The organism is Pseudofrankia coriaricola (assembly GCF_032027725.1).
GTDB lineage: Bacteria > Actinomycetota > Actinomycetes > Frankiales > Frankiaceae > Pseudofrankia.
Genome location: NZ_JASNFO010000083.1, coordinates 1 through 56,687, shown reverse-complemented (window position 1 = coordinate 56,687; position 56,687 = coordinate 1). Strand labels below are relative to the sequence as shown.

Annotated in this window: 51 protein-coding genes and 3 pseudogenes; 24 read left to right on the top strand and 30 right to left on the bottom strand. The window is 69.3% G+C overall.

Features of this window, described 5'->3' with window-relative positions; genetic code table 11:
- Window positions 1-399: 399 nt before the first annotated feature.
- The 5 genes from car to QOZ89_RS35590 form a co-directional block, all read right to left on the bottom strand.
- On the bottom strand, window positions 400-3,942 hold the full coding sequence (gene car, locus QOZ89_RS35610; RefSeq protein ID WP_312628241.1) for a carboxylic acid reductase: 3,543 nt from the start codon (window positions 3,940-3,942) through the stop codon (window positions 400-402).
- 533 nt (window positions 3,943-4,475) lie between these two features.
- A complete protein-coding gene (locus QOZ89_RS35605) occupies window positions 4,476-5,120 on the bottom strand; it encodes a TetR/AcrR family transcriptional regulator (protein WP_312628239.1) in 645 nt (214 codons plus the stop codon).
- A gap of 220 nt (window positions 5,121-5,340) precedes the next feature.
- Window positions 5,341-6,258: an NADP-dependent oxidoreductase gene (locus QOZ89_RS35600; RefSeq protein WP_312628237.1), complete on the bottom strand. Its 918-nt coding sequence runs from the start codon at window positions 6,256-6,258 to the stop codon at window positions 5,341-5,343.
- A 147-nt stretch (window positions 6,259-6,405) separates the two neighbouring features.
- A complete protein-coding gene (locus tag QOZ89_RS35595; RefSeq protein ID WP_312628235.1) occupies window positions 6,406-7,323 on the bottom strand; it encodes an NADP-dependent oxidoreductase in 918 nt (305 codons plus the stop codon).
- Window positions 7,324-7,502: 179 nt separating this feature from the next.
- Window positions 7,503-8,927: a dihydrolipoyl dehydrogenase family protein gene (locus QOZ89_RS35590; RefSeq protein ID WP_312628233.1), complete on the bottom strand. Its 1,425-nt coding sequence runs from the start codon at window positions 8,925-8,927 to the stop codon at window positions 7,503-7,505.
- 269 nt (window positions 8,928-9,196) lie between these two features.
- Between QOZ89_RS35590 and tkt the strand changes: the two genes are divergently transcribed.
- The 7 genes from tkt to QOZ89_RS35555 all read left to right on the top strand — a co-directional run bounded on the left by tkt (window position 9,197) and on the right by QOZ89_RS35555 (window position 16,150).
- The gene (gene tkt, locus QOZ89_RS35585; protein ID WP_071046456.1) at window positions 9,197-11,281 is read left to right on the top strand and encodes a transketolase; all 2,085 of its coding nucleotides are present in this window, start codon (window positions 9,197-9,199) and stop codon (window positions 11,279-11,281) included.
- A gap of 4 nt (window positions 11,282-11,285) precedes the next feature.
- Window positions 11,286-11,702 (top strand): transaldolase family protein, encoded by a 417-nt coding sequence (locus tag QOZ89_RS35580; protein WP_083418038.1) that lies wholly within the window; start codon window positions 11,286-11,288, stop codon window positions 11,700-11,702.
- Complete coding sequence (locus QOZ89_RS35575) at window positions 11,687-11,968, top strand: phosphoglucose isomerase-related protein (RefSeq protein ID WP_071046419.1); 282 nt, start codon at window positions 11,687-11,689, stop codon at window positions 11,966-11,968. Before QOZ89_RS35580 ends, QOZ89_RS35575 begins: the two co-directional genes overlap by 16 nt.
- Before the next feature lie 97 nt (window positions 11,969-12,065).
- Window positions 12,066-13,085, top strand: a complete 1,020-nt coding sequence (gene gnd / locus QOZ89_RS35570; RefSeq protein WP_198543033.1) for a phosphogluconate dehydrogenase (NAD(+)-dependent, decarboxylating) — start codon at window positions 12,066-12,068, stop codon at window positions 13,083-13,085.
- Between the two features lie 90 nt (window positions 13,086-13,175).
- Window positions 13,176-14,654 carry a glucose-6-phosphate dehydrogenase gene (gene zwf / locus QOZ89_RS35565; protein ID WP_071046421.1) on the top strand — a complete coding sequence of 493 codons (1,479 nt, stop codon included), beginning with the start codon at window positions 13,176-13,178 and terminating at the stop codon, window positions 14,652-14,654.
- The gene (locus QOZ89_RS35560) at window positions 14,651-15,460 is read left to right on the top strand and encodes a Cof-type HAD-IIB family hydrolase (RefSeq protein ID WP_071046422.1); all 810 of its coding nucleotides are present in this window, start codon (window positions 14,651-14,653) and stop codon (window positions 15,458-15,460) included. The genes zwf and QOZ89_RS35560 overlap by 4 nt, the downstream gene beginning before the upstream one ends.
- A 405-nt stretch (window positions 15,461-15,865) precedes the next feature.
- Window positions 15,866-16,150 carry a hypothetical protein gene (locus QOZ89_RS35555; protein WP_071046423.1) on the top strand — a complete coding sequence of 95 codons (285 nt, stop codon included), beginning with the start codon at window positions 15,866-15,868 and terminating at the stop codon, window positions 16,148-16,150.
- A gap of 178 nt (window positions 16,151-16,328) precedes the next feature.
- Here QOZ89_RS35555 and QOZ89_RS35550 read toward each other — a convergent pair whose 3' ends face one another.
- On the bottom strand, window positions 16,329-16,505 hold the full coding sequence (locus QOZ89_RS35550; protein WP_071046424.1) for an integrase core domain-containing protein: 177 nt from the start codon (window positions 16,503-16,505) through the stop codon (window positions 16,329-16,331).
- Between the two features lie 158 nt (window positions 16,506-16,663).
- Between QOZ89_RS35550 and QOZ89_RS35545 the strand changes: the two genes are divergently transcribed.
- On the top strand, window positions 16,664-17,242 hold the full coding sequence (locus tag QOZ89_RS35545) for a dihydrofolate reductase family protein (RefSeq protein ID WP_312628225.1): 579 nt from the start codon (window positions 16,664-16,666) through the stop codon (window positions 17,240-17,242).
- 165 nt (window positions 17,243-17,407) lie between these two features.
- Here the strand turns inward: QOZ89_RS35545 and QOZ89_RS35540 are convergent, their stop codons facing one another.
- Window positions 17,408-18,223, bottom strand: a complete 816-nt coding sequence (locus tag QOZ89_RS35540) for an AraC family transcriptional regulator (protein WP_157910405.1) — start codon at window positions 18,221-18,223, stop codon at window positions 17,408-17,410.
- A 19-nt stretch (window positions 18,224-18,242) separates the two neighbouring features.
- Window positions 18,243-18,428, bottom strand: a complete 186-nt coding sequence (locus QOZ89_RS35535; protein ID WP_071046427.1) for a hypothetical protein — start codon at window positions 18,426-18,428, stop codon at window positions 18,243-18,245.
- A gap of 305 nt (window positions 18,429-18,733) precedes the next feature.
- Here QOZ89_RS35535 and QOZ89_RS35530 point away from each other — a divergent pair, with 305 nt between their 5' ends.
- Both QOZ89_RS35530 and QOZ89_RS35525 read left to right on the top strand, forming a co-directional pair.
- A complete protein-coding gene (locus tag QOZ89_RS35530; RefSeq protein ID WP_083418031.1) occupies window positions 18,734-20,143 on the top strand; it encodes an FAD-binding protein in 1,410 nt (469 codons plus the stop codon).
- A 91-nt stretch (window positions 20,144-20,234) separates the two neighbouring features.
- A complete protein-coding gene (locus QOZ89_RS35525) occupies window positions 20,235-21,524 on the top strand; it encodes an erythromycin esterase family protein (RefSeq protein WP_312628223.1) in 1,290 nt (429 codons plus the stop codon).
- Between the two features lie 167 nt (window positions 21,525-21,691).
- Here QOZ89_RS35525 and QOZ89_RS35520 read toward each other — a convergent pair whose 3' ends face one another.
- From QOZ89_RS35520 to QOZ89_RS35500, 5 genes and pseudogenes are all read right to left on the bottom strand, one after another.
- Window positions 21,692-22,177, bottom strand: a complete 486-nt coding sequence (locus tag QOZ89_RS35520) for a hypothetical protein (RefSeq protein ID WP_071046428.1) — start codon at window positions 22,175-22,177, stop codon at window positions 21,692-21,694.
- Between the two features lie 93 nt (window positions 22,178-22,270).
- Window positions 22,271-23,077, bottom strand: coding sequence for an FHA domain-containing protein (locus QOZ89_RS35515; RefSeq protein ID WP_198543031.1), 807 nt, complete (start codon window positions 23,075-23,077; stop codon window positions 22,271-22,273).
- A 130-nt stretch (window positions 23,078-23,207) separates the two neighbouring features.
- Complete coding sequence (locus tag QOZ89_RS35510; protein WP_312628221.1) at window positions 23,208-25,799, bottom strand: serine/threonine-protein kinase; 2,592 nt, start codon at window positions 25,797-25,799, stop codon at window positions 23,208-23,210.
- A gap of 259 nt (window positions 25,800-26,058) precedes the next feature.
- On the bottom strand, window positions 26,059-27,300 hold the full coding sequence (locus tag QOZ89_RS35505) for an NHL domain-containing protein (RefSeq protein WP_312628220.1): 1,242 nt from the start codon (window positions 27,298-27,300) through the stop codon (window positions 26,059-26,061).
- Between the two features lie 542 nt (window positions 27,301-27,842).
- Window positions 27,843-27,986: pseudogene (locus QOZ89_RS35500) on the bottom strand (cytochrome P450); the annotation flags it as partial.
- 347 nt (window positions 27,987-28,333) lie between these two features.
- On the opposite strand from QOZ89_RS35500, the gene QOZ89_RS35495 reads away from it, so the two are divergent.
- Together QOZ89_RS35495 and QOZ89_RS35490 are read left to right on the top strand one after the other, a co-directional pair.
- The gene (locus tag QOZ89_RS35495) at window positions 28,334-28,771 is read left to right on the top strand and encodes a hypothetical protein (RefSeq protein ID WP_071046432.1); all 438 of its coding nucleotides are present in this window, start codon (window positions 28,334-28,336) and stop codon (window positions 28,769-28,771) included.
- On the top strand, window positions 28,768-29,325 hold the full coding sequence (locus tag QOZ89_RS35490; protein ID WP_071046433.1) for a dihydrofolate reductase family protein: 558 nt from the start codon (window positions 28,768-28,770) through the stop codon (window positions 29,323-29,325). The genes QOZ89_RS35495 and QOZ89_RS35490 overlap by 4 nt, the downstream gene beginning before the upstream one ends.
- Window positions 29,326-29,594: 269 nt before the next feature.
- Here the strand turns inward: QOZ89_RS35490 and QOZ89_RS35485 are convergent, their stop codons facing one another.
- Window positions 29,595-30,002 (bottom strand): winged helix-turn-helix transcriptional regulator, encoded by a 408-nt coding sequence (locus QOZ89_RS35485; RefSeq protein ID WP_071046434.1) that lies wholly within the window; start codon window positions 30,000-30,002, stop codon window positions 29,595-29,597.
- Window positions 30,003-30,110: 108 nt separating this feature from the next.
- Between QOZ89_RS35485 and QOZ89_RS35480 the strand changes: the two genes are divergently transcribed.
- Window positions 30,111-30,998 (top strand): alcohol dehydrogenase catalytic domain-containing protein, encoded by an 888-nt coding sequence (locus tag QOZ89_RS35480; protein ID WP_071046435.1) that lies wholly within the window; start codon window positions 30,111-30,113, stop codon window positions 30,996-30,998.
- 83 nt (window positions 30,999-31,081) lie between these two features.
- On the opposite strand, the gene QOZ89_RS47785 is transcribed toward QOZ89_RS35480, so the two are convergent.
- Window positions 31,082-31,420, bottom strand: coding sequence for an abortive infection family protein (locus QOZ89_RS47785; protein ID WP_397428904.1), 339 nt, complete (start codon window positions 31,418-31,420; stop codon window positions 31,082-31,084).
- Window positions 31,421-31,467: 47 nt separating this feature from the next.
- A pseudogene (locus tag QOZ89_RS35470) lies at window positions 31,468-31,676 on the bottom strand (integrase catalytic region); the annotation flags it as partial.
- Between the two features lie 96 nt (window positions 31,677-31,772).
- On the opposite strand from QOZ89_RS35470, the gene QOZ89_RS35465 reads away from it, so the two are divergent.
- Together QOZ89_RS35465 and QOZ89_RS35460 are read left to right on the top strand one after the other, a co-directional pair.
- Window positions 31,773-32,375: a dTMP kinase gene (locus tag QOZ89_RS35465; protein WP_083418041.1), complete on the top strand. Its 603-nt coding sequence runs from the start codon at window positions 31,773-31,775 to the stop codon at window positions 32,373-32,375.
- Window positions 32,376-32,402: 27 nt separating this feature from the next.
- On the top strand, window positions 32,403-33,311 hold the full coding sequence (locus QOZ89_RS35460; RefSeq protein WP_241841437.1) for a helix-turn-helix domain-containing protein: 909 nt from the start codon (window positions 32,403-32,405) through the stop codon (window positions 33,309-33,311).
- Window positions 33,312-33,339: 28 nt separating this feature from the next.
- On the opposite strand, the pseudogene QOZ89_RS35455 reads toward QOZ89_RS35460, so the two are convergent.
- A pseudogene (locus QOZ89_RS35455) lies at window positions 33,340-33,576 on the bottom strand (helix-turn-helix domain-containing protein); the annotation flags it as partial.
- Between the two features lie 113 nt (window positions 33,577-33,689).
- Here QOZ89_RS35455 and QOZ89_RS35450 point away from each other — a divergent pair.
- Window positions 33,690-34,283 carry an NADPH-dependent FMN reductase gene (locus QOZ89_RS35450; RefSeq protein WP_071046438.1) on the top strand — a complete coding sequence of 198 codons (594 nt, stop codon included), beginning with the start codon at window positions 33,690-33,692 and terminating at the stop codon, window positions 34,281-34,283.
- Between the two features lie 664 nt (window positions 34,284-34,947).
- Here QOZ89_RS35450 and QOZ89_RS35445 read toward each other — a convergent pair.
- The gene (locus QOZ89_RS35445) at window positions 34,948-35,658 is read right to left on the bottom strand and encodes an SDR family oxidoreductase (RefSeq protein ID WP_241841438.1); all 711 of its coding nucleotides are present in this window, start codon (window positions 35,656-35,658) and stop codon (window positions 34,948-34,950) included.
- 115 nt (window positions 35,659-35,773) lie between these two features.
- Here QOZ89_RS35445 and QOZ89_RS35440 point away from each other — a divergent pair, with 115 nt between their 5' ends.
- Complete coding sequence (locus QOZ89_RS35440) at window positions 35,774-36,253, top strand: MarR family winged helix-turn-helix transcriptional regulator (RefSeq protein ID WP_071046440.1); 480 nt, start codon at window positions 35,774-35,776, stop codon at window positions 36,251-36,253.
- Window positions 36,254-36,928: 675 nt separating this feature from the next.
- On the top strand, window positions 36,929-37,372 hold the full coding sequence (locus QOZ89_RS35435; RefSeq protein WP_312628267.1) for a VOC family protein: 444 nt from the start codon (window positions 36,929-36,931) through the stop codon (window positions 37,370-37,372).
- A gap of 174 nt (window positions 37,373-37,546) precedes the next feature.
- Here the strand turns inward: QOZ89_RS35435 and QOZ89_RS35430 are convergent, their stop codons facing one another.
- Window positions 37,547-38,200, bottom strand: coding sequence for a hypothetical protein (locus QOZ89_RS35430; protein ID WP_312628214.1), 654 nt, complete (start codon window positions 38,198-38,200; stop codon window positions 37,547-37,549).
- The gene (locus QOZ89_RS35425; RefSeq protein WP_071046442.1) at window positions 38,197-38,520 is read right to left on the bottom strand and encodes a hypothetical protein; all 324 of its coding nucleotides are present in this window, start codon (window positions 38,518-38,520) and stop codon (window positions 38,197-38,199) included. Before QOZ89_RS35425 ends, QOZ89_RS35430 begins: the two co-directional genes overlap by 4 nt.
- Before the next feature lie 131 nt (window positions 38,521-38,651).
- Here QOZ89_RS35425 and QOZ89_RS35420 point away from each other — a divergent pair, with 131 nt between their 5' ends.
- Together QOZ89_RS35420 and QOZ89_RS35415 are read left to right on the top strand one after the other, a co-directional pair.
- Window positions 38,652-39,788 carry a sensor histidine kinase gene (locus QOZ89_RS35420; RefSeq protein WP_071046443.1) on the top strand — a complete coding sequence of 379 codons (1,137 nt, stop codon included), beginning with the start codon at window positions 38,652-38,654 and terminating at the stop codon, window positions 39,786-39,788.
- Window positions 39,779-40,426: a response regulator transcription factor gene (locus tag QOZ89_RS35415; protein ID WP_198543032.1), complete on the top strand. Its 648-nt coding sequence runs from the start codon at window positions 39,779-39,781 to the stop codon at window positions 40,424-40,426. Before QOZ89_RS35420 ends, QOZ89_RS35415 begins: the two co-directional genes overlap by 10 nt.
- 339 nt (window positions 40,427-40,765) lie before the next feature.
- Here the strand turns inward: QOZ89_RS35415 and QOZ89_RS35410 are convergent, their stop codons facing one another.
- The 3 genes from QOZ89_RS35410 to QOZ89_RS35400 all read right to left on the bottom strand — a co-directional run bounded on the left by QOZ89_RS35410 (window position 40,766) and on the right by QOZ89_RS35400 (window position 45,013).
- Window positions 40,766-42,157, bottom strand: a complete 1,392-nt coding sequence (locus QOZ89_RS35410; RefSeq protein WP_312628210.1) for an ABC transporter substrate-binding protein — start codon at window positions 42,155-42,157, stop codon at window positions 40,766-40,768.
- Window positions 42,158-42,564: 407 nt separating this feature from the next.
- Window positions 42,565-43,728 carry a phosphotransferase family protein gene (locus QOZ89_RS35405; protein ID WP_312628209.1) on the bottom strand — a complete coding sequence of 388 codons (1,164 nt, stop codon included), beginning with the start codon at window positions 43,726-43,728 and terminating at the stop codon, window positions 42,565-42,567.
- Window positions 43,729-43,873: 145 nt separating this feature from the next.
- Window positions 43,874-45,013 (bottom strand): ABC transporter substrate-binding protein, encoded by a 1,140-nt coding sequence (locus QOZ89_RS35400; RefSeq protein WP_241841440.1) that lies wholly within the window; start codon window positions 45,011-45,013, stop codon window positions 43,874-43,876.
- Here QOZ89_RS35400 and QOZ89_RS35395 point away from each other — a divergent pair.
- A complete protein-coding gene (locus QOZ89_RS35395; RefSeq protein ID WP_312628207.1) occupies window positions 44,997-45,173 on the top strand; it encodes a hypothetical protein in 177 nt (58 codons plus the stop codon). The two genes, QOZ89_RS35400 and QOZ89_RS35395, sit on opposite strands and share 17 nt — an antisense overlap.
- Before the next feature lie 55 nt (window positions 45,174-45,228).
- Here the strand turns inward: QOZ89_RS35395 and QOZ89_RS35390 are convergent, their stop codons facing one another.
- Window positions 45,229-45,918 (bottom strand): TetR/AcrR family transcriptional regulator, encoded by a 690-nt coding sequence (locus tag QOZ89_RS35390; protein ID WP_312628205.1) that lies wholly within the window; start codon window positions 45,916-45,918, stop codon window positions 45,229-45,231.
- Between the two features lie 533 nt (window positions 45,919-46,451).
- On the opposite strand from QOZ89_RS35390, the gene QOZ89_RS35385 reads away from it, so the two are divergent.
- The gene (locus QOZ89_RS35385; protein ID WP_312628203.1) at window positions 46,452-46,979 is read left to right on the top strand and encodes an EAL domain-containing protein; all 528 of its coding nucleotides are present in this window, start codon (window positions 46,452-46,454) and stop codon (window positions 46,977-46,979) included.
- 323 nt (window positions 46,980-47,302) lie between these two features.
- Here the strand turns inward: QOZ89_RS35385 and QOZ89_RS35380 are convergent, their stop codons facing one another.
- The 6 genes from QOZ89_RS35380 to QOZ89_RS35355 all read right to left on the bottom strand — a co-directional run bounded on the left by QOZ89_RS35380 (window position 47,303) and on the right by QOZ89_RS35355 (window position 53,927).
- Entirely contained in the window at window positions 47,303-48,607 is a 1,305-nt protein-coding gene (locus QOZ89_RS35380) for an ABC transporter substrate-binding protein (protein ID WP_312628201.1), read from the bottom strand.
- A 128-nt stretch (window positions 48,608-48,735) separates the two neighbouring features.
- Entirely contained in the window at window positions 48,736-49,593 is an 858-nt protein-coding gene (locus tag QOZ89_RS35375) for an SDR family oxidoreductase (protein ID WP_312628200.1), read from the bottom strand.
- Window positions 49,590-50,528 carry a zinc-dependent alcohol dehydrogenase gene (locus QOZ89_RS35370; RefSeq protein WP_312628199.1) on the bottom strand — a complete coding sequence of 313 codons (939 nt, stop codon included), beginning with the start codon at window positions 50,526-50,528 and terminating at the stop codon, window positions 49,590-49,592. The genes QOZ89_RS35375 and QOZ89_RS35370 overlap by 4 nt, the downstream gene beginning before the upstream one ends.
- 275 nt (window positions 50,529-50,803) lie before the next feature.
- Window positions 50,804-51,853, bottom strand: coding sequence for an aldo/keto reductase (locus tag QOZ89_RS35365; RefSeq protein ID WP_312628197.1), 1,050 nt, complete (start codon window positions 51,851-51,853; stop codon window positions 50,804-50,806).
- Window positions 51,854-52,123: 270 nt separating this feature from the next.
- Window positions 52,124-52,678 carry a VOC family protein gene (locus QOZ89_RS35360; protein ID WP_071046452.1) on the bottom strand — a complete coding sequence of 185 codons (555 nt, stop codon included), beginning with the start codon at window positions 52,676-52,678 and terminating at the stop codon, window positions 52,124-52,126.
- A 31-nt stretch (window positions 52,679-52,709) separates the two neighbouring features.
- Entirely contained in the window at window positions 52,710-53,927 is a 1,218-nt protein-coding gene (locus tag QOZ89_RS35355) for a CaiB/BaiF CoA transferase family protein (RefSeq protein WP_312628194.1), read from the bottom strand.
- 413 nt (window positions 53,928-54,340) lie between these two features.
- Between QOZ89_RS35355 and QOZ89_RS35350 the strand changes: the two genes are divergently transcribed.
- The gene (locus tag QOZ89_RS35350; RefSeq protein WP_397428903.1) at window positions 54,341-55,120 is read left to right on the top strand and encodes a TetR/AcrR family transcriptional regulator; all 780 of its coding nucleotides are present in this window, start codon (window positions 54,341-54,343) and stop codon (window positions 55,118-55,120) included.
- A gap of 1,034 nt (window positions 55,121-56,154) precedes the next feature.
- On the top strand, window positions 56,155-56,687 hold a 533-nt coding region (locus QOZ89_RS35345), incomplete at its 3' end, for an IS630 family transposase (protein ID WP_312628192.1).

Genomic DNA, 56,687 nt, shown 5'->3' with positions numbered 1-56,687 from the left:
AGCTCGTTCACCCAGGCGGGCGAGCGGGACTCACTGCTGCGGATCGTGGTGAGCTGGCATCCACAGGAGGACTTCGCGGCGTCGCACCTATTGGAAGGCGGAACGCCGATCACGGTGCACAGCCAGCCGGGCCGGCGCTACAACGGCGGTCTGACGTCACAGCCAGGCGGGCGGCCGCACTACCGGGCCGGCCTGACCTGGCGGGAGGGCTCGGCCGGCCCGGTGGCCGCGGTTACGGCCCAGAGCGCCGCCCGGTGGATACCGCGGCCCTGCTGCGGGTCGCGCAGAACATCACGGTGGTCGCCGAGCCTGGCGCGGTCTCGGCGGCCACAACGGCACAGATCCAGGCGGTGTTCACCGGCTGGTGCCGTTCGGGACCGAAGGGGCCATCCTCACCGGTCAGGATCGTGTCGACACGACGTCAGCTGAGGTTGCAAGCCTGTGAATGAGGCCCAGCCGAGCCATGTCGTCCAGGCACTTGTGGATGAAGTCTCTGGTAAGGCGGGGAACCTCCGGGCCGACCGGCAGACGGCGGACTGCCTCCTGGAATCGCTGCGTGCCGACCATCGGCTCGACGGGTCGAGGCTGTCTCATCGTGCCGAGAACTGTCAGGGACGAGTGCTGGCGCTTCGCTTCGGGCAGTGCCTTGAGCTTGGCCTCGAAGCGTTCGACCCAGCTGCTGTAATCTGACAGGCGCTCGACCGCATAACCTGCGCCTTCGATCCACTCGACGAATGTGTCGAGCGAGATTCCGTCGTCGGCGTGATGGTTCAGGACGTGATAGTTGTGGAAACCGTCGTACGGCTCGGCGCTGATTCCCACGATTGCCCCGGCTACGAAGTCGACCGGGAGTCCGTCGTAGTGTGCGCGGATCTTCGTGTCGTCGCGGTCCAACGGGTAGAAGGATCCGGGAGCAAGACCGGTGAGCACGATGCTGGTGAGTAGCCGGGTGAAGACATCGGGTGCGTTGATCTGACCGTGATATTTCCGATGAGCGAGCATCATGTCACCGCGGAAGACGTTCACCGGTAACCCGGCCGTACGGTGTGCGCTGAGCAGCACCTGCTCCGCGGCCCATTTGCTCGTGCCGTAGCCCATCGGATGCCGGTCGAGATCGATCACGTCGAGCAGCGGGGAGTCCTCGCCGCGCGGCGCCCTCCGCTCGAGCAGGTAGGTGGTCGCGGCCGACGAGACGAAGTCGAACCGCTTCAGTCGGTGAGCCAGTGCGAGCCGGACAAGCTCGGCGGTGCCCGCGACGTTCGGGCCGAACAGGTTCTCATAGGGAAGGACGTGGTTGACCAGCGCACCTGGGTGGACGATCCGGTCGACCGTCCGCGCGAGGCGGTCGTAGTCGGCGTCGTCGAGTCCGAGCTTTGGCTCCGCCACGTCGCCGACGACCACTTCGAGCCGTGCCTCGCTCAGCGCGGCGAACCGCTGCCGCAGGTCCGGATCGGTGTCGAACACCGCCGCGAGGCGGCGGCTGGCGGCGGCTTCGTCGGTCGCGCGCACGAGGCAGATGAGCGTCCCGCCGCTCGTCGCGAGGCGTTCGAGCCATTCGAGGCACAGGAAACGGCCGAGGAACCCGGTTGCGCCCGTCAGGAGCACGCAGGTCGATACCGCGGGTGGCGATGCGGCCGGGGCCTGCGCGAGTTCTTCGGCGGGGATGAACGCCGAGAGGTCCAGGTCCGAGGCGCGGAGGAGACGGGAACCCGCGCCATGGACGCGGTCGAAGGTCGTGAGCTGGGCGCGGGACCGGTCGAGCGCGGACTCGATGACGCGTGTCCACGACCGTGGATTGCCCGCGGGGCTGAGGATCGCGTTGACCGGCACCTCGACGCCGAAGATATCCGCGAGCATCGCCGAGAACCTGGACGCTCCGAGGGAGTCCCCTCCGAGGTCGACGAAGCCGAGCGGCGCCGACGGATCGATCTCCTCCACCCCCAGCGCCACCTCGAGCGCCTTGACGACCTTGTCAAGGACGCTGGTGTCGTTGTCGAGGTTCTTCAGCGCGACGAGGTTCTCGGCCTGTCGGCGTTCGAGTTCGATGTAGAGCTGTTCGAGTCGGTCGCGGTACTTCGCTTCGAGCGCGGGGCGCATGCGTTTGTGGACGCTCGACAGCAGCCCGTTCTCGTGTGTGAACGGCTCGCGCTCGACGATGAAGTCGCGCGGCACCTCGAACGATCGGAGGCCCTCCTTGGCGGCGATGTCACGCAGCTCGGACCGGATCAGGTCCCGCAACGACGTAGCGGTGAGGTCGCCGAGCCGGTCACGTACGACGTCCGGATTGGGAACGACGACGGCGAGCACGTAGGAACGAGCGGAGTTGCCGTAGACGAAGATCTGGTCGATGAGTTCGCTGCCGTTCTCGAACGTCGTCGCGAGCGCGCCGACGGCCACGAACTCGCTCTGGGAGAGCTTCAGCACGTCGTTGCGGCGACCGATCCACTGGATCTGGTCTGGTCCGCGCTCCTCCACGATGTCGCCGGTGCAGAGATACCCGTCGGCGTCGAACAGGGCGGCCGTCGCCTCCGGCCGCTTGAAGTAGCCGGGGGTGGCCCGCTCGCTCCTGACGCAGAACTCGCCACGCGGGTACGGCTTGTCGGTGAGGAGGTAGCCGAGCTCAGGAACGTCCCGCAGCCGGTAGGCGGTGACCGGAGGACGCAGAACGCGCCCCATGACGACCATGGTGCCCGCCTCGGTCGAGCCGTAGCCGCCGCCGAGCCGAACCTGGAAGCACTCTTCGATGAAGTCCCGCAGGTGAGGCGTCATGGGCGCACCCGCGCCGCCGATGGAACACACCCGGTCGCCGAGAAACTCCGCGCGCATCGTCCGCATGGCCTCGGCGCGCGCCGAGTCCGCGTCGGCGCCGGCGGCCGTGCGTCTCGAGACCTCTCCGAGGAAATGGTGGTGGACCAGCTCGAGGATCCGCGGGAACACCGACACCTCTGTCGGACGGGTGAGCCGTATGTCCTCGAAGACGGTGGACAGGTCGCTGTGAGTAGTGATGTTCACCAGTCCGCCCCGGGCGAGCGCCGAGTAGATCATGTGTCGGCCCGCCAGGTGGTTCAACGGCGCCAGGGCCACCCGGACGACAGGCCCTAGCCGCTCGCTCGGGTCCCACTGCGCGGCCACCGTGCGCTCGGTGACGATGACACCCTTGGGAGTGCCGGTGCTGCCGGAGGAGTGGATGAGCAGCGCCATCCGGTCGGCGCCCGCGGTGGACGCGGGAAGCGGCTCCCACGGCGGCAGCTCGGCGCCGAGGTCGACCATCTCGCTGAGAGTGACGAGCCGCGCGCGCGAGCCGTTTCTCGCGATGTCGTCCTGGGCGGCGACGAGGCGCTCGCGGTCCTCGTCGACCCGGGCGTCGTAACCGAGCGCGATGATCGTGCGGATGGAGTCCTGCGCGCCGGCGAGAGACGCCACCAACTCGAGATCCGCCATCTCCGCCGCCACCGTCGTCGGTGCGGTGTCCGCGAAGATTCCGCGCAGGTCGGCGGCGGCGAGGGTGGCCTGCAGGGGCACGCTCACGGCAAGTGCACAGGCCACCGCCAGGTCAACCGTGACGTAGTCCGTGCTGGCGAAGCCAAGGATGCAGACGAAGTCACCAGGATCGACGCGGTATCGCCCGTCGTGATGCCACAACGTGGCGAGGCATTTCACCCGGCGGAGGAGCTCGCCGTAGCTGATCGTGTCGAAGTCGGGCTGGTAGGCCCGGTGCGCGCGTCCTGTCGCGTCCGAGACGGGCCGGTAGCTTCGCTGGCCCAGTGCCGCACGTCCCGCGTAACCGTCGAGCACCGTCGTGATGACCTGCTGGTAGGACAGGCCCGGGCGGAGAGCGGCCGCGGCGACCTCCGGATCGGGGCTCAGCGCCCGCAGCTGCTCGTCGGCTCTTACTAGATCGGCAAGGCGTTCGGCCGGATTACGCGCATCTGTCACTGACATGGTCTTCCTCGCCCCCGGTTAGGCCTGCGGTATCGGGAGGTACGGGTGTCCTTCGGAACCGGCGAACTCCGGCGGGAAGGGCAGCCTGTCGGGCTGGACGCCCAGGCGGCGCCGTTCGGCTTGGCGCCGCCGCGGCAGACGCTCCGTTCACGTGACGAAAAGCGCGGGAGCCACGAGAGCAGCAGTGCCCCTCGGTCCCCGCCGCCACCCGGCGACGAGGATAATCATACTGATGAGGCTGATTTCGGTCAACCTCAGATGCGGCCTGCCGGCGCGAGCTCCTCGGACGAGCCCAACGCGAGCCCATGTACGCCTGAACCCGCAGCCGTGCTCAGGACAGCAGGGTCGCTCGTCTCGCACGAGTCCCGCCCGGTCCGACGTAACTTCGAGACGGCGAGCAGGAACCGCATCGCGTCGCCATCATCGACGAAGAGGTTCTGACCCACGCACTGGTGGGCGACCCCGCCTGGATGGGCGACGAGGCCGGGCCGGACATCCAAGCCATCACCAGGTAAGGCGACGATCGTGTCGAATCAGTCCGGTCTCACGGCTCGCAAGAACAATCGGACAGCATCCGCGGTGCGGCGTTGCTGCTCTTCGTGATCGTGCACGATGCCGAAAGATGCCATGCGCGCCGGGGCTACCGCTACCATCCCGAGGAAGTGTTCGGCGAGCAGGTCGGCGTCGTGCACGGAGATCGCCCCGGTGGCAGCGTGCTCACGCAGCAGGTTGGCGACGGCCTTCTGTCGTGGCCAGATGCAGTACGTCTTGCGAGCGACCTCGGGGAACCGAGCTGCCTGCGCGATCGCCAGCCGGGCGAGTGCGACCATCCGGGGATCGAGGACCCTGCGCACGGCGGCTTCCGCGATCGCGAGCAGTGCGGCCTCCAGATTCTCAGGGAGGTCTGCGTGACCCGGTTCGGGGCTTGGCCAGTCGGGTCGCTCCATCGCCCAGTTGAGGACGGTGGTGAACAGATCGTCCTTGCTGCGGAACCGCGCGTACAGCGACTGCTTCGTCGTACCGGCAAGCGCGGCGATGTCGTCCAGCGAGGTGGCCTCATATCCACGTTCGAGGAACAGCTCCAGGGCCGCCTCCTTGAGATCCTGCTCGAGCCGGGCGGCCTGCGCGCTCGTCGGACGCCCGCTCCTGCGGGCAGGGGTCCTCGAGGGTGTCGCCATATGGACAGTCTGACAGGATCTCCATGATCCACAGTGGGTGCGGCAAGCTCGTTTCAGGGCTCTGAGCATGGGCCGTGTCGGGGCGGGACAGCGCTCGGACCAGGTCCTCCGTGGCGTCGCCCCGGAGGTCGGCGCTCACCGAAATCGGGACGTCGCGGGGATACCGCGTGGCCTCGCGGATGACGCTGATCCACGAGGCCCGGTCACTGTCCCAAAGTCCTTACGGACGAAAGCGGATGATCGTCTTCCCGGTGATCCGCTCGGTCGGGTTGAGGGCGGCGACGGCATCGTCGAGGGTCGAGACGTTGCCGATGTTCGTCCGCAGTCGTCCGTCCCGCACCCGCTGGACGATCTCACCAAGTTGGGCGCGATCGGACACGACAACGAAATCGATCGCCAGGCCGTCCGCGGGCCGCGCCTCCGGCGGCCCGACGACGGACACCAGCGTTCCTCCGGACCGGATCACGCCTGCGGACCGCTTCCCGATGTCGCCGCCGATGACATCGAAAACCAGATCGACTCCGCCGACGTCTTCCAGGGCGTCGTTGTCGAGGTCGACGAACTCCTGCGCGCCGAAGTCGAGCGCCTTCTGGCGGTCGGCAGCGCGTCCGGTGCCGATGACGTACGCGCCGAACTCTCGTGCGAGCTGCGTCACCATCGACCCGACTGCGCCGACCGCGCCGTGCACGAGGACGCTCTGCCCCGCCTGAAGGCGGCCGTGCTCGAACAGTCCCTGCCACGCGGTCAGGCCCGAGATCGGCAGGCTCGCGCCCACCGTGAAGTCGACGTCGCCCGGCAGCGGCGCGAGGTTGCGTGCCTCGACAGCCGCGTACTCCGCCAGGGTGCCGTCGCGAGTCCAGTCCGTGAGGCCGAACACCCGCTGTCCCACCGACAGCCCCGTCGTGCCGTAGCCGAGGGCGGTGACCACTCCGGCCAGCTCGTGGCCAGGGATCGCCGGTGTCCGGTCACGGTCGAGGCGATCGGTCCAGGTCGAGGGCCACGCCATCTCAGTCGGGACGAATCCCGACGCATGAACCTGAACGACGACATCGTTCAGTGCCGGTTCCGGCTCGGGCCGCTCCACCAGCGTCATCCCGGCCGTTCCCGCGGCCTCATCTGTCACCACGATCGCTTTCATGGGAATTGTCTCCTCGGTCATTTTTCTCTTTGGTGGAAATGTTGCAGGGATGGAAAGCCCGTTCGACATCTAATGCCAGGGGCCATAGGACGCAGCCGGCCGATCTGGACAGCGCCGGCCGGCCGCGTGCATCGATGGGCGTGTCGCTCACGGACGAACGCTGATAATCGTCTTCCCCTTGCGTCGCTCGGTCGGGTTGAGGGCGGCGACGGCATCGTCGAGGGTCGAGACGTTGCCGATGTTCGTCCGCAGTCGTCCGTCCCGCACCCGCTGGACGATCTCACTCAGTTGGGCGCGATCGGACTCGACAACGAAGTCGATCGCCAGGCCGTCCGCGGGCCGTGCCTCCGGCGGCCCGACGACGGACACCAGCGTTCCTCCGGCTTGAATCAGGCGTGCGGACCGCTTCCCGATGTCGCCGCCGATGACATCGAAAACCAGATCGACTCCGCCGACGTCTTCCAGGGCGTCGTTGTCGAGGTCGACGAACTCCTGCGCGCCGAAGTCGAGCGCCTTCTGACGGTCGGCAGCGCGTCCGGTGCCGATGACGTACGCGCCGGCCTCTCGTGCGAGCTGCGTCACCATCGACCCGACTGCGCCGGCCGCGCCGTGCACGAGGACGCTCTGCCCCGCCTGAAGGCGGCCGTGCTCGAACAGTCCCTGCCACGCGGTCAGGCCCGGCATCGGCAGGCTCGCGCCCATCGTGAAGTCGACGTCGCCCGGCAGCGGCGCGAGGTTGCGTGCCTCGATCGCCACATACTCCGCGAGGGTGCCGCCCCGATGCCCGTCCGCGAGGCCGAAAACCCGCTGTCCCACCGACAGCCCCGTCGTGCCATAGCCGAGGGCGGTGACCACTCCGGCCAGCTCTTGCCCGGGAATCGACGGTGTCCGGTCACGGCCGAAGCGATCGGTCCAGGTCGAGAACCACGTCAGCTCACCCGGAGTGAATCCCGACGCATGAACCTGAACGACGACATCGTTCAGTGCCGGTTCCGGCTCGGGCCGCTCCACCAGCGTCATCCCGGCCGATCCCGCGGCCTCATCTGTCACCACGATCGCTTTCATTTGGACACCTCCGCTGACCGACCGGCTGGGGGAGCTGCTGGCGAGCAGTCGCGGGTCAGCTGGGCGTTGACAAGCCCGATGCGGCCGACAACGCCGATCAACCGTCGAGCTCCGCATCCGTCGGCCGGGTGAGGGCTACCTCGCCAAGGTAGCCCGATCATCGTTGGGGCCGTCCGGGCTTACAGGCCGTACTCTTCCAACAGTTTCAGCCAGATCTCGCTCACGGTCGGGAACGAGGGGACCGCGTGCCACAGCTGGTCGAGGGGAACCTCCGCGGCCACCGCGATGGTCGCCGAGTGCAGCAGATCAACCACTTCAGGGGCAACGAACGTGGCGCCGAGCAGGACGCGGCGGTCGGAGTCGACGACCAGTTTTGCCCGGCCGGTGTAGCCCGCGGCCTGTAGCTGGGCGCCTTCGACCGTGCCCATGTCGTAGTCGACTGTGCGGACGGGAAAGCCGTCGGCGCGGGCCTGGGACTCCGTGCGCCCGACCACGCAGACCTGGGGGTCGGTGAAGATGACCTGGGGGGTGGCCCGGTTGTCGGCGGTGTCGCGCATCCCGGGGAGGTCGTCGGGCTGGCCGGCGGCACGGGCGGCGATCACGTCGCCACAGACCCGTGCCTGGTACTTGCCCATGTGGGTGAGCAGGTTGCGGCCGTTGACGTCGCCGATGGCGTACAGCCAGCCGTCGTGGAGGTTGGTCGCCCGCATGCTGGCGTCCACCTCGATCGGGCCGTCGGCCGCCAGGCCGACGGTGTCCAGGCCGAGGTCGCCGACAGCCACCCTGCGGCCGGCGCCGACGAGGATCTCGTCGGCCTCGACCCGCGAGCCGTCGTCGGTGTGGACGGTCACCGAACCGTCCGGCAGCGGCCGCTCGACCCGGACCGGCGAGCGGCCGAGGCGCACGTCGATGCCCGAGGCTCGGAGGGACCTCGCCAGCAGCTCACCGGCGAACGGCTCGGTCCGGGTGAGCAGCCGGTCTTCGCGCACCAGCATGGTGGTCTCTTCGGCGCCGAGGGCGTGCAGCGCCTGGGACATCTCGCAGCCGACGGGCCCACCGCCGATCACCGCAAGGCGCTTGGGCACGTGCTGGACGGCGGTCGCCTCCCGGTTTGTCCACGGCTGTGCCTCCCGCAGCCCGGGCACGTCCGGGATGGCGGGGTTGCTGCCGGTCGCGACGATGACGGCGTGGCGGGCCCGCAGCGCCCGGGTCCCGTCGTCCGGCGTCGTCGCCTCGACCCGCATGGGCCCGGCCAGGCGTCCCCGGCCGCGCACGAACGTCGCCGGGAGGTTCTCGATCCAGCTCACCTGGCCGCCGTCGTCGAGGTGGTCCACGATCTCGTCGCGGCGGGCCAGCACCGCGGCGGTGTCGATGGGGCCGCGCAGCTCCGTCCCCGGCACCCGGCTCACGTCGCCAGCCAGGTCCACCGGCCGCAGCAGCGCCTTGCTCGGAAGGCAGGCGTAGTAGTGGCACTCGCCGCCGGCCAGGCGCTGCTCCACGACCGCCGCCGTCAAACCGCCCCGGACAACGCGTGCGGCAGCTGTCTCCCCGACCGGTCCCGCGCCGATCACGATTACGTCGAAGACCTCGTCCGTGTCCGCCATGACGCCCCCGCTCTCGTTGCCGCGATCACGTGCGGTATGTAATTCCCCGCTTGCTGACGGTCGAACCGGTGATCTCGTGCGGATCACGTCTTTATTGGCGTCACTGGAGACGATCTGCCGACGGCCGTTCTGCTCACGCCGGCCGCCGGGCCTGCCGTTCGGTCTTCCGCCGACATTGCTTTTGCATCTGGTAAGGGGTGGGTAGCTCTGAGGTATCAAGGGTCGATTCAGGCCCCGCCGCCCAGTGCGCCGACTTGGAGACGCCCACCATGACCGACCTGGACATGCTGTGTGCCAACACGATCCGTGGGTTGTGTATGGACACGATCGAACGCGCCGCCTCCGGGCATCCCGGTACGCCGATGGATATCGCTCCGGTGGCTTACACCCTCTGGCAGCGGTTCCTACGTTTCGACCCGGGCGACCCGATCTGGCCAAATCGGGACCGTTTCGTGCTGTCCGAGGGGCATGCGTCGGCTCTGCTCTGGTCGTTGCTGCACCTCGCCGGCGCGCGCGCAGTCGATCCCGACTACGAGGTGCTCGGCCGGCGGGCGGTGACCCTCGAGGATCTGAAGACGTTCCGTCAGTTTGACTCGCACTGCCCGGGCCACCCGGAGTACCGGTGGACGAGTGGTGTGGAGGCGACGACTGGCCCGCTCGGCCAGGGTGTCGCGATGTCGGTGGGCATGGCGATCGCGGGTCGGTGGCTGGGGTCGCGGTACAACCGGGACGGGTTTCGGCTGTTCGACTTCGACGTGTACGCGCTGGCCGGGGACGGCTGCATGATGGAGGGCATCTCGGCGGAGGCGGCCTCGCTCGCAGGACATCTGGGCCTGGCAAACCTGTGCTGGATCTACGACTCGAACCGGGTGACCATCGAGGGCCACACCGACCTCACGTTCACCGAGGACGTGGCCGCCCGCTTCATCGCCCACGGCTGGAACGTGACGACGGTCGCCGACGCGAACGACCTCGACCAGGTGGCCCGTGCCTTGCACAGCTTCCGCGCCGAAGTCAGCCGGCCGACCCTGGTGCTGGTGCACAGCCACATCGGCTACGGCTCGCCCGTCGAGGACTCCCCGAAAGCCCACGGGAAGCCGCTCGGCCGGGAGGGGGTGCGGGCGACCAAGCGCTTCCTCGGCATGCCCCCGGACATCGACTTCTTCGTCCCCGCCGAGGTCTACGACCACTTCGCCCAGGGCATCCGGGCGCGCGGCGAGGCGGCTCGGGCCGCCTGGGAGGCGAGGTTCGCCGAGTACCGCGACGTCTACCCGGAGCTGGCCGAGGAGATCGAACGCATGCAGCGCCGGGAGCTGCCGGACGGCTGGGAGGCCGCGCTGCCCTCCTTCCCCGCCGATCCTGCGGGCATCGCGACGCGGGACAGTTCGGGGCGGGTGCTGGACGCGCTCGCGCAGGCGGTGCCGTGGCTGCTCGGCGGTTCGGCTGACCTCACGCCGTCCACGAAGACCAGGCTCACCTTCGCCGGCGCCGGCGACTTCCAGGCCGGGGCGGAGTCGGGACGCAACCTGCATTTCGGTGTCCGGGAGCATGCCTCGGCGGCGATCGCGAACGGCATGGCGCTCACGAAGCTCCGGCCGTACTGGTCCGGCTTTCTGATCTTCTCCGACTATGCGCGGGGGGCGATCCGGCTCTCCGCGCTGATGGAGATCCCTACCCTGCACATCTTCACCCACGACTCGATCGGGGTCGGCGAGGACGGGCCGACCCACCAGCCGGTCGAGCAGCTGGCGTCGTTGCGCGCCATGCCCGGTCTGCTCGTCTTCCGACCGGCCGACGCGGGCGAGGTCGTCGAGACCTGGCGGATCGTGGCGGCGCTGCGCCGCGAGCCTGCCGCGCTGGTTCTCTCCCGGCAGGCCCTGCCCACCTTCGACCGGTCCCGGCTCGCCGCCGCGTCCGGGGTTGCAAAGGGGGCGTACGTGCTGGCGGACGCGGGTCCCGGGAAACCAGACGTGATCCTGCTCGCGACCGGCTCGGAGGTGGCGCTCGCCCTCGCCGCGCGCGACGAGCTGGCGGCCGACGGGATCGGCGCCCGGGTCGTGAGCATGCCGTGCTGGGAGCTGTTCGACCGGCAGTCGCCGGAGTACCGGGAGCAGGTGCTGCCGGCGGACGTGACGGCCCGCGTCGCGGTCGAACAGGCCTCGACCCTGGGCTGGGACCGCTACGTCGGGGACCACGGTGCCGTCGTCGGCATGCACACCTTCGGCGCGTCCGCGCCGCTGCGGCAACTCGTAACAAAGTTCGGGTTCACCCCGGACCACCTCACGCAGGTAGCCCGGGACCTCGTGGCCACCGAACGGCGGATGCCCGTCGGACATGGCGCTGGACGAAGGTGAGCGCATGAAGCCGACCGAGACCTTGCACGAACGCGGGCAGAGCCTCTGGCTCGACAACATCACGCGGCGGATGCTCGACGCCGGGCAGCTTCGCCGCTACATCGACAGCTTCGCGGTGACCGGCCTCACGTCGAATCCGTCGATCTTCGACAAGGCGATCGAATCCGGCGGCTACGACGACGCCATCCGGGTCTGCGCCGCGGCCGGCCTTTCGGACGAGGAGGTTTTCACCGAGCTGGCGATCGGTGACCTGCAGCGCGCGGCGGACGAGTTCCTCGGTGTTCACGACCGAACCGACGGAGTCGACGGCTGGGTTTCCCTTGAGGTCTCCCCGCTGCTCGCCCACGACACCGCAGCCACCGGACCGAGGAGGAGATCCAGGCTGACGAGATCGAGGCGCGGACCGTGCCGCACCGGGTGATGCCGGGCGACCGCCCCACCACGGTCCTGCTCGCCGAGCAGCTGACGCCACGCGTGCTCGGCGCACTGGTGGCGCTCTACGAACACAGCGTGTTCACGCAGGGAACGATCTGGGGAATCGACTCCTTCGACCAGTGGGGCGTCGAGCTCGGCAAGGTGCTCGCCGCCCGGATGGCCCCAGAGCTGGCGGGCGGGACCGAACCGGAGCTCACCTACGACTCATCCACCAACGCCCTGATCCGCCGCTACCGCACCCTGAAGGGCTAGCGCCGGCGCTCACGCGGACCTGGCCGCGACAGCGCCAGGAATGCGCGGGACGAACGCCGCGAGAAGGAAGGAAGCCGGGATGGCAACCGACAGACCCATGCAGCTCGGCATGATCGGATTGGGACGGATGGGTGCCAACCTCGTCCGCCGGCTCATGCGGGACGGCCACCGGTGCGTGGCCTACGACGTGAACGAGAGCGCGGTGAACGCGCTCGAAGCCGAGGGGGCCGTGGCCGCGACCTCGCTCGGCGGCCTGGTGACGAAGCTGACGAAACCGCGGGTCGTCTGGCTGATGCTGCCGGCGGCGGTCGTGCAGTCGACCCTCGACGAGTTGTGCGACCGGCTCGAGCCCGGCGACATCGTGGTCGACGGCGGCAACTCGCACTACCGGGACGACATCGCCCGCGCGAAACGGCTCGCCGACCGCGGGCTGCACTACGTGGACTGCGGGACCTCCGGCGGGGTCTGGGGGCTGGAACGGGGCTACTGCCTCATGATCGGCGGCGAGGAGTCCGCGGTGCGGCGGCTGGATCCGATCTTCGGGACCATCGCGCCCGGCGCCGATAGCGCGGCGCCGACGCCCAGCCGGAGCCGCGACGGGACGGCCCCTGACGGCTACCTGCACTGCGGGTCGAGCGGCGCCGGCCACTTCGTGAAGATGATCCACAACGGGGTCGAGTACGGCATGATGGCCGCGATCGCGGAAGGTCTCAGCATCATCCGGCACGCCGACGCGGGCAGGCGGGACCGCACCGTTGACGCGGAGACGGCCCCGCTGCGCGACCCCGAGGCCTACCGCTACGAGATCGACGTCGGCGAGGTCGCCGAGGTCTGGCGGCGTGGCTCGGTGGTCGGCTCCTGGCTCGTCGACCTGACCGCCGACGCGCTTGCCCGCTCACCGGGTCTGGAGGACTTCGCCGGGCGCGTGTCGGATTCCGGCGAGGGCCGCTGGACCGTGCACGCGGCGATCGATGAGAGTGTGCCGGCCCCGGTCATCGCGACGGCGCTAAGCGAGCGGTTCTACTCCCGCGGCCTCGGCGACTTCACCGACAAGGTCCTCTCCGCGATGCGCAGCGAATTCGGCGGACACGCAGAGAAGAGGGCGAAGGTCATATAACGCAGAAATCGGCGGCTTCGGCCGACAGGTCGACCTGAACGCAGCGCAGGCGACAAGTAGCGCTAAGCGGACGAGAAGGAGGTCAACGCAATGAGCACAGCGACAGCGGTTGCCCCGGATAGCCGGCCGGTGACAGGGGCGACCGCGGTGCCCGACGACCATGTGATCGTCCTGTTCGGCGCGACCGGGGACCTCGCCCGACGCAAGCTCCTCCCCGGCCTGTTCCACCTCGCCGCGGCCGGCCTGCTGCCGTCCAAATACCGGATCGTGGGGTCGGCGCCCGTCAAGGGTGCGGTCACGCCCGACGAGTTCCGGCGGCGCGCGAGGGAGGCGGTCGACGAGTTCGGCCTCGTCACGCCGTCGGGCGCGGCGTGGCGGGAGTTCGAGGACTCGCTCGACTTCGGTGCCGCGGACGAGGATTCTCCCGAGCCGCTCCTTGCGGCGGTGCGGACAGCCGAGAAGGCTATCGGCGGCTGCCCCCGCCGCCTATTCCACCTTGCAGTGCCGCCGGCGGCGTTCGGGTCGGTCATCGGGATGCTCGGCGCGTCGGGTCTCGCGACGAACGCCCACGTGATCGTCGAAAAGCCGTTCGGCTACGATCTTCCGTCGGCCCGGGAGCTGAACAGGTCGATCCACGCCGTCTTCGACGAATCCCAGACCTTCCGTATCGACCACTTCCTCGGTAAGGAGGCGGTGGACAACATCCTCGCTTTGCGCTTCGCGAACGGCCTGTTCGAGCCGGTCTGGAACCGCGATCACATCAGCCATGTGCAGATCGACGCGCCCGAGACCCTGGGAATCGGTGGCCGCGCCGGCTTCTACGAGCGGACCGGCGCGTACCGGGACATGATCGTGACACACCTGTTCCAGGTGCTGGGCTTCGTGGCGATGGAGCCGCCGACCGCTCTGCGGGCGACGTCGCTGCGGGACGAGAAGACCAAGGTCTTCGAGGCGATGAAACCCGTCGATCCGGCACACGTGGTGCGCGGCCAGTACGACGGTTACCGGTCCGAGCCAGGTGTCGACCCGCAGTCGCGAACGGAGACCTTCGTCGCGCTGCGGGTGGAGGTGGACAACTGGCGCTGGGCCGGCGTGCCGTTCTACCTGCGTTCCGGCAAGAAACTGGCGCAGCGCCGAGAAGTCATCACCCTGGGTTTCCGGGATCCGACGCTACGGATGTTCCAGCTCGACCCCGACGTGCGGCTGGACAGCAGCGGCAACAAGCTTGTCATCGATTTCGCTGACCCGGGCTGGATCACCGCCCAGTTCCTCGCGAAGGAGCCCGGCGCCGCCATGCGTCTCGGCGAGGCAGAAATGACGTTCCGCTACGCCGACTGCTTCAACGCAGAGCATAGCCTCGCCGGATATGAACGGTTGATACTGGATGCCATGCTCGGCGACCAGTCCTTGTTCACCCGATCGGACGGTATCGAGCGCCTCTGGAAGGTCTCCAGCCCGCTGCTCGATAACCCGCCGCCGGTGCAACCGTACGCTCCCGGATCGTGGGGACCCGAGTCCATCGACCGGCTGATCACACCCCACCGCTGGCACCTACCGGAAAGCCGATGACCAGCCCGGCGACCCGCCTCCTTCTCGCCGACGTCGACGGAACGTTGGTGACCTCGGACAAGGTCCTCACCGACCGGACCATCGACGCGGTCCGCCGGCTGGGCGACGCCGACGTGCTCTTCGCAGTCACCAGCGGCCGCCCGCCCCGGGGCATGTCCATGCTCGTCGAGCCGCTTGCCCTTGCCACCCCCATCGCGGCGTTCAACGGAGGTGTTTACGCACAACCCGACATGTCCGTCCTAGCGCAGAAGGTGGTTCCCGGCCATGTGGTCGGGCCTATGATCGCGCTGCTCACGTCCTTCGCGCTCGATGTCTGGCTCTACCAGGGCACCGACTGGTACGTGCGCGACCCCGAAGGGCCCCACGTCGATCGCGAGACCAGGACCGTCGGGTTCGCGCCGACGGTTTCGCCGGATTACGCCGACCTCGCGGACGTCGTCAAGATTGTCGGCGTGAGTGACGACTACGAACGCGTCGTCGCCGCCGCGACGGCAGCCCACTCCAAGTTCGGCGACCACGTCGCAGCCGCCCGCTCCCAGCCGTACTACCTGGACGTGACCCACCCGGATGCGAACAAGGGGTGCGTCGCGCGGTATCTGGGCGAAAGGTACGGCATCCCGACCAGGCAGATAGCGACGATCGGCGACATGCCGAACGACGTGCTGATGTTCGCGCACTCGGGTCTCAGCGTCGCGATGGGCAACGCCAGCCTCGAAGTTGTGCGGGCTGCTCGACGGGTCACCACGGCCAACGACGATGACGGCTTCGCCAACGCCGTCGACCGCTACATCCTCCGGACCGGTTGAATCACGGGGGGCGGGGGCGGCGGCGCAGATTCAACCGGCGGGCGTAGGTGAGTATCTTCTCGAACGACCAGCCGACCGCGCCCGACCCTCGGGTCGTGCGATCACGGACAGCTTGATCGACGCCACCGAAACGCTGGAGGCAGTTCTGCGCCACGGTCCCGCTTCGCTATACCCGCTGCACCAGCCGTCCTCAGCGCACGCCGGTCGGCTGCCCCGCTGAAGTGGCAGGGGTGCCGTGGTCGAAAACTATATTTCGTATGCAGGAGGTTGCATTGTGTACGTCCCGCTTCACGAAAGACTGCCGGACTACACCGCCTGCCAGCGCTGCACACGAGGGGTGCGACCCGCGAAGACGCGGGGGCCGGGCGGGGCTACACCGGGACGGCGGGTGGGAACACCCTGGGTATGACGTCGGTCTCAGTGCGTTCGTCCCCGGCGGGGTCTGGAGCCCGGGCGGCGGCCGAGCGGGCGGCAGCCCGCAGTGCCGTCTGGATCGACCTGCCCGGCCACCGGCAGGTGGCGTTGCCATCCCTGGACCAGCTGGCCTTCCTCGGCGGGGTCGCCGCCCTTGCCGTGCTGGAGATCATCGAGTGGCCGGTGGCGGTCATACTCGTGGTCGGCCACACGCTGGCGACCAGCCGCCACAGCAAGGCCCTGCGCGACTTCGGGGAGGCCTTGGAGGAAGCCTGACCGCGCCGGCCGCAGCGGCGGCCGCCTGATCAGCGCTTCTTGTCCCAGATCCCGTCGCTGCCGCGGTGCAGGCCGAGCTGGATCCGGCGGCAGCGGGCGACATCCCGGTGTGTGCGCTGTCGGGGCCGGACGGACGTGTTGGGTGCCAGAACTCGGCCACCGGGGTTGACCTGCGGTTTTATGCGGCTAGCTCGTATTCGTTGATCAGATCGCCGAGGATAGGTTGGCGCTTGATCCGTTCGGTTGTGAGGTCGGCGATCGGATGATCGGGGCGAGGTGGTTGGAGCTGGAGGGCGCGGTGTGGACGGCGTCCGTTGTAGTGCCGCGTGTACTCGGCCAGCACGGTGACCATCATGCCGATGCCCGGACCATCGCATCGCCGCAGGTCACGGGCCAGGGCCGACTTCTGACACCCCACAGGGTGCCGGCCAAGGCAAGCAGGGGCGATTAGTCTCGCGGTGGCTGCCGGTCTGTATCTCCGACACGCGATCAACCGCACTCGAGGAGAGCGTCATGACCGCTACCTACACCTTCGACGTCTTTTCCAGCCTCGACGGCTTCGGTGCCGCCAGCGGCACCTGGACCGGCTACTGGGGCAAGCAAGGCCCCGAGCTCCTCGACCACCGCCTCGCCCTGTACGGCGAGGAGCAGCGGATGGTCTTCGGGGCCAACACGTATCGGGCGTTCGCGCGGATGCTGGCCTCGGGCACCGAGGAGTCCGAGGTGCGTGACCCATGGGTCACACGGATGAGGAGCCTGCCGGCGACGGTGGTGTCGACCACGCTGGAGGGATCTCTCGACTGGCCGGATGCGAAAGTCGTGAGCGGCGACGCCGTCGACGTCGTCGCTCGGCTCAAGGAGGAGTCTGAGGTGCCGTTGCGCTCGCACGGCAGCCTGTCGATGAACCGGGCGTTGATGGCCGCTGGTCTGGTCGACCGCGTCCAGGTGACGCTCTTCCCTGTGATCACCGGTCAGACCGGGCTGGGCCCGATCTTCCAGGGTGCGGCCGACTTCGACCTCGAGCTGATTGACAGCCGAACGCTCGACGGCCACATCCAAGAGCTCATCTACCGGCCAACCCTGCATGTCTGAGCCCAGGCATACACCCCGCCTGTCAAGCGGTGCGGACCCGGTAGGACTCGGGCGCCGGCCAAGGGGACGTCTGATGGCCGCGCACAGCGCCGCCGTGGTGGACCGTCCGGATGTGGGACGGTCTGGGGGAGGGGCGTGACGCGGTGGTCACGCTCGTCACGGTGATCATGGTTGTGGTGGTCGGCCTGACGTTCGCGTTCGGGTCCAGCTCGGGGCCGGCGCGGCCTGAGGCGAGGCGAGGACGCGGGCCATGAAGGCGGTGGGCGCCGCTCCCGTGAACTCGCGGAAGTCGCGGACGAGATGAGCCTGGTCGGAATAGCCGCCCTCGGCGGCGAGCTGGTCCCAGCGTGGTGGCCGGCGTTCGTCGAGACGCGCGAGCAGCTGGTCGAAGCGAACCAGCCGCGCGGCCGTCTTCGGCGGTAGGCCGATCTGCCGTCTGAACCCGGCGATCAGGCGTTTGTGGCTCCAGCCCACCTCACCGGCGAGCCGGCTGATCGGGATCCTGCCGCCGGTGATCACCAGCCGTCGCCATGCCCAGCCGACCTCGGGTGAGGGACGGGGCCCTTCCGCCGCCCGGCGCAGCAGGAACTCGTCCATGAGCGCGAAACGGTCGCCCCAGGTCGGCGCCTCGCGGACCCGCTCGGTCAGGCGCCTGCCAGCGGCGGCGCCGACGACGTCGCCCAGATCGACGACCTGTCCCTCGAGCTCGTCCATCGGCAGGCCCAACAGTGCATATGCGCCCAGCGGAGCAAGCCACGCCTCGAGGTAGGTCGGCGCACAGGCGCCGATCATGGCCGCGTACGAACGATGCACGCCGTGCACGAAGGCCGGGGGCCGCTCAGCCGAATCGCGGATCTTCAGGACTAGCGGGACTGCCGCGCTCGCCGGGATGACGAGCCGGGACGGCTTGGTCGCGTCGGTGAAACCGGCATAGCCACGGGCAAGCAGGGAACGCACCCGGGGGTGCGGCGCGCCGTCCACCCGAGGCCATCTGGCCCGCTCAGGCTCGCCATCGCCGAGTCGTGAACGGCGCCGTCGGGCGGTACCGGCTCGCGCTCCGGCGGCGTCGGGCCGGCCAGCTTGCCGGGTCATCATCCGAGCCGTCGTCATCGACCACCAGCTCCTCGGGCTTGACGTCCAGGTCGCCGCCGAGTATGGCCTGGGCCAGGCCGGCGGAGTCGTCCATGCCAGGCGGGCCGCCCGCGCGGCCGAGTGACAGTCACCTCCTCGACGACCAGTCACCCTCCATCATGGGCGACCGGGCAGGCGCCAACCCATGGACTACGCCTCCTGGTACCGGCGGCCCGCCGGCAGCCGGACCGAGCACCTGGACCAGCCGGACCCGAGCGGCCTGGTCGAGGTGACAGGCCCCCGCGGGACATCGTCGCGGACCTCCCGGACGGCCACGGTGAATTTCCTTCAAGACGGCCCCGCCGTCCCTTGCTCATGCTGCCGGGTGATGCCTGCTTCCTGCCACGAGGAGCGTGACACATGATTGACAGGACGATGCGCGCGAGCCGCGGCCTTCCCCGGCGGGAGGTTCTGCCGCTCGACGGTGACGTGTCGTTCGCCGACGACGTCCGAGCGGCGGCGGCGGATGACTTCGGACATGTGATCAGGCGGATGCCGCTGGGAGTGCTCCGGCCAGCTTCGGCACGGGACATCGCGGTCGCCGTGCGGTGGGCGGCCGACACCGGCCGTGGGATCGCCGCCCGCGGGCAGGGCCACTCCACCTTCGGCCGGTCCCAGGTGGACGGCGGAGTCGTCGTCGACATGACGGGTTTCGACGAGATCCACCGGACGGGCGATGACCGGTTGACCGTCGGTGCCGGCGCCACCTGGCGTTCGGTCCTCGCCGCCACTCTGCCCGACCAGCTCGTCCCCCCGGTTCTCCCGAACTTCCTGGATCTTTCCGTCGGCGGCACCCTGGCGGTGGGCGGGGTCGGTGGGACGACACACAGGTACGGCATGCAGACCGACAGCGTGTGCGAACTGGAGGTCGTCACCGGCGAGGGCAGGATCGTGACCTGCTCGCCGCGAGACAACCCAGAGTTGTTCCACTCGGTACGAGCAGGGCTCGGCCAGTTCGGCATCATCACCCGAGCGACGCTCACCCTCATCCCCGCGCCCACCAGGGCCCGCCGGTACACCCTCGCGTATCCCGATCTCGGTCGTCTGGCCGCCGACCAGCGGCTGCTGCTAGGCGAGGACCGTGCGGACCACCTTCAGGGCGCGATCACGCTGGACGCGGGCCCCGACGGCGACGCCCGTGCCTGGCGGCACCAGCTGGAGATGGTGCTGTTCCATGACCTGGCCGACCTGCCGGACGACGACGCCGTCCTAGCCGGCCTGGCGGACGAACGCGCCCAGGCCCAGATCGAGGACATGTCCTACGTCGACCATGTCGAGGCGTTCGACCGGTTCACCGAGCTCGTGCGGTCGACCGGCGAATGGGCCGCTCCTCACCTGTGGTGGCTGACCTTCCTGCCCGGATCGGCCGCGGACGACATCGCCCGCGCCGCGCTCGCCGAGGTCGCGCCCGAGGACCTCGGCACCCATGGGATGGTCGTGTTCTCCGCCCTGCGCACGAGTCGGATCACGACTCCGCTGGTGAGAATGCCCGACGACGACATCGCCTTCACCTTCAACCTGATCCGGTTCGCACCGCCCGGCCCGGTGGTCGGCGAGTACGTCGACCGCGTGCTCGAGCAGAACGCGTCGCTGTATCGCCGCGTGCTCGCCGCCGGCGGTGTCCTCTACCCGGTGAGCGCCCTGTCCTTCCGGCCCCAGGACTGGGCCGAACACTTCCGCGACCTGTGGCCGGCCGTTCGCGAGGCGAAGGAACGCTTCGACCCGGCCCACTGCCTCACTCCCGGCTATGAGCTGATCGTGTCGGGGTGACGAGAAAACCACCCCTGCCCCGCGGCCCCGGAGGGTGTGCGCGCCGCGACGGCAGCGGCAAGCCCCCTGCCCACCACGAGACGAGGACCCTGTGAACGCCATTCCTTCTGTCCTGCCAGCCGGGTGGATCCGCGAACACAGCACCGTCCTGACCACGATCGATCCCAGCGCGGACCTTGCGGATCTTGAACCTCTGCGGGAGATCGTCGGCGACGCGCGCGTCGCCGCCATCGGCGAGAACGCCCATTTCGTCGAGGAGTTCTCCACGATCCGTCAGCGTGTGTTGCGGTTTTTGGCCGAGCGCTGCGGGTTCAGTGTCTTCGCGTTCGAGTTCAGCTTCGCCGGTGCGGGCGTGCTCGACCGTTGGCTGGCCGGCCAGGACGGCCGGACCCTCGGCGAGGTCAGCCCGGCCGCCGCGGACTGGGGTGCCGGCGGACTGCTGGCCTGGCTGCGCGAGCACAACACCACCAGCGGCAACCCGCTGCGGTTCGTCGGGATCGACATACCGGACGCCGGCGGCGCGCTGCGCCCCGTTCTTGAACCCCTGGCCGACTACCTGGCCATCGCCGATCCCGACTCCGCGCCCCTGGTCGAGACCGCGCTGCGCATCAGCGACTCGTTCCTGGCGGGCCTGCGTTCCGGCGCCTCGGCCGCCCCGGCCTGGGCCCGGCTCGACGCCGCCCAGCAGAACGAGCTGACCGCCGTCCTGGCCCGCCTGCAGCTGCGCCTCCGGGCGATCCAACCACTGGCCGAGGCCCGCGGGGATGCCCACAGCTACGCGGTCGCCGAACGGCTGGTGGCCGGGGCCTGCGCCGTGGACTACATGTTCCGCGCGATGAACGACCTGTACTCGGGCACGGGCCGCACCGCCGACCTGTCGACACGGGACATCTACATGGCCGAGACACTGCGCTGGCAGCTCGAGCACGCGCCGCCCGGCGCCCGGATCGTGCTCGCGGCGCACAACAACCACATCCAGAAGACCGCGAACGTCTTCGGCCCCGCCACCACCGCGCTGCCGATGGGACAGCACCTGGCCCGGATGCTCGGCAACGACTACGTGGCGATCGGCCTCACGCATACCGACGGTCATGTGCCAGAGATGCACCCGGATCCCGCGGCCCCGGTGGGATTCACCCTCGGGGACGAGGACCTTCCCGAGCCGCAGCCGGGCAGCATCGAAGCCGCGCTGGTCGGCGCGGGCCTACGCGAACAGATCACCTTCACGGACCTGCGCCGAGCGCCCACGGCTCCTGACGGCAGCCCGCTGCTGACCGACATCCGTACGCAGAGCGCGGTCACCCACACCCCGCTGGGCGACGCGTTCGACGCGGTCATCGCCACCCCGACCGTGACCAGAGACCGCACGGTCACATTCTGAACGCGTCGTCATGGCTTGATCTTTAACCTTTCCGCTGTTGGTGGGAATGTTTCAAGATCGGCGTTTCCGGCCCGACGCGCCGGACGCCTGCGGGGTGCGAAAAGTCGGCCGGAGCCTGTGAGCTGGGCCGATGTCGGGCTGGACTCGCCCGGTACGGCACCCGGCCGTTACCGAGGACGGAAGGTCAGGACCAGCCTGCCGTCGGCCAGCCAGGTCACGTCGACGTGGATATCACCCGTGTCGACGCTGCCGTCGCCCGCGACGTAGCCCTTCAACGCGCCCGACCGGTCGTCCCGCACCCGGAAGTCCACACGCTCGCCCGCGGTCTGGTCGACAAGGAACGTGTTCGTCACGAACTCGGGGGCGAACTGGATGACGTCGCCCGCGGTGACCTCCACCTGACAGTCCCGGTCCAGGCAGGCAGCGAAGTCCCGGCCGTCTCGCGCCTCCCGCAGCGCCGGAGTCGTCGCGGGAGCCGACGTCGGAGATCCCGCTGTGGACGGCGAGCCCGACGCCGGCCGGTCACCGACGGATGCCGGCGCCGCCCCGGTACCGGCGGGCTCCGCGTCAGCGCCACAGCCGGCGAGCACCGCCGCGAAACCCAGGCCCAGCAGGCCGAGCAGGAAACAAGCCCCGGACCGCGTAACAACCATCTCGCATCTCTCCTACCGGGCTGCCTTCCGCCTCTTCCCAAGGCGGTCCTCGGCCCGCACCCGACCTGGGTCGACTCCACCACCGTCGGCGGGTCAACCTGGGAGTTCGCGTTCGAGCAGGGACAGGTCCACGCGGACCAGGGTGGTGCTGGTCAGCAGCTCCACGATCAGGTTGTTATTGATCATGAAGGTGGCCGGCGGCGGCACCTCGTCCTCCATCACCCCGTGCACCCCGGCGAGCGAGAGGCGACGGCGGACGGCGGCGACGACGTGCGCCGCCCGCTTGCCGGTCCACCGTTCCTCGGGGCGCAGCTCACTCAGCTCCGCCTCGACCTGGTTCCACGTCAACGGCTGCGGACGCGGGTCGCCTCGCAGGTAGCTCTGGCCGAGGCAGACCAGGACCAGTTTCTCGACCTCGCTGAGCGGCCAGACCTCGCCCTCCCGCGTCTGGGCGTCCGGCCCGTCCTCCGGACGCCGCGGAGCCGGCCGACCGATGATCCGGATCTCCAGCAGGTGCTCCTGGTTCGGGGCGACGATGAACAGCGGCGTGTAGCCGCTCGCCAGGGGTGACTGGTCGCCGCCGAGCAGCAGCCGGGTCACCGGCAGCCGGATCGGCCGGCGGCCCTCGTTGGTCAGGACCCAGCGTGAGCCGGCCCAGCCGATGTGCCCCTGCCGGCGGCTGACGTACTGGTCGTCGGCGCCGACGCACACGTGGACCTCGGGCTCGCAGCGCCCGAACACGAGCGAGAGTCCGGGCCGCGGGGCGACTCGCATCCCGCCGTTGGCCCCGACGGCGAACAGCGTGCCCGGCGGCGCCTCCGGCTGCCAGTGCGCCAGGCTGCCGATCTCCCGTGGCAGCAGGTCCATCTGGCTCGATCCGGCGCGACCCAGCGAGTTCACGACGCCCGCACCTCCCGGCTCGGTGGCGACAGGTTAGCCCTCCCGCTCCGGGAGGGGTCCCGAACCCGGAAGATCCGCACCAGGTGCACCTAGTGCACCAGGGCACCGGGCGCGGCGTCTCCGGTCGGCCCTACCGGGGACCGGCGTTGGCGCTCCACCAGGCGATCAGGTCCGCGGGGGGAAGGCGGCTGCCGAACGCGCAGGCGAGAATGTTCAGCCGGTCGTTCGACCAGATCAGGTATCGAGCGCCGCTCTGGTTCGTGCCGCAGACGAGACGTCCCGTGTCGCCGTTGTTCAGGTAGGGGGCGCCGCCGAGGAAGTCCGGTGGCTGCTGGGTGCAGTCGGCGTCCGTGCCCGGATCGTTGAATCGGAGGGTGGCCGCCAACGCGGCGGCGTCGGCCATCTGGTAATAGAAGATGATCCGCGGATTGCCGGCCTGGGAGTCGCACGCGATGGCGGCCACCGGCTTCTGGTCGCCGACGTTCTGTTTGACCTGGTCTTCGGACAGCCGCATGCAGTCGACCCGGGCCGCCGGCGGAATGTGGGTGAGCAACTGCCGCTCCGCCGCGGTCGGGAACGGGGGAGTGGAAGTGCGGTTGACCGCCTTGGTGATCTCCACCTGCGACGGGCCGTGGTTGCCCGCCCACCAGGTCGCGAGGTCCGCTGGATCGTGCCCGACCACCCGGCCAAGGACACGCATGGACTCGAGAGTCCATTCCATGGTCGGAACGCCCCCGGAGCCGCGGTAACACAGCAGGTTGCCCAGGTCGACACCGCGAAGGTCCCACTGGTTGGTGCCGAGGGTGCCGGGGTTCTCGCCACCATCGCCGCAGTATGTGTCCTTGGGCGCCTGCACGGCGCTCACCTGGGCGTCGTAGGTCGACCGAAGCCCGTCCAGGGCCGTGAACTGGTAGTACCAGACCGTCGTCGCGCCCTCGTCGGCGTTCGGCGGAGCGCACTCGATGGCGGCGACGATGCCGTGGAACCGCTCGAGAGTCCCTGCGGCCGGCCGGCGGCAGTCCTTAAGGTCGTACAGGTTGACCAGAGCCTTCTCCTCGGTGGTGGGGAAGGCCTTCAGGCCGACCCAGCGGCTCCAGGACTCCCGCAGCGCCAGGTCGTCGCCCGCGCGGCTGCTGGCCGTCGCCAGAACCATCGCCTTGTCGTCCGTCCAGACGAGGGAGGTCGTGCCGTCGCGCGTGTGGCAGAGGAGGCGCCCGTGCCGGCCGCCGGGGCTCGCGTCCACGCCGGGATAGCGATGCTCGGCGCCGGTGCCCACCGCGACGCTGCAGTCCCCGGTGCCACGGCTGACCCCCGCGTCCCGCGTCGCGGCGCCGTAGGCGCTGTCCATCTCGTCGAGGCTGGCGAAGAAGGTGAACTGGACTGGTTGGTCGACGTCGTGGCAGACCACGACGTCGGCCCCGCCCGCCGGCTTGTCGCGGGCGCAGTCGGCGCGCAGCGGTTCGGGAATTCGGACCAGTTGCCGCTGGTCGGGCCGGTCTCCGACTCCCGGCTTGTCCAGGGCGGCCGGGAGCGTGGCTCCGAGCAGCACGCCGACGGCGATCAGGCTCGCCCCGGCCGCGATGAGGGGCCGCCTGTGCCGCGCCGCCACCCGCCGGGCAGCCACGAGCCGACGCCTCCCGGGCCCGGGCGCCACCTGACCGGTCGGGGTCTGCCCAGTCACGCCGGCCGGCGACGCGGTGAGCGCGTCGGCCGGGGGCGGCGAGCCCGGCGGCGGGCCCCAGGCCCCGCCGGGCGGGAGCGGCGGGGCGCCGAACGGTAGGTCTGGCGGGGTGCTCGGCGGTGTCCAGGTGAACCGCGTCGTCGTCGAAGGTGGCGAGGCCGGGCCGACCGGCGACGGGGCGGAGCGCAGGCTGGCGGCCGCGGCCGCCAGCCTGCTCGCGAACTCGGCGCAGGAGGACGGACGACGCGTGGGGTCGCGTGCCATCGCGGCCCGCAGCACGTCGTCGAGCGCGGGCGGGAGGTCGGGGCGCAGCTCGGTCAGGGCCGGGGGGTCCCGCCGCACCTGCTCGCCGAGCTGGCCAAACGGGCGGCTGCCGGTGAGGCACTCGTACATCACGACGCCGAGCGCGTAGATGTCGACGAGCTTCTCCTCGGCGACCTCGCGCGGCGGCCGCTCGATTGTCGGCCGGAGGGCCATGGGCAGCTCTTCGAACCGGGCCGGGTCGAAGCGTTCCGGCGCCGAGTAGTCGGGCGTTCCGAGGAAGCCGCCCACGGCGGTCAGCGCCCGTTCGAAGCCCACCTTGGCGATGCCGAAGTCGCACAGGTAGGCATGTCCCGTCTCGGACTCGACGAGGATGTTCCCCGGTTTGACGTCGCGGTGAACAATTCCCCTCCGATGGGCGAAGTCCAGCGCGGACGCGATCTGCTCGCACAGCCGGACCGCGGTGGCGAGGTCCAGCTGCCTGTTGTCCGCGAGCAGTCCGCGTAGGCTGGAGCCCTCGATGTACGGCATGACGAGGTAGAGAGGCTCCTGCTCACCGCTGCCCTGGTCGCGCCCGGCCGCGGCTTGTTCCGCGGTCCTTTCCGTGGCCGCCTCGTAGACGTCGACGATGTGCGGGTGTCGCAGCGTGGCCACGGCCCGCACCTCGCGGAAGAACCGTTCGCGATACTGGGGAATGTGCGCGAGCTGCGGAGAGAGGATCTTGACGACGACCGGTCGGTCGTTCAGCTGGGTATCCGTCGCACGGTAGACAATGCTCATGCGGGTCTCGGACAGCGGCGGTTGGGTCAGCCGGTACCGGGGCAGTGAAATCGGCTCCTGAGGCACTGTCGCAACATTCCCTGTGAGTCTGTGGGCGGGTCTCGACGGCTCGGTGACGAAGATCAGTCCAGAGGTTGCTTCGACGCTACTACCCGCATTATTCGCCCAACTGTCTGGGTGGGCCCCGAGCCGCTTCCGCGTTCTGGCACCCAACAGGTTGCGGCGCCGGTTGCCGATCTCGATCACGCGACCACGGTCGTTACGACGAGGTGACGACGGTGGTGACGGTGCCGTCGGATGAGATCCGGCGCACGCGGTAGTTCCCGCTGTCGGCGACGTAGACCGCTCCGGTGACGTCTATCGCCACCGTCCTGGGATAGAGGAACGTCGCCGCCATTGCCGAGCCGCCGTCGCCGTCGGCGCCCTCGTGCCCGGTGCCAGCGATGGTCCTGATGATTCCGTCCGGTCCGACCTTGCGGACATTGGCGTGCGGAGGGCTGACGATGTAGAGCGAACCGTCGGGGCCGAGGCCGACGCTGGGGGTGGTCAGTTTCGCCCGGGTGGCCCTGCCGCCCTCGCCTGCGCGGCCGGTCGAGCTGATGTCCCAGCCGCCGACGCCGGCGACGGTGGTGAGCCGGCCGGCGGGGTCGATGCGCTGGACGGTTCCGCTGACGATGTTCGTGACGTAGAGGCTGCCGTCCGGGGCGTCCTCGATGGTGTTCGGGCCGCCGAGCTTGGCGGACGCGGCCGTCGTCGGGCCGCGGCTGAAGCCGGGCTGACCGGTGCCGGCAATGGTGGTGATGACGCCGTCGGGTGTGACCTTGCGGATCCGCTGGTTCCCGTCGTCGGCGAAGTAGACCGTGCCGTCGCCGAGCACGGCGACCTCCTCGATCCTGCTGATCTGCGCTTCCGTCGCGGGGCCGCCGTCGCCGGAGAAGCCGGGGGTGCCGTTGCCGGCTACGGGGGTCACGACGCCTTTCAGGTCGATCTTGACGATGCGGTAGCCGTTGATGTCCGGGACGTAAAGATTGCCCGCGTCGTCCCAGTCGACCTGCCCGGCGCCGGGTATCAGGGCTCCCGCTTCCTCGCTCAGAGTGGCCACCGGCTTGTCACCGACAACCGGCACGGCCGTGCCGTCGGCGTCGATCCAGTAGAGCGTGGCCGCGTTCGAATAGCCGGAGACGTACAGCGTGCCGTCCTGACGGACCGACACGTATTCCGGTCTGAGATTCACGAACTGCAACGCCTCGCCCGCGTAGGCGGGTCCGGGTCCGCGGACGGGAGCCGGCTTGTACGCCGGGGTCGGCGAGGCCGACGGGGTGATGATCGGCTGCTCGGGAGTCGCGGGGGCGGCAGCCGGGGCCTGCGACGAGCTCCCCCGGTCGCGCAGCTCGACACCGATCACCACGACGCCGGCCACCAGTGCGACGACCAGGCCGATGACGAGCCCGGTCAGCAACGCAGGGCGCTGCCCACGCGGCTCATTGCCCGGCCCGGACATGCCCCCCGAGCCTTGGTCACCTCGACCCGGGCCACCCATGGCCTGGCCGTTCCCGCTCGGGCCGCCGGGCCCTCCCCACACTGCGGTCGGTGCCGGGGGCATGGGCGCCGGCCAGGGATTTCCGGTCGGCGGGGCCCAGCCCGCGGTTCCGGGCTCGGCCGTCGGCGCCGGTGAGTGCTGCCTGCCCGGCGGTGGGCTGGCCGGGGTGCCCGCGTCGGCTGGCGCCGCCGCGGGATCGGGTGCGACATCGGCGTCCGAGGCCGGCGGGTCGACCGGCGCCGCGGTCGCCGATGGCACGTCCGGCGGACCAGTCGTACACGTCGTTTCCGAACCGGTAGGTGTGTCATCCGTCGGCGGAGTGCCGTCGACCGATGTCGAACCAGCCGTCATGACCGTCCTATCCTCGCCCGCAATGGAGACCGGCGATCCGCTCCCAAACGGGAGCGCTGCCTGGCAAATCGCGGAGAGCCTAGTGGGCTGGCGAGTCGGGTGCGGCGACGGGCGGTCGGCTTCGGTCTCCGCGGAGATCGGGCCGGGTGGGATCAGATGGCGATGGGGAGCTTTTCGTAGCCGCGGACGGTGCTGGTGTGCAGGCGGACGGCGTTCGCGTGGTCGACCTCCCAGGTCGGGAAGCGCCGCAGGGTCTCCTCGAGGGCGATCCGGCTCTCCAAGCGGGCGGGCCCGGCGGGGTCTGCTGCATCGAGCCAGGTCAAGGGGCCTTCACTGTGGATCTCCGGTCCGGAGGTCTCGGGGACGGTCAAAGGGGTGGCCGAGGGTGGTCCATTCGGCTCCTGAGGCCAGTTCGTAGGAAGATCTACGGGCAAGATCGTGCGGCTTGGCTCGATGCGGCAGACCCTCGTGACGGTCCGAGCTCGGCGGCCTGTGCGTCCCTTTGCGCGCAGCGCGGTGGTGCTCATGGTGTCGCCGGTGTCGAGGCCGGAGTTTCGGCGGCTCCCATTAGTGCCGTCCCGCTGCCGGCCACGCGTATGCGACCATTCGGCCGGGACCGTGACGTGACGGGAGGTGCCGCGCGGTGGACGAGGAGTCATGGGAGGCGTGGGTCCAGCGGTATGGCCTGCGACCCGTCGCGACGGATCTCGGCGAGGTGCGGGAAATGGTGCGTGCCGAGACGGCGCTTGGCTGGGACGCCGACGTCGAACTGATGCGGGTGGGCTGCGTGCAGCTGTTCAACGCCGGTGCGCTGGCGGACGTCCTGACGGTCTGGAGGGCCAAGGAGGCCAACTTCGACGCGCACTGTTCGATCGAGATCCAGCTGCTCTGCGGCGCTGGACTCGACGAGGCAAAAACCCACCTCGCGGGACAGGGCGCAGGTCCTTCGGTGCCACGGGTGTGCGATCCTCGCGCCCTCCCGGCGGGTCCGACCGGGGGACCGATGAGAAAGGGTGGCGGCGCGGGTCTGATTACGGTCCGCCAGGTGCCTGCGACCGCAGCAAGGGAGAGCATCCTATGAGACCGCTCCGATACTCGATCAACGTCACCCTCGACGGCTGCTGCGACCACCGGGTGGGGATGATCCCGGACGAGGAGTCGCATCGCTATTGGGCCGACAGTCTGGAACGAGCCGATGCCCTTCTCTTCGGCCGGGTGACCTACGAGATGATGATGGAAGCGTGGCGGCAGCCGGCGACGGGAACGTGGCCTGACTGGATGGCTGACTGGATGGTCCCCTTCGCCCGGACGATCGACGGGGCAAAGAAGTACGTCGTGTCGGGCACCCTGGACCGGGTCGACTGGAACGCGGAGCTTGTGCAGGGTGACCTGGGGAAAGCCGTTGCGCAGCTCAAGGGGGAGCCTGGCAGAGGACTGTTCGTGGGAGGCGTGACCCTCCCGCTGGCCTTGGCGGATCTGGGATTGATCGATGAGTACGAGTTCGTCGTGCAGCCCATCGTGGCGGGCCACGGGCCGACGTTGTTCGCAGGCCTGAGCGAGCGGCTCGAGCTGAAGCTCGTGGGGCGCCAGGAGTTCCGGTCGGGGGCGGTCGCTCTGCGGTACCAGCCCAGTTGAGTCTCGGCTTGAAGGTCGGCTGCCCTGGGCACGCGGGCCTGGCAACTCCGCCACAACGTCGAGGTCGACACAGGCGTGCTCTCGAACGCCGGGTCCGTGACCATCGTCGTCGAAGAACCTTCCCTTGGGTCCACCACATTCCGTAGTGGCCGTCATCGGGCACCCACTGGCCGCGAGCGGGCAGTTCTAGACGGCCACCGACAGGTCGCCGGCACTTCCGGAACCTGAGGTTCACGTCCACAACCCGCCGGCTGCTGAGCCGACCGCGGCTAGGACGCGTTCGTGGCGTCGTAGGACGCCCGGGCGGCGTCGACCGCGCCCATGTGGAGCTCGGCCCACTCCTTGAGGTGGCCGAGCACGACGAGCAGCGACCGGCCGAGGTCGGTCAGCTCGTAGTCGACCCGGAGCGGCACCGTCGGGGTCACCGTGCGGGTGACCAGGCCGTCGCGCTCGAGGCCGCGCAGGGTCTGGGTGAGCATCTTCTGGCTGACCCCTTCGATCTGCGCGGCCAGCTCCGAGTAGCGCAACGGCCCGCGGATTCCGAGTGCGACGACGACGAGGCTCACCCACTTGTCGCCGAGCGTGTCGATCAGCCGCCGGCTCGGGCAGTTCAGGGCGAAGGCGTCGTAGCCCGTCGCGCCCGCCTCGATCTGCTGCGCGGTTGCCGTTCCCGCCATCACGTACCTCCGGGTGGGTACACCACCTCAAAGTGCCTACTTCCCATTGGAGAGTAAGTCGCCGATGGTGGTGTCGTCCAGGCCGGTAGATCCAGAAGGAACGACACAATGTATGCACTCATATCCCGTGCTTCCGACCCGACGCCCGCCGTCGAGGAGGTCGAGTCACCCGTGCTCGGCCCGGCTGATGTCCGCGTCCGCGTGGCGGCCGCCGGCTTCACGTTGTTTGACGCCTTCGTCGCCGGTGACCATGCCACGCTCGGCCTGCCGGACGTGATCGGCCTCGGCTTCGACTTCAGCGGTACCGTGCTCGAGGTGGGCCCGGAGGTGACCGGGCTGAAGCCAGGCGACCTCGTCGCCGGTATGCACGCCGACCCGGCCGCGCCGAGCCGCGCGCACGCCTCCGAGGTGGTCGTCCCCGCCGACGCCGTGGCCCCGGTCCCTGACGGCCTCGCGCCCGAGGAGGCCGCCTCGGGCGTGCTCAGCGCCCTGGCCGCCCGCCAGGCGCTCGACCTGCTCGGCCCGGAGCGCGGCAGGCTCCTGGTCACCGGAGCCGCCGGCTCCGTCGGCGGCTGGGCCGTCGCCCTGGCCAAGCGCGACGGCTGGGCCGTTGACGCCCTCGTCCGGCCCGGCGCAGAGGAGATCGCCCGCTCCGCCGGCGCGTCGACGGTCCTGACCGAGCTGCCCGGGCCGACGTACGACGCGGTCCTCGACGCCGCCGCCCTCCAGGAGGCCGCGATCGCGGCGGTCCGCGACGCCGGTCGCTTCGTGGGCACCAAGCCGGGGCGGGATGTGCCGGCCGAGCGCGGCATCGCCGTCTCCGTCGTGCTCACCCAGCCGGACGGCGCCAGCCTCGGCGAGCTGCTGCCCCTCGCGGCCACGGGTGAGGCTCCGGTCCGCATCGCCGCGCGGCGCCCGCTGGCCGAGGCGGCCAAGGTCTACGCGGAGGCGATGGCGGCGCCCGGCTCCGCCGGCCGCTGGCTGCTGGTGCCGTGAGGACTGGAGTTCGGCGTGTCAAGCACGCCTGAGCCTGCTACGTAGCCACGTTCCGCTGGCTGCGCTCGGCGTGCTCGGCGGACTCACCCGGGGTTCTTGCGCCAGGGGGCCTCTGGATCGGCGAGGGTGTCGAGGATGAGCTGGCACCAGGTGAGGGCGGCGTTGACCGCGAGATGAGCGTGCCGGGTGCCTAGGCTGGTGCGGGTGGCGGTCGGGCCGTGGCCGGTGCCGGCGCGGTTGCGGAGAACTGTCAGACTGGAGTTCTCGGTACCGTTTCCTGACACGCGCCTGCTTGGTTCTTGAAGTTCATCCTGACTCTTCGGTACCTGTGCGGTCTGTAGCGATCGTTCTCGCTCCGGATCGCTGAGTGCGTGATGCTCGGAATCGGCGACCCCTCTCGTTCGCGCTCGCCTGGGTGGGATGGTGGCCCTTCGGTTGCCGGTGGATCTTGGCCGGTCAGGGCTCCCTTCGCGGTGACTCCGACGAGGTGGACGTATCGGGACCCGACCTCCATGACGAAGAAGCAGTACAGACGCCGCAGCGTCACGGCACAGTCCACGTGGAAGAGGTCAACGGCCAGCATCGTCGAGGCCTGGGTATGTAGGACTGGCGCCAGGTCGTGCCGGTCTGTCGTGCCGGCGTGGGAGGTAGCCCCAGGGTCTTCAGGACGGTCAAGATCGCTTGGCCTGGCTCGATGCAACAGTGCCCCCACGGATGTCGGCACACCGACGAACTTCTACAATCCTGTAGCAGATACCGTCAAGCGTGCGCCTGATGCCGAAATTGATCATCCTGACAGGAGTCGACGGCGCCGGGAAGACGACGCTGGCGCACTGGTTGGCCGACGAGCTGACCGCGACGGGGACGCCAGCGCGATACTTCAAGAACGCCGCCGGGCGACGCATCGTCAACAGGGTGGCGCAGCGGCTCGGCCTGCGCGACGGCGGGCGTCTGCTTGGCCGCCACGGTCGTGTGGTCGCCGAGACGCTGTGCCGCTGGGTCACGATCGCCCGTGCGATTCTGCTTACCGTCGTCACCAGGCGGACCGCCGTCATGGACCGCTACACCTACTGTCAGTATGCCATGATCCGCGCCCGCGGCGACCGGGGCGAGCGGATTGCCCGCGCCCTGTACACCACGTTTCCCCGGCCGGACATCACCTTCTATCTGGCCGTCCCCGCCCAGGAGGCCGCCCGCCGCGTCGAGGCCCGAGGCCGCGACCTGGAGGACCCCGCGCATCTCGCTGCCTACGACGATGCTTACCGCGCCCTCTCCGAGTTCGACGATTTCGTCGTCATAGACGCGTCCGCGCCGCAGCACCTGGTGGCCAGAGCCCTCCGCGAACACCTCGACAGCACCCATCAGGGCCAAGCCTGAAGGCTGCCCTCGGTTCCACGCCGTCACATGCACGGCACGGCACACATGGCACAGCGCGTCGACGTCCGGAACGGCCTCGTCGAGGACGAGGACATCGAGATCCTCATCCTGCGGCACCAACTCGCCGTGCCGCACCGCCAGCTCGACGGCCAACGGATCCAGTTCCAGCCCGCCGACCGTGCTCCGCTCGCCGCGCTCCTGCATGCGCTGCCGCGGCCGACCCTGCGCAGCCTGCCGCCACGGGTGCGTCCGGAGTCCGTCCGGCGGTGGCATCGCAATCTGATCGCCCGCAAGCACGCCGCGGCCTCCCGTCCCAAGCGGTCTGGCCGGCCCCGCACCGTGCGCTCGATCCGAGCACCGGTACTACGCCTGGCCCAAGAGAACAGCAGCTGGGGCTACCGCAGGATCCACGTTGAACTCCTGGTCCTCGGCGTCAAAGTGGCCCCGTCCACAGTCTGGGATATCTTGCACCAGGCAGGCATCGCCCCCTCGCCCGAGCGGACCGCGACCACCTGGGCCGACTTCCTCCGCGCCCAGGCCCACGCGATCCTCGCCGCCGACTTCTTCGAAACCGTCACCCTCACCGGGACACGCCTGCACATCCTCGCCGTGATCGAACACTCCACGCTTCGGATCCGGATCATGCGGCCTGACCTGCCCGGACGTACTTTTCGGCAGGTACAGGGGCGAACGCCCTCATCGACTCTGGACTCCTCCAGCGCGGCTGCTCTGGTACCAATTCACGGAACGCGAACACGACGACTCCCGGTGACACTCGCCCTGATACATCGCCGGCATGGTCCGCGTAAGATCTCCGCGTTCTCAGTTGACGGCGCGCAGGGTGGCACCACCCTTCCTGCGCAACCGGTTCACCGCATCTGCGGTCGGGTCGTCGGTGGGAAGGAACACCACCAGCTGCACACGCGCCGCCGGTGATCATGGCCAGGTATCGCAGATGCTCCCGCGCGGAGACGTCGAGGCGCAACGCCTCGGCGAGCGCGTTGACGACCGAGGGCGACGGGTTGCGGTCGCTGCCCTGCTCGATCCGGACGAGATACTCAACGCTGATGCCCGCGAGCGTTGCCAGCTCCGACCGTCGTAGCCCCGGAGCGCGGCGCCTGGGGCCGGCGGGCAGGCCGAGCACCTCGGGTCGGGTGGCATCGCGCCTGCCGCGGAGAAAGTCACCCAGCGGCGTACTCACGCCGTCCACTGTATGACCGAGACGGCCTTGGTACGCCGTCGATGGTGGCCCTATCAGGGCCAGCCTGCGCCCGGTCTGGCTGGCAGCGTGCGGCACGACCGAAGGTGTGACGCATGACCGCAACCAGCAAACTTGTCATCGTCGTCGGCAGCGTGCGCGAGGGGAGGTTCGGCCCGGTCGTGGCCTCGTGGGTCGCCGAGCAGGCCGCCGCGCACGGGAGCTTCGACGTAGAGGTGGTCGACCTCGCCGATTTCGAGATCCCGCTATCCCTGCCGGCAGTGTCGCCGAAGTACGCGGGAGACTCGTATCCGCGCCCGGCGGGCATGGCAACCCTCACCGCAAGGCTCGACGCCGCCGACGCGTTCGCCCTCGTCACCCCCGAGTACAACCACAGCTACCCGGCGTCACTGAAAGCTGCCATCGACTGGCACTTCACACAGTGGACCGCCAAGCCGGTAGCGTTTATCAGCTACGGTGGCGCGGCGGGCGGTCGACACGCAGTCCTGCACCTGGAGAACGTCCTCACCGAACTGCACGCGGTGACCATTCGCGACGGTCTGGCCTTCCCGAACTATTTCGTGACCTGGGATGCTGGTCGGCCAACCGATCCCGACGCTCCCGGTTACGCCAAGGCGTTGTTCAACCAGCTTGCCTGGTGGGCCCCCGCACTCCGGAAGGCACGCGCCGAAGCGCCCTACCCCGACTAACCTCAAGGGCGTTCGGTTAGGCCGTATCTCCCAGACCGTGGACGGAGCGACGGTGATGCCGAGGACCAGGAGTTCGCCGTGTATCCGCCGGTAGCCCCAGCTGCTGTTTTCCCGGGCCAGGCGCAGCACCGGGGTACGGATCGAGCTACGGATCGAGCGGAGGGTGCGGGGCCGTCCCCGTTGCTTGGGGCGTGAGATAGCGGCGTGGTGGTGGGTGATCAGGTTGTGGTGCCAGCGCAGGACGGTCTCCGGGCGTGTCAGCAGGCGCAGGCCGCGCAGGGTTGGCCGTGGCAACGTGTGCGGGAGCGCTGCGAGTAGGGCGCGGTCGGCGGGCTGGAACTGGATCCGTTGGCCGTCGAGCTGGCGTTGCGGCACGGCGATCTGGTGGCGCAGGGTGAGGATCTCGACGTCCTTGTCACGGTCACCGCGGGGCAGCAGGCGCAGCAACGCGAACGCGTTGGAGACACCGAGGTAGGTCAGCCGAAGCAGCACGAAGTGGCATCCTCGCGCAGTCATCGACCCCGCCGGGCGAGGGCCGGGCGCTGGAGGGCCACGATCAGTCCCGACGGCTACGACCGCCCTGACCAGGGCGGATGGCATTCTCGGCATGCACAGGCCCGTTCGCGGGGAGCGCCCAGGCGATGTCGGTCGAGCGGCGGTTCGATCAGAAGGCTCCACCGCCGGCGGCGATGGACTGACCGGTGATCCACCGCCCGCCATCGGAGACAAGGAATGCCACGATGTCCGCGACATCGTCGGGCTCGCCGAGCCGGCCCAGCGGAATCTCGGCGACCATCCTGCCAGCCATCTCGGCGGGAACGCCGGCGGCGAGCGCGTCGGTACGGATCGCGCCGGGGAGCACACAGTTCACGGTGATCTGCCTGGGGCCGAGTTCTCGCGCGAGCACGCGGGCAAGCTGTTCGAGGGCCGCTTTGCTCGCCGCGTAGACGCCGCTGCCTGGCCGGCCGGTGATCGTCACCCCTGAGGAGATCACCACCACCCGCCCGCTGTCGCTTACCCGGTTGGCTGCCTCGCGCAGCGCGAGGAAACCGGCGCGGGTGTTGGTGGTGAAGCAGGCGTCGAAGTCGTCATCCGCGGTGGCGGCGACGGGCGCGAACCGCGCGACGCCCACATTGCTGACCACGATGTCCAGCCGCCCGAACCGTCGCTCGGCCGCATCGAACAAGCCGCGGAGCTGCGCCGGGTCGGTGACGTCGGCCTGTATCCCCACGGCGCTGCCGCCCGCGCGGATGATCGCGTCGACGACCCCGGCGGCGGCGTCACCGTCCGCACGGTAGTTGACGATCACGCTGGCCCCGGTTCTCCCGAGGCGTTCGGCGATGGCCCGGCCGATGCCCCGCGACCCCCCCGTCACCAGCGCAACCCTGCGCTCCTGCGTCACATCCACCCCCATTAGTTGAGTATCTCATCTATCGAGATAATCGACCAAACTAGTTGAGGATGTCAACTGTCCGGGTACTCTCTCTCCCGTGGAGCCGACCGGGCAGACCGACGACCTCGCCCGCGCCCTGATGGAGATGCACCGGGAGATACGGGTGATACTCGGCTCCGTCGCGCGCCGTTCGGGGCTGACCGTCGCGCAGATCGAGATGCTGTGTGCCCTCGGCGACCGCCGCCCCGCCTTCGGCGAGCTGGCCGAGCTACTGGGCTGCGACAGGACGAACATCACCGGCATGGCCGACCGGCTGGCCCGGCGTGGACTGGTCGCGCGACAGGCCGACACGGAAGATCGACGCATCACCCGGCTGCGACTCACCGAGGACGGACGGCTGTTTGGCCAGCGAGTCCGAGAAGCGGTGGCAACCGCGGTGAACGAACGCTGGAGCTCGCTGACCGCAGCCCAGCGGGCAACGCTGGCACAGCTCGCGGCAGCCGGGATCAGACCACCCCGCGGACCCGCATCCGCGCTGGACCCCACCGACCGCGAACAGCAGAAAGTGGCCAAGTAATCGCTGGCCTGGGACGCGCCGGTTTGGCCAGCAAGGGCGCTGCCAACGCGCGCTCTGGCCAACTCCGCGCGATCCCTACACGGGGGTCTAGGGCTCGGTTCAAGATGAGCAGCGGCCACCGGAAATGGGCACTGCATGAGCAGCGGTGGTCAGGTCTACTTGGTCAGGGCAGCTGACCGGGGCAAACGTCTCGCTGGCAGGCCCGCCTGCACCACCGAGGCCAGCGGTCCGCTGCTCAACTATCCCGGCAGCACCCCTGGAGCGCTGCTCAGCTTGACGCGAACTCCCAGGACCGGCTGCTCATTTACAGGTGACCCCTACATGGGCGCCGGCGAGCTGGCGCTGCTGAAAGAGGGTGCTGCCGCGCGGCCAGTAGATGGCCAATGGCCGTGATGGTTGGCCAGTCCTCGGGTGGCGTGGCGCGTACCAGGCGGGCTTTGGCGGTCTGCCGGCGGCAGATCCGCGCAGAGCGCAACAGCCTGGCGAGCCGGTGATGGCTCGCCGAACGTCTCGTGCATGGGCGCGATGGAGATGGTGAGGCCGCCCGGTGGTCTGGCGCGCGGACGCTCCGAGCTCCACCGATGAGTTCCGCCGGCCCGCCCGGTCTATCAGGACGTACCCGTCGCACTACCGACCTGGAGGCCCGCCGTGACCATCCCCGCACACCCCGGCCGCATGCTGTTCGTGAACATCCCCGTAGCGGACCTCCAGCGCAGCAAGGCGTTCTTCGCGAAGCTCGGGTTCAGCTTCAACCCGAACTTCACCGACGAGACCGCCGCCTGCATGCTGGTCGGCGAGCAGGCCAGCGTCATGCTGCTCAGCCACAGCAAGTTCGCGGAGTTCGCGAAGCTGCCGATGGCCGATCCCGCCACGCACACGCTGGCGCTCTACTGCTTCAGCGTGTCGTCCCGCGAGGAGGTCGACGCGGTCGCGCAGGCCGCGCTGGCCGCGGGCGGCGTCGAGGCGGATGGCCTGGAGGACTACGGCTTCATGTGCTCGCGCAGCTTCTTCGACCTCGATGGCCACGGCTGGCAGGTCATGTGGATGGATCCGGCGGCGGCGCTGAAGGGCCCCGAGGAGTTCGCGGCCTCGATGCAGGACGCCGACGCCCCGGCCTGACCTGACACCGGCGCGGGGCCGGCGCCGCCCGCCCGTCTCCCGAAGCGGCTCGGCAGCAGGCCCTGAACGACGTTGGAGGGCGTCGCGGGCGTGTGGATCTACGGATCACCCCCCACGGGCGTGGGGAGGACGCCGACCCCCGGTTACGTGACCGGGGGTCGGCTTCAGGGTTGGTCAGACGAGCGCCGGAGGGCGCCGCGGTGTGCGGAGGATGGACCGGCCGAGCGCGGCGAACCAGATCACGTTGACTGCGCCGATGGAGGCGACCGCGCCCCAGCCGTTGGCGGCGTAGAAGTCCGCCGCGTCCATGCCGAAGAACAGCGACGGGACCAGGGCCAGGTTCACCAGCGCGAGGACGACGCCGCCACGGAGCACTCGGCGGGAGATGTACTGCCGGGCGGTCGGGGCCGCGGCCAGGGCGAGCAGGAACACTGCGACCAGTACCCGGGCGATGGGGCCGTGCAGCAGCACCATGCCGGCGGCGAGCGGTCCGTCGACGGTCGGGTCGAGGTGCCCGTCGGGGTATTGCAACGACGTGCCGACCTCCAGGGAGGCGGCCACCAGGGTGACGGTGATGTAGGCGCGCAGCGCGGTGACCGCGAGGTCGCCGCCCAGACCCGCGTCGCCGTTCGGGTCGCGCAGCAGTCGGCCGAGTCCGACGGCGAACACCAGGAACACGGTGAAGGTGGCGAGCGTGATCAGGTTGCGGCTGAGCACGTTGGCGGATGGCGGCGGGCCGGAGTAGACGAAGTACAGGCCGACCATGACCAGGGAGAGCAGGCCGCCGAGCAGGGCGGCCCAGCCGGTGATGCGACGCTCGGTGCTCATCGGCTCTCCTCTTTCGTCGCCTCGGCGAGCCCCCACCAGTGCTGCCAGCGTCGCGCGAGGGTGAGCAGGCCGACGACGGCGGCGGCCGGGACGGCGGTCCACAGCCACCAGGGCGAGTCGAGGTGGGCGGTGATCACGCCGATCGTCAGCCACACGACGACCTGGACGAGGGTGGCGATGAGGCCGCCGTACGCGAAGGCCGAGCGGACCAGCAGGAGCTTGCGCTCGAGCGTGCCGCGAGGAGCGCGGACGGGACCGAAGACCTCGTCAGCGAGGTCGTGGAGGCGGGAACCGGGGGAGTGTTCGGTGGCTGCGTTCATGGCTCCAGCGAACCGGCGCGGGTACCCCCGCCGCGTCGCCCGAACTACGGAAGGCCGTCGACCTTCGGCGGACCAGGGGTCCCCCGAAAGGCGGACTCGGCACGGCCGGACAGGCTCGTAGAGTCGCGGCTGTGGACGAGGAGACGAGCGGCTGGCGACGGCGGGCACGGTCGGCGGCCGTCGTCCTGACCGCGTTCGCCGGTGGCCTCGTGCTCCTGTACGACGTGCTGCAACAGGGGCCCGTGGGCAGCTGGCGCACCGTCGACGTGTGCGCCGGGGCACTGGCGTGCCTGCTGCTGCTTGGCCGGCACCGGTACCCGCTCGTGGCCGGGCTCGTGCTCGCTGGCGTCGCCGCCGTCGTCGCCTCCGCGGGCGTCGCCAACATGGTCGCGCTGTACTTCGTCGCCCGATACCGGTCGCTGCGGGTCGCGATCGGCGTCGCGGTCGCGGACGTGGCCGCCGGCTGGGTGTTCTGGCTGGTATACCCAGGCAACAAGGGCGTCTCGCTGACCCTGACTGTGAACATCGCGATCGCTGCCGCGGTGACCGCCTGGGGTGCGCTGATCCAGTCGCAGCACGCGCTGCTGGACGCGTACCGCGAGCGTGCCGAGCGCGCCGAGGAGGAGCGGAACCTGCGCGAGGAGCACATCCGCGCCACCGAGCGCACCCGGATCGCCCGGGAGATGCACGACGTGGTGGCCCATCGGATCTCGCTGGTGGCGCTGCACGCCGGCGGTCTCGAGGTCGCGCCGCGGCACGGCGAGGACGACGTGCGGGACGCGGCCGCACTGATCCGTACCTCGGCCGTGCAGGCGCTCGACGAGCTGCGATCGGCGATCGGCGTCCTTCGTGAGGATGAGCCGCGCTCGCTGGACCAGCCGGGCCTGGACCGGCTTGGCGACCTGGTCGAGGAGGCGCGTGCCGCCGGGCAGGAGGTCGCGTTGTCGATGGACCCGGCGCTGGAGTCGACCGGGCCCGCGTCGACGGTGGCCGCCGGTCGGGACGTGTACCGGATCGTGCAGGAGGGGCTGACCAATGCCCGCAAGCACGCGCCCGGGGCGCCGGTGCGCGTCAGCCTGGCCCGGTCAGGGGAGGACGTCGAGGTGGACGTGGTGAATGCGTGTACCACGGGCTCGCTCGGCGTACCGGGCACGAGCAGCGGGTTGATCGGGCTCGTCGAGCGGGCCGCACTGGCGGGCGGGACGCTGAGCCACGGGTTCAGTGCCCGCGGTGAGTTCGAGCTCAGAGCGCGGTTGCCGTGGCACTGAAGGTGCTCGTGGTCGACGACGACGCCCTGGTCCGAACGGGCCTACGCATGGTGCTGGCCAGCGACCCGGAGCTGGCGGTCGTCGGGGAGGCGGCGGACGGCGCCGTGGCGGTGTCCGCGTGCCGGGAGACCCGGCCGGACGTCGTGCTGATGGACCTGCAGATGCCGGTGCTGGACGGTGTCCAGGCGACCCGGCGGATCGGCCGGCTGGACGAGCCGCCGGCCGTGCTGATCCTGACCACGTTCCACCTGGACTCGTACGTGATCGACGCGCTCGAGGCCGGCGCGCGCGGCTACCTGCTCAAGGACACCGCCCCGCGGGAGCTGACCCGGGCGATCCACGTGGTGGCCGGCGGCGAGTCGGTGTTCTCGGGACCGGTGACCGAGCGGCTGGTGCACCAGCTCGGCAAGGGCGACGGCCGGCGTGCGGCCCGCGCCCGGGACCGGTTGGCGACGCTCACCGAGCGGGAGCGCGCGGTGGCCGAGGCGGTCGCGGATGGCCTCTCGAACGCAGCCATCGCCCAAACCCTGTTCCTGGGCGAGGCGACCGTGAAGACGCACGTCTCGCGGATCCTGACCAAGACCGGCTCGGAGAACCGGGTGCAGATCGCACTCCTGGTCTACGACGCGCGAATCTGAAACAGAGCACGAGGCCGCCTGGGCGGCCGCTCAGATCAGGAACGAGGACGCCTGGCAGTCCGCTGGCGCGTGACAACTCAGTCTCCACCAAACCCGGCGCTTGACAGTCGGATCGTCCCAGCTCATAGGCCCGGGCCGACTTCTGGCACCCCGCGGGCCACCCGACCAGGCCACGAGGGCCGCATTTGCGCGGAAAGCCCACATCCCCGGCCTCCCTATCGCTGCCGGCGGCACCGTTTTGGCGCTTCGCAGTGCCTCGCCGGGTGTTGCGGCCTCCAGATTGCCGAGGCGGTGCGACCGGGGATCGGTCGCACCGCCTTCGGTCGTGCGTGGAGGTGGTCAGGTCAGGGGGAAGAGGTATTCGTGGCCGAAGGTCTGGAGGTCCTTGATGGGCTCGATGGCCTTCTTGTCGCCGTCGAAGCGGACGACGGCGGCGCAGTCGTTGCCCAGGACGCGTCCGGCGGGCCAGGTGGAGCCGCACAGGGCGTTACCGAGGGCGGGGTAGTCGAAGCCGGAGTTGAGGACCTTGGCGAGGGCCTCGGTGGTGACCGTTCCGTTGATCTTGGCGAAGGCCTTGAGGAACAGGTCGGCGGCGCCGTACGAGGTCAGGGTTCCGGAGGCGCTGGCGTCGGCCTGCGAGCCGACGGCCTTCAGGTCGGCGTCGATCTGCGTGAAGGTGGCGCTGGGGAAGACGCCCGAGCCGAAGTTCGGCGTCATCGCGTACACGCCGTCGAGCTGGTCGGCCAGCGGAGCGAGGCGCGGGTCGGCGAAGTAGATCAGAATGTCACCGGTGTAGCCCGAGGAGCGCAGCGCGGCCACGAGCGGGAAGATCGTGGCGGGGGTGGTCGTCGACGCGACCAGGTTCGCGCCGCTGGCGATGATGTCCCGGGCGATCGGGGTGTAGTCGGACAGCGGCGGCGCCCCGGGGCCCGGGATCGGGGACTTGGCATAGGGGGCCTTCATGCCCAGCCCGACGGCCATCTTCGCGAAACTCTTCACGGAGGTATCTGCGGCCGCGACGCTCGACCCGACGAACGCGGCGCTCACGTCGGCTGGCTTCTTGCCGGTGCCCGCCAGGTAGCTTTCCAGACCTGCGGACGAGTAGAACGTCTGACCGGGCAGCACGCCCGCGCAGGCGATCGATTGGGTGATGGAGAAGCCGAACTGCCGGTTGTTCCAGCCGCAGTAGTCGGTCGAGATGCCCCAGCCGAAGTAGGGCACGTGCTTGTCGTTGAGGTAGTCGCCGACGGTGGAGACCGACGCGGTGAAGGGCACCAGGCCGAAGACCTTCTTGTCCTCGACCATCTCCGTGACGGCGTCCTTGGACTTGGTCGGGTCGGCGCCGCTGTCGGTGCAGCCCGCGTAGGAGAAGGTGTAGCCGTTCACGCCACCCTCGCGGTTGGCGCGTTCGAACCGCGCCTTCGCGCCGTCGCACACGCCCGGGAAGTTCTCGATACCGGTCGTGTCCTTGACGTCGGCGACACCGCCGATCGTGATGACCTTGCCGTTCACGCCGCGGACCGTGCTGCCGGTCGCGAACTGGATCGGCCCCGCCTTCTCGATCGCCAGCTTGCTGGCGGCGGCGGCGTCCATCGGCTTACCCAGGTCCACGGGTGCCGAGGAGGTGCCGTTGTCGGTGGTGGAACTGCACGAGGCGAACGTGGCCGCGGCCACCAGCGCCGCGACGCCGGCCAGCCCGGCCCGCGTCCGACGCGAACGCAACAAGATCACAGTTTTTCTCTATTCTTGGAGAACGTCCGGACGCGACGGGTGGCTTCCGACGGCGGTTGCGCCGCCGAGAGACATGAAGGTGAGCTCGTAGACGGTTATGGCGTTCTGGTAGGCGTTCATCGCGGGGGAGCCTTGCCCGGCGACACTTGACATAATCGATATTCTGGCCATGTCCCATCCCGACGCGAGGACCAGGCGCGGCGGAGGGCCCCACGATCGGCCGCGACGGCTGAGACGGTCCCTGAGTAGGGCGGATTGCATTTCCGGCAGACACAGGGCTGGCTGGACCGGCCCCACCACGATGTTGTCAGCGGCTTTCAGGCGACTATGGGATAAAGTTGGTCCTCGAGTTCAGTCCGAGAGTTGGGTTCGCGCGCAGCGGCGAAGGCGTAGCGGAATACTAGGTGTCAGGTGCGGTTGCTGTCGACGAGATTGGCCAGCAGTGTGAAGCTGTCGTGTGCCGCGACGCTGGCCACGCATCGCTCGACGCCGACCCGGGAGATCTCGAACGGCTGCATGGTGTCGCCGGCTTCGGCGGTGCAAACCGCCGCGAGGAAGAATTCGGTCATGGCGGCGCCGTACCACACCCACAGGTCGTCGAGGTCGGCGCGGATGTTCGCCGCGTCCAGCCGCGCCGCATACCGCTCGACCAGTCCTCGTTCGATCTTGCGGAGCACCTCGGGCTCGACCGAGGCCGCCGCGAAGTACGCGACGTCGCGTATGCCGGTGCCGGACATCGCGTTCTGCCAGTCCAGGAGTCCCGGGGAGTCGCCCTTGAAGAAGAGGTTCCCGAGGTGTGGGTCGCCGTGGATCAGAGTCTGCGGGAGGGCGGCCCAGAACGCGTCGATGTCCCGGCTGCGTTCGAAGAACATGCGGCACTGCCGCTTCATGGGCTCGGGAACGAGGTTGGCGGCCTCGCCTTTCATGGTGCCGAGGAGACGACGGCGGATGAGATCCCCCAGGCGGTCAGCGGCCGGCGCGCGCCCGACCAGCGGCTTGAGGTCGCCGCTGAAACGAGCGGTCTCCCAGAAGGCGATGTGCAGGTCGGCCAGCGCGTCGACAACGGCCTCGGCCTCGGTGGGCGTCACCGAGTCGCGGACCGTCCGGAATCGAGCCGTGGAGGACAGGTCCTCCAGCAGCACAACGGCGCGCCCTCTGAACCGGTTGACGCTGGCGGCGTAACAGCGCGGGGTGAGGACTGGCGGGCGTTCCCCCAGCGCATGGTAGGCAAAGACCTCCCGGGCGCCGAGTCCGAAAACGTTCATCAGCACATGCTGGCTGTAGTGGTGAGGCGTGAACTTCAGGAACAGGTGGCCGGGCACGTCGGCCGCGTCGGTGTCCACGGCGAGGCGGGCGCGCGCGGCGGTTCCTGAGTGTTCGTCGACGACGCTGACCGACCGGACCGTTCCCGGCGCCAAGCCGAACGCGGCCTCCAACCATTGCGTGTTTGCCTGGTGCGCCCGGAGCGGGACCGACCCGCCGCCGGGCAGCGACCGATCGAGACCTGCCCGAACGGCCTCCGTCATGGCCATGCCAAGGCCGAGCGCCGTGAAAAGTGATCGCGTGGCCACGTGGAATGCCCTCCGTAAGGGAGCTCTGGATGGTGGGGGCGACGTGCGTCGACTGGGCGTAGAACGCTGACCGCTACCGCGACGGGACGAAGAGGGCGGTTGTCGAGGGGGCGACCACCGTCAGCCCCCTCGACGGCCGCGTGTTTCAGGATCCGGTGATGGCCGAGGCGGGAACTGGGTTGCCGCACCAGAATCCGGTCGGAGTGTTGCCCGGCACCGTCGAGTAGCTGTCGCCCGTCGCGCTCACCTTGAGGAAGTTGAAGCAGGAGACCGGGTCGTGTGGCTTGCTCAGGTTGGTCGGGGCGAGGATCCCGCCGGCGTCGTAGCTGGTCACCTTCCGCAGGTTGGTGATGAATGACTGCCTCGTGGGGCACGGGCCGGCCAGTTGCAGCCCCTTGATCATCTCATCCGCTGCCACGTAGGAAACAATCGCGACATCGTCGAACAGGCTCGTCGTCTCGGGGGAGTATGTGGTCATGGCTTCGCGATATGCCCGGATGGCCGGCGAGTCCGTCGTGTACGACTGGAAAGCCATGGTCATCGACATGCCAGCCATATCCTTTCCCCGCTGCTGGATCTCGGTGGGGCCGTAGTTGCTGGAGCTGAGCGCTACCTTGAGGTCGATGCCGGCGGCCTTGGCGGTGGCATAGATTTCGATGAACGCATCGGCCTGAGTCGCGCCGATCAGGGTGTCGGCCCTGTCCTGGCGTAGCAGGGTCGCCACCTTGGCCGGGTCGGAGATGTCCGCCGAGTAGGACGTCTGCCCCACGACGGTGACCCCCTGGCTGCGCAGGCTGGGGGCCAACTGGCCGGCGAGGTCCACGGAGGTCGCCGAGGTCGGGTCGATCACGAGGAGGGCCCTGGTGCCGCCCTGAGCCTTGACGTAGCGGCCGAACGTGTCGACGGCGCCGCCCTTGTTGTACAACGAGCCGTAGTGGAACAGGTTGCTGTAGTTGCTCCAGATCGGACTGGATGAGAGGCCCGTCACCGGGACCCCCTTCGTCTGGAGCCAGCTCGCGGACTCGTCGGTAAGGCTGACCGACTGCGCGATCAGACCGAAGACCTGGTCGTTCTCGACGAGGCTCTGCACGGCAGTGGTGAACACGCCCGGGTCCCCCTCGTCGTCACGCCACATGAGATCGATCTTGCGGCCGTACACGCCGCCGGTGGCGTTCTCCTTGTCGATGCGCGCCTCCACTGCCCCGCGCGCTGGTCGGAAGGCCTCAGCGACAGGGCCGCCGGTGTCGGGCAGGACGAGCCCGATCTTGATGGAGTCGCCCGTCACGCCAGGCACGCCGGTCGCGCACGACGAGTGGCTGCCCGTCGCGTTGGACGATGAGGAACTGCAGCCCACCAGGGTCGACGCGACGACCAGAAGCGCGGCCGAGGCCGCGGTGCGGGCGCGCAGCCCACCCCGGGCCGCGGCCCTCGTCGCCCTGCCATGAGCCGCTCGGCGCGGCGCCACTGGCGACCCGCCCTCGGTCACGAGACCGTGCGCCGTCACTCCCAGACTCCCTCGTCATTGTGTGGCATTTGTTTTCGATGTTGGTCTTTATGTTCGTCAGTAGTATCGTTCCCGCGATTCGCAGGGCCGTTGCGGAGTGCGAGCCCTTGGCGGAGCTGGTCGAATCCGGCTCGGATGAGGTGGGCCAGTTCGGACCGGGGCACCTGCTTGCTGGCGTACAGCCCGACGACGGATAGGACCGCAGCGTCGGCGGCGTGGACGACGAGTCGCGGATAGAGGTCGCGGTGGGGGTCGGTGCCCGTGCGGATCGCGACTTCGCGCAGGAGGTCCGTCGTTGCCTGGTCGCGCGAGGCTGCACGGTGGACGACAAGTGCAGGGTTGTGAGCCGTGAGGCGGGTGGCGGCGATGAGTTGTTCGAGCGAGTCGGTGGCTTCGATCAGGCCGATGGCGACCGCCTCAAGTGAGTCGAGGACGGGTTCGTGGGGGTCGCGGAGCAGGAACGTCTCGATGTAGTCGTTCTGCGCTCGTTCCAGGACGAACAGCACCGCCTCCTCCTTGTTGGAGAAGTAGTTGCGGAACGTCCGGGGAGCGACGCCGGCGGCTTCGGCGATGGCGTCGCCGGTGACGGCGTCGAGCCCGCGCTCGAGCATCAGCGACAGGGCTGCCTGGCTCAGCGCCAGCTTGGTTGCCGCCTTCTTCCGTTCCCGCAGTCCGGCCGTTGACATGGCCCTCATCCTAGGCAAAGCATGCCGGATGCGGCAAGATTGCCAGGCCCGGCAGGTTCTGGGTCGACGAGCCAAGGGGATGCGAATGGTGACGGTCGAGGACCTGCCGACGATTCCGACGGACGACCCGGCGTGGTGGCAGGACCCGTACCCGGTGCTGCGCGAGCTGGGCGAGCGGCACCGGTTAGCCAGGACGCCCCAGGGCCTGCCCGCCTTGCTGCGCTGGGATGACGCGTTCGAGACCGTCCGGGGCACGCAGTTCATCCAGCACGGCATCGAGGTGCTCGAGGCACGCGGGTTCCAGCCGGGAGATCCGTTACACACCTGGGGCAGCAACCGCATCGGCGTGATGGAAGGCGAACACCACCGTCGCGTCCGATCACTGGCGGCGTGGGCCCTGTCGAAGCGGAAGATGGACGACCTGCGGCCCCTCATCCGCCACCACGCCCACGCGTTACTAGACGCCAAGCTGGGCGTCCGCGAGATCGAAGGACGACTCGACTACGCCTACCTGCTGCCTCGTCTCCCGGTCGGTGCGACCCAGCTGGCCGACGAGGCGGTCATCGGGGAGATCCAGAACCCTCGGGGCCACGAAGCTGCCCCCGGACGCGCTGGTGCTCGAAGTACGGGCCACTGCCCACAGCTCCGACCTGATGGCAGCCGCCCCGACGGTTGGCCGGCTGCGCGATCTGGGCGTACGGATCTCACTGGCCGAGGTGGGCGCGCCCGACACGGGGGTTGATGCACTGCGCGTGCTGCCCATGGACATTGCCGTGCTCGACACAGCCGTCACCGGCCCGCTCGGCGAAACCCGTGACGACGTCCGCACAACCGTCATGCTCACGTCCCTGCTCGACGCGTTCCGCCAACTCGGAGTCGTCGTGACCGCCGGCGGCGTCAACGACGAACGCGCCGACGAACGCGCCACCCGACTGGGCTGCATCCTCGGGATCGGCCGGCTCTTCGGCGACTGGCAAGCCGACCCACCCAGACTGGCCCGTGGCCGACCACCCGGCCGTCGACCCGATCCCCAGACCCCCACGGCCCGAGGCCGCACATAGCGCAACCAGCAGAAACCAGACCCCGGTCATCCCGGGCCCCGTAGGGTGATCATGATGCGCCCGAGATCACGCCGTCGCCACTGCCGGCTCATCGCGCAGGCGAGATGCCGTGTGCCGGACAGAAGGCCGTCACGGACGGGTACCGAATGTCGCAACGTTGCCCGGGTCGAAGAGAAACGTCAGCCCGACCGCGACCCCGTTCACGGTGGCCAGACGGACCGGAGCCTCCTGTTCCCTCCGATCGGACGGATGCCCGACCGGAGGGAGCAGGATCCGGCCACCGAGGTCATTCCTCGATTGGTTCAGCGCTCGATCTCGATCGTTCAGTCCTCGATCGGAGAGGACCCGAGCACCTGGAACTCGGTGGGCTGGCCCTGGCCGTTCAGGGTTGTGGACAACCCGCCGCGCACGCAGACCGCGGGCGAGGCCGGGTATGCCTTGCCGTTGCACCGGAACCGCAGGCCTGCCGCTCCCGGCAGTTCCTTCTCCGGCATTGCCTTGATGGTGGTGTTGACTGTTTCCGGGGTGATGTTCCCCGAGATTCCTTCGAGTGCCGTGGCAAGGCCGGCCAGGGTCATGAACATGCCCCTACCGGTGGCCGAGTTGATGTTGATGTTCTTGCCGTAGGTCTTCATCGCGGTGCTGTACAGAACGCTGGACGGATCGGTCCCGCCGGTCGGAGCGGAGGCTGCGACGACCATGCCACCGAGAACGTCGGCCGGTACTGCCTTGCGGGTCGGGTCGGTGATGCACTGCGAGATGGCGCTGATCGTGCCGGTGTACCCGACCGCTTTCAGGCCGTTGAAGGCGCTGATGCAGAACGAGTCGTTGCCCACGACGAACACGACGCCGGGTTTACCATCGGCGACGCGCTGCATCTGCGGGGTCATGTCGGCTGTACCCGGGGGCACCGTGACCAGTTCGTAACCGATCCCGGCCTTCTTGAAGACATCCGGTGCGACCTCCTGCTGGACGTGCAGCGCCGCCGGTACGTCGATGACGACCGACGTCACCTTGTCGACGCCCTTTTCCTTGGCGAGGGCGATCGGCAGCTGGAGCACCGCGTAGGTCGGGTCGCCGAGGGTGTAGGTCGACTCGCTGTCACCCAGCAGCGCATCGCTTCCCGCGCCGAAGAACATCGCCGGAATGTTCGCGTCGGCCAACGGTTTTCCCACGCTCTCGGCGACGCCGGACTCCCCGATCGCTACGGCGACGACGTTCTCCTCGACCATCTGGTTCCCGCAGTCGGTGCCCTTGCCTGGGTCCGACTGTGTCTCGCACTTCACCAGCTCGATGGGCCGGCCGCCGATGCCGCCCTTGTGCTCGTTGAGGTATGCGGCGGTGGCGTCAGCGACGTCGAACTGGATGGAGTTGTCGACGATGGCGGATTTGCCGTCCGAGACAATTCCGATCTTGACGGGCTTGCCGGCCGCCTTGTTCACCGGGCCGAGAACGTTGGCGTTCGTGGTCGCGCCGCCGCCGGTACCAGGAGCGTCGTTGTGGTCGTCGTCGGATCCGCACGCGGCGGCGAAGACGAGCAGGGCCAACGGCGCGGCTAAGAGCGCGCCCGCCGACCGCCGTGACCGCTTTCGAGGCAGCTTATGGAACGAGATCGTTTTGTCCTGCATGACTTTTCCCATCTCATCGTTGTCGTTGCATTGTCCTGCGCGGGGTGATGTGCTGCGGGGGAGTGGACGCAGCACGGTCGTACTTCGCCTGGCACGCCTCTTGCCGGCCGTTGGGCGTCGGCCGGTCGCTACTTCTGCCCGTTCTGGGCCTTCTGCGCCGTCTGCGCGGCTGGTCCGCGTACCGCGGCGCCAATGCCGCCATCGACGAGTACATCGATGCCGGTGACGAACCGGGCGTTGTCGGACAGCAGGAAACCGGCGACGTCGGCGACGTCGGCGGCCTGCCCGATGCGACCCAGCGGGGTGGCCCGCAGGAGAGCCGCCATGCCAGTGCTGGTCTGCGCCTCCTGCCGTCCCTGCGGGGTGTCGATGAGCCCGGGGGAGAGCGAGCAGACGCGACCGCCAAGCGGTCCGATCCGCACGGCCTCCTGCTGGGCGAAGCGCTGCACTCCGCGCTTGGCCCATGGGTAGGCCCATCCGCTGTCCTCGACCTGTGTTCCGAGAACCTCATGGATCCGGTCGAGGAAGTCCTCGGCGAGCGGGTCGTCGAGCACGGCGTCCGCGGCCGGGTTCGGTTCGGCAAATGCGAGCAGCGGCGCCATCGACGCGAAGTACACCGAGGCCGTTCCTGCCGTGGTGAGCGGGCGCAGCGCATCGGCCAGCAACGCGGTCCCGATGAGGTCCACGGTGAAGATGCGGCGCCAGTCGGCCATGGTCGGCGAGATCCCCGCGGCGTGGGCCACGGCGCGCAGCGTGCCGAGCTCGCCGACCCGGGTCGCGAGCCGGGCCAGGCCCGCGCGGTCGGTGATATCGAGGACGAACGGCTCGACGGCGGTCCCGTCGGCACCCGTCAGGTCCTTGGCCACCGTCGCGACCGCCTCGTCCCGGTCCACCAGTAGCACCACGTCGACCATGCCGATGAGGCGCTGCGCGCAGGCCAGGCCCATGCCGCGGCCGGCACCGGTTGCCATTCCCACCGTGCTCACGGCTCGACCACCACCCGCAGTGCTCCCGATCTCCGGTCCGCGGCCACCCGGAACGCCTCGATCGCGTCCGCGAGGGGGAACCGATGAGTGATCAGCGTCTTGGCGATGTCCGGGTTCTCGGCGAGCATGGCCGCCGTGTCCTCCATTTCGCGTCCGTTCTCGTGGCGGCAGTACCCTAGCGAAGGCAACAGTTTTGCCTCGCGGTGGAACAGGGGGGCCCAATCGAGTTCCACCTTGCCGAGGTGAACACCCACACAGACCACGGTTCCGTGCGGTGCGACGAGTTCGGTGGCGCGGGCGAGGCCAGTCGAGGTCCCGGCGGCTTCCACGACCACGTCATAGAGACCTTCGGCGTCGAGCTTGGCGCCGAGGCGTTCGCCGGCTTCGGCCTGGTGCGGGTGACGTGCGTCGAGAGCGACGTCGGGGGCGCCCTGTCGGCGTGCACCTGCGACGGCGAGAAGGCCGAGTGCCCCGGCTCCGACCACGGCGACCCGGGTGTTCGGGCCCGTGCCGGCCAGCCGGAGAGCGTGCCAGGCAACCGATGCCGGCTCGACGAGCGAGGCGTCCCGGACATCGAGTCCCGGCGGAAGCGAAACGAGCCGCTCCGTTGGGGCGCGGAACTGTTCGGCCATCCCGCCGTCGGCGGTGGCGCCGAGCGCCCGCTGTACGTGGATGGGACAGAGGTTGTATCGACCGCTACGGCACAGGTCGCATTCCATGCAACCGTACAGCGCCTCAACGACCGCGGTGGAGCCGTCCTCGCGGACGCCCGCCAGCTCGTGTCCGATGACGTGCTGCGCGCCTAATTCGATGTACAGAAGGTCTGAGCTGCAGATGCTCGCCGCCGCGACCCGGAGAATCTCCTCGCCGGTGCCGGGAGGTTCGTCGAGGTCGACGACTGCGACATTTCCGTCCCTGGCCCTCACGGCTTTCATCAGTACTCCCTGGTTCTGACGTCCGGCCCGGAGAGAGTTCCGCCATCTCTCCCCGCCGATACGATGGGTTTCTGACGTGCTGGTGTGGATGCCCGGCCGGCCGTGGCGTCCTGGTGGCAGGGGCCGTGCGGGCGGGGACGGATATGCCCACTGTCTGGGTGGTGCCGCGCCAGCCCGGTCACTCACCGTTTCCCGGGCGCGGTTTCGTCCGGATCCGCTTCGGCGCACTCGTTCCAGGTGTGCGAGCGGGTCAAGACCGCGCCTGTCCGAGTCCGTTACGCCGAGAAATGCGGTGGTCGACGGCGGGCTGTGGGCAGCAGGGACGGATGCTGAGTGAAGTGGTCGATACCGGGGAGGTCGGTGCCGGGCGGCACGATCTTGTCGATGGCGTCGAGGACGTCGCCGCTGAGCTCGATGTCGGCGGCGTCCAGGGCGTCGTCGAGGTGCTTCGCGGTGCGCGGTCCGATGATCGTCGAGGTGATGGCGGGGTGGCTGGCGACGAAGGCGAGTGCGAGCGTGGTGAGGGTGATTCCTGCCTGGGCGGCGACGTCGCGCAGGGCGTCGACCGCGTCGAAGCGGGCGGGGTCGGCGCGTTCGGCGGCCGTGCTGACCGTTCCCTGCATGAAGGGGCTGGTGGGGTCGTAGCGTGAGCCGGCCGGTGGCTCCTGGCCGCGTTGGTACTTGCCGGTCAGCCAGCCGCCGGCCAGCGGGCTCCACGGGATGACCGCCATCTGGTGTCGTTGGCAGGCGGGGAGGACTGCCTGTTCGATCGATCGGGCGAAGATCGAGTACTGCGGTTGTTCGCAGACGAACCGTGCGCTGTTCCGCCGGGAGGCTGCCCATTGTGCTTCGACGATCCAGTCGGCGGGGAACGACGAGGATCCCAGGTAGAGCACCTTGCCGTGGCGTACGAGGTCGGTGAGGGCGCCGAGGGTTTCCTCCAGGTCGGTGTTCCAGTCGGGCTTGTGTATCTGGAGGAGGTCGATGCGGTCGGTGCCCAGCCGTTGCAGGCTGTCTTCGACGGCCTGGGTTATCCATCGGCGTGAGGAGCCCCGCTGGAGGCGGCCGCCCATGGGGTAGAAGCATTTGGTGGCGAGTACGACCTCGTCGCGGCGTGTTTTCACGGCCTGTCCGACGATCTGCTCGGCCTCGCCGTGGGAGTACACGTCGGCGGTGTCGATGAAGTTGAACCCGCCGTCGAGCGCGCGGTTGATGATCGGCACGCAGTCGTCGGGATCGGTGCTGCCGAGGCGGCCGAACGTCATCGTTCCCAGGCACTGGCTGCTTACCTCGATGCCGGTCCTTCCGAACCCGCGGTACTTCATCAGACTCCTTCGGGTGGCCGGTGCTGTCCCGGTTGTGCGCGGCCCGGAGGACGCGCTCGGCCTCGCCTGGGCATGAGAGGTTGCCGTTTTCAAACTGTCGAAGATCTGCGGCGTGACGGTCGGTAGATGGAGAGTCGTCGTGCCACCGACGGTCCTCATGGCTTGTCCGTCACGGGCGGTGGCGCGGATTCGCGTCGGCGGCCACCCGGATGGTCTTGGCGGGGTGCGTTAACGGAAGGCGGCCGTCGATAAGCGCGCTGGCCCCGGTTGTCAGGAACCGTGCAGGCTACGAACAGGATCGCTGCCGTCCCAACGGTTGGCCGCTTGACGTACGACCCTCGCCAGGTCATCCGTGGCGACGCTGACTTCCATGACCTCGACTATGGTCGCTGGGCCGGCGGGGGGCTCGACGTAGGCATAGCGGGTCGCGCCGTCTCCGCCACCGAACCACGGGATTGGCCATCCCGCGGCCCGGACGGACCGCATGGCGGCATCGAAGTCGGTGACCCACCAGGCCAGCTGATGGAACCCTTCCCGTCCGGACTCGAGAAACTCGGTGTAAATGCTCGGTGTGCTGTCCTCCTGGCAGATCAGCTCAACCTGTAGATCACCCGTGTTAGCGAAGGCCATCGACAGCGACACCTCGCAGGACTGGCCTCGGTAGGTCGCCCGCTGTGACTGTCCACGCAGGACATACCAGGGGCCCACCCCCAGCTCGAGCCAGCTGGCCACAGCCTGGTCGAGGTCGCGGACGACATAGCCGATCTGGCGCACGACTCCGGGAAGGACAGCCGGCCCGGAAGCCAAGCCGGAGGGCGAATTCATCGATGCTCCTGAATCTACTCGGGTGCGCCGGCTATGCGACGACGCCGCGGAGTTTGAGATCGAGGATGGAGTCCCAGTCGAGGCCGAGTTCGGCGAGGACGTCGTCGCCGTGCTCGTTGAAAGTCGGCGCGCGGCCGGGCCTGGCGGGTTGTTCGTCGTATTGCACGGGAGCGGCGGCCAGGCGGAAGGGGACGCCGGCGGCGGTCGCGCACTCCTGGACGTAGCCGTTGGCGACCGTCTGCGGATCAGCCGCAGCTTCCAACGTGTTCTGCACGACCGTCCACTGGCCGGTGAAGGACGCCAACCGTTCCCGCCACTCAGCGAGGGGCCGGTCGGCGAAGATGTCACGCAGAATGGCGATCGCGTCGGCACTGTGCGCGAGCAGCGATTCGTGGGTGGCGAAGCGGGGGTCGGCGCCCAGTTCCGGCCGGCCGGTGGCCTCGCACAGGAGCGGCCAGTATTTGCCCGCCTGCAGGCAGGTAAACGCCAGCCAGGTCCCGTCCTTGGTCTGGTAGTTGCCGGACAGCGGATTCGCCCGCACAGCGCCCGCGGGTGGCGGGGTCCAGGGAATGTCGAGCAGCAGGGACAGGGCAAGCGCCTGACCCATCGCCCACATGCCCGTTCCCAGGAGCGAGACATCGACGACGGCCGCTTCTCCGATTCGTTCCCGGTGGTAGAGCGCGCCCATGATTCCACCGGCGATCGTCATCGCGCCGAGGGAGTCCCCGAAGCCGGGCGCTGGGGGGACCGGGACGTGGCCGTACTCGGGACGCATGACTCCCACGGCGGCACCCGTGCGAGACCAGAAGGCCAGCGAGTCGTAGGAACCGCGGTCGGCCTCCGGCCCGCGCTCGCCCTGTCCCGTGCCGCGGACGTAGATGATGCCCGGGTTGTGGGCACGGATCTCCTCCACGTCGATCTTCAACTTGGCACGTACGGCCGGCAGCTTGTTGGTGAGGAAGACGTCGCAGGTCGCGGCGAGGCGGTAGAGGATCTCGCGGCCCGCCTCCGATCCCAGATCGAGTCCCACGCTGCGTTTCCCGCGGTTGGAGTGCTCAAGAAGGACGTTGGCTGACGTCGGCACGACCGCGACACCGGTGGCGGCCAGAGCGCGCATGGCGTCACCGCGCTCGACGTGCTCGATCTTGATGACCTCGGCGCCCCAGTCGGCAAGGAGCGCGGAGGCGGCCGGAACGAAGGTGTGTTCGGCGACCTCAAGGACCCGGACACCACGCATCACCGCGGTCATGGACACCCTCCTGCCTTGCGGCAGATGTAGAGACCGAGGTCCGAGCCGTTGAGAACCTCCGGCTCGCCGGCCTCGGCGAACGGTCACCCGGATCCAGGTCGCGATCATCTCGCCGGCACGCTCGGACCGGCGCGGCCGTCCCGAGTCGGCACCGACGCGGGCCGCCGATGCCAAGTACCGGCAGGTCAGCCGTGACACGAACCTGGTGATGCTTTCAGCTGGTGGTGGCAGGAGAGATGAGTCCTCGCTGACTACGCCCAGCGGCCGGATCGACGCCATCGGTCTGGTCGCCCGCGGCCAACGTGACGATCTTGATTACGCACCCCCCCTTATGTGCGACCGTTGGTCGCTTTCCAGTCGGGGAAGTATGCGTCCAGTGGTCGCATACTGTCAAGGTGGTGTTGGATGGTCCGGTGACGCGCCGACCGCTCCCAGAGACCGACGAGGGCGGACCCCAGGCACCCGGGCAGGCGATCACGCCCCCCGAGCCCGGAACGCCTCGTTGGTGGACGGAACGGGCCGTCGCTGAGGGAAGGCGCAAGCCGCGGGCCGGCGGCCTGTCTACCGCGCGCATCGTCGAGACCGCGCTGGAGGTCCTACGCGAAGGCGGCCTCGACGCGCTGACGCTGCGAGCCGTCGCCAGCCGGCTCGGCGCCGGCAGCAACGCCTCGCTCTACCGGCACATCGCCAGCCGCGACGAACTGATCGTGCTGATCATCGATCACCTCATGGGCGAGGTCCGGCTCGAACGCACCGGACGGGGCTGGCGCGCCGACGCCGAGGCGCTGATGCGGGAGATGCGCCGGGTCATCCTCGACCAGCCACTGCCCACTTCCGTGACGAGGAGCCGGTCGGCCTACGGTCCGAACATGCTGCGCGTCGTGAACGCCACCCTCGGGATCTTCCTCAACGCCGGACTGACCAACGAGCAGGCAGCCTTCGCCAGCATCACAATGATCGAGTTCGTGGCCAGCGCCACCACCATCGAGCGCACCACCGCCGGACGCCGGAAAACCGGCGAGATCGGGACCGCCGAGTTCCACGACCTCATCGTCGGACTGCCACCCAGCGAGTCGACGGCCCTCCTCGCCGCCGGAGACGACTACCTGACCGCCACCGCCGCCGACGTCTTCACCCGCAGCATGGCGCTCTTCCTCGATGGCATCGCAAGCCAACTCCCTTGCGAAGGGTAACCGTGCCAACACACAATCGCCATCCTCGCGGCTCTCGCCACCGCCGCAAACCTCGCCCCGTCCTGCGCCAGTCCAGCAAGGTCCGTTACCTGCGCCGCGCGACCGCCGCGACGAGGCCTTCAAACGGGTCATTTACCAGTCCGCCTTCATCGCCGTCGGCCGCGATCCCACCAGCGAGGCCCACTACCGGCGGAAACGAGACGAGGGCAACGGCCCCCCACCGGGGGCCGTCCTCGGGCTCGCCCACCGGCACGTCAACGTCCTGCGTGCGACCCGGGGGAGCCGGTACCTCTACCAGCAGCTCAACGCCGCCGCTGCTTGACGGACGCGTTAGGAAGGCCTACCTGGCCACGGCCGCCGGGCCGTGTCGGCCTACCCGGACCCGCCGTCGTCCCTGAAGACCCCGGCCCTGGTCACGGGGCCGTGCAGGTTGCGTACCCTCACCTGGCGACGAGGCACTCATCGGAGCCCGGACAACCCGTACGCCGAGATGCAGTCCCAGCTCCCGGTACCGCGCATCCGGTCCTCAGACAGGTCGGTGAACCGCGCCGCCGACCGCCGCCTGCCCGAATGCTGGCTCGTCGCCCAATGGCCACCGGGCAGGGTCGAACCCACCGACTACTGGCTTCGACCCTGCCCGCCGACATCCCGCGGCCCCGTCTCGTCCAGCTCGCGAAGCTGGGCCGGCGGATCGAACACGCCCACCCGAGGTCGAAGAGGCCTCGACCAGCACGAGTACGCTCCTTCTGCGGCTGGCACCACCGCGTCGCCCTCGTCTGCGTCGCCCAGGCGTTGTGCACCCAGCTCCACCGCACCCCCAAAGCGCCTGCGCTGGCCTGCCCTCTCCGGAGTCCTCCACACCTTCCAGGCCCTGCTCAACGTCTGGACGGGCGCCTGCCGCCTCCGCGAGCTGTCACCAAATGAACCGATCTCGCATGCCAGAGTCACTAAACAAAGTCCTACTAGTGTCTCGTGATTCTGTTTCGTTTATGTGGTCGTTCGGCTAGAATGGCGAGGTGGAGCTAACGGCGGATATGCGGTCGGAACTGCTGTCCATGGTGAATGACAGCGACGTTCCTGCGAATGTGGCGACGCGGGCACGAATCGTGCTGTGGTTCGCCGACGGTCTTGGGAAGAAGGACGTCGCCGAGCGCGCCGGGGTCTCGCTGCCGACGGTCTATCTGTGGCTGTCTCGTTATGAGAGCGACGGCGTCGACGGACTGGTCGACCGGCAGCGCGGGGCGCCGCGAGAGCAGGTGCCGGCGCGGATCCGCGGCCGCGTCCTCGCGCTGACCCGCACCACGCCGCCGGCGGAGACGGGCCTGACGCACTGGTCGAGCCGGGAGATGGCCAGGTACGTCACCCGCACCACGGGGACATCGATCTCGTGGCACTACGTGGCCAAACTGTGGCGAGACAACGGGTTGAAGCCGCACCGGCAGGGCACCTTCAAACTCAGCAGGGACCCGGCGTTCGCGGAGAAGGTCGCCGACATCGTCGGCCTGTACCTCGCTCCCCCCGAGGCGGTAGTGGTGCTGTGCGTGGACGAGAAGACCCAGGTCCAGGC

Coding starts and splice junctions, on each gene's coding strand:
- car (WP_312628241.1), bottom strand. CDS start 3,942: ATGTCAGTGACAGATGCGCGTAATCCGGCCGAACGCCTTGCCGATCTA.
- QOZ89_RS35605 (WP_312628239.1), bottom strand. CDS start 5,120: ATGGCGACACCCTCGAGGACCCCTGCCCGCAGGAGCGGGCGTCCGACG.
- QOZ89_RS35600 (WP_312628237.1), bottom strand. CDS start 6,258: ATGAAAGCGATCGTGGTGACAGATGAGGCCGCGGGAACGGCCGGGATG.
- QOZ89_RS35595 (WP_312628235.1), bottom strand. CDS start 7,323: ATGAAAGCGATCGTGGTGACAGATGAGGCCGCGGGATCGGCCGGGATG.
- QOZ89_RS35590 (WP_312628233.1), bottom strand. CDS start 8,927: ATGGCGGACACGGACGAGGTCTTCGACGTAATCGTGATCGGCGCGGGA.
- tkt (WP_071046456.1), top strand. CDS start 9,197: ATGACCGACCTGGACATGCTGTGTGCCAACACGATCCGTGGGTTGTGT.
- QOZ89_RS35580 (WP_083418038.1), top strand. CDS start 11,286: ATGAAGCCGACCGAGACCTTGCACGAACGCGGGCAGAGCCTCTGGCTC.
- gnd (WP_198543033.1), top strand. CDS start 12,066: ATGCAGCTCGGCATGATCGGATTGGGACGGATGGGTGCCAACCTCGTC.
- zwf (WP_071046421.1), top strand. CDS start 13,176: ATGAGCACAGCGACAGCGGTTGCCCCGGATAGCCGGCCGGTGACAGGG.
- QOZ89_RS35560 (WP_071046422.1), top strand. CDS start 14,651: ATGACCAGCCCGGCGACCCGCCTCCTTCTCGCCGACGTCGACGGAACG.
- QOZ89_RS35555 (WP_071046423.1), top strand. CDS start 15,866: ATGACGTCGGTCTCAGTGCGTTCGTCCCCGGCGGGGTCTGGAGCCCGG.
- QOZ89_RS35550 (WP_071046424.1), bottom strand. CDS start 16,505: ATGATGGTCACCGTGCTGGCCGAGTACACGCGGCACTACAACGGACGC.
- QOZ89_RS35545 (WP_312628225.1), top strand. CDS start 16,664: ATGACCGCTACCTACACCTTCGACGTCTTTTCCAGCCTCGACGGCTTC.
- QOZ89_RS35535 (WP_071046427.1), bottom strand. CDS start 18,428: ATGGACGACTCCGCCGGCCTGGCCCAGGCCATACTCGGCGGCGACCTG.
- QOZ89_RS35530 (WP_083418031.1), top strand. CDS start 18,734: ATGATTGACAGGACGATGCGCGCGAGCCGCGGCCTTCCCCGGCGGGAG.
- QOZ89_RS35520 (WP_071046428.1), bottom strand. CDS start 22,177: ATGGTTGTTACGCGGTCCGGGGCTTGTTTCCTGCTCGGCCTGCTGGGC.
- QOZ89_RS35510 (WP_312628221.1), bottom strand. CDS start 25,799: ATGAGCATTGTCTACCGTGCGACGGATACCCAGCTGAACGACCGACCG.
- QOZ89_RS35505 (WP_312628220.1), bottom strand. CDS start 27,300: ATGTCCGGGCCGGGCAATGAGCCGCGTGGGCAGCGCCCTGCGTTGCTG.
- QOZ89_RS35490 (WP_071046433.1), top strand. CDS start 28,768: ATGAGACCGCTCCGATACTCGATCAACGTCACCCTCGACGGCTGCTGC.
- QOZ89_RS35485 (WP_071046434.1), bottom strand. CDS start 30,002: ATGGCGGGAACGGCAACCGCGCAGCAGATCGAGGCGGGCGCGACGGGC.
- QOZ89_RS35480 (WP_071046435.1), top strand. CDS start 30,111: ATGTATGCACTCATATCCCGTGCTTCCGACCCGACGCCCGCCGTCGAG.
- QOZ89_RS35465 (WP_083418041.1), top strand. CDS start 31,773: ATGCCGAAATTGATCATCCTGACAGGAGTCGACGGCGCCGGGAAGACG.
- QOZ89_RS35460 (WP_241841437.1), top strand. CDS start 32,403: ATGCACGGCACGGCACACATGGCACAGCGCGTCGACGTCCGGAACGGC.
- QOZ89_RS35450 (WP_071046438.1), top strand. CDS start 33,690: ATGACCGCAACCAGCAAACTTGTCATCGTCGTCGGCAGCGTGCGCGAG.
- QOZ89_RS35435 (WP_312628267.1), top strand. CDS start 36,929: ATGCTGTTCGTGAACATCCCCGTAGCGGACCTCCAGCGCAGCAAGGCG.
- QOZ89_RS35430 (WP_312628214.1), bottom strand. CDS start 38,200: ATGAGCACCGAGCGTCGCATCACCGGCTGGGCCGCCCTGCTCGGCGGC.
- QOZ89_RS35425 (WP_071046442.1), bottom strand. CDS start 38,520: ATGAACGCAGCCACCGAACACTCCCCCGGTTCCCGCCTCCACGACCTC.
- QOZ89_RS35395 (WP_312628207.1), top strand. CDS start 44,997: ATGGAGTCGCCCGTCACGCCAGGCACGCCGGTCGCGCACGACGAGTGG.
- QOZ89_RS35390 (WP_312628205.1), bottom strand. CDS start 45,918: ATGTCAACGGCCGGACTGCGGGAACGGAAGAAGGCGGCAACCAAGCTG.
- QOZ89_RS35380 (WP_312628201.1), bottom strand. CDS start 48,607: ATGCAGGACAAAACGATCTCGTTCCATAAGCTGCCTCGAAAGCGGTCA.
- QOZ89_RS35370 (WP_312628199.1), bottom strand. CDS start 50,528: ATGAAAGCCGTGAGGGCCAGGGACGGAAATGTCGCAGTCGTCGACCTC.
- QOZ89_RS35365 (WP_312628197.1), bottom strand. CDS start 51,853: ATGAAGTACCGCGGGTTCGGAAGGACCGGCATCGAGGTAAGCAGCCAG.
- QOZ89_RS35360 (WP_071046452.1), bottom strand. CDS start 52,678: ATGAATTCGCCCTCCGGCTTGGCTTCCGGGCCGGCTGTCCTTCCCGGA.
- QOZ89_RS35355 (WP_312628194.1), bottom strand. CDS start 53,927: ATGACCGCGGTGATGCGTGGTGTCCGGGTCCTTGAGGTCGCCGAACAC.